55 protein-coding genes and 2 tRNA genes (2 of these 57 cut by a window edge) are annotated in these 56824 nt (G+C 61.0%); 38 read left to right on the top strand and 19 right to left on the bottom strand.

All coding sequences use genetic code 11. From position 1 onward, the window contains the following. From hemDX to ACEN42_RS12085, 3 genes are all read left to right on the top strand, one after another. A protein-coding gene (hemDX, locus tag ACEN42_RS12095) for a fused uroporphyrinogen-III synthase HemD/membrane protein HemX (RefSeq protein WP_371880068.1) crosses the window boundary here: on the top strand, nucleotides 1–1503 show its 3' portion. 621 nt of this gene lie to the left of the window's left edge; only the last 1503 of its 2124 coding nucleotides appear in the window; the start codon falls outside the window, past its left edge; the stop codon is at nucleotides 1501–1503. Next, nucleotides 1503–2696, top strand: a complete 1194-nt coding sequence (locus ACEN42_RS12090; protein ID WP_187607387.1) for a heme biosynthesis protein HemY — start codon at nucleotides 1503–1505, stop codon at nucleotides 2694–2696. The genes hemDX and ACEN42_RS12090 overlap by 1 nt, the downstream gene beginning before the upstream one ends. A gap of 173 nt (nucleotides 2697–2869) precedes the next feature. Then, entirely contained in the window at nucleotides 2870–4447 is a 1578-nt protein-coding gene (locus ACEN42_RS12085) for a GDSL-type esterase/lipase family protein (protein WP_371880067.1), read from the top strand. Nucleotides 4448–4490: 43 nt separating this feature from the next. On the opposite strand, the gene ACEN42_RS12080 is transcribed toward ACEN42_RS12085, so the two are convergent. The 5 genes from ACEN42_RS12080 to trxB form a co-directional block, all read right to left on the bottom strand. Then, nucleotides 4491–4814, bottom strand: a complete 324-nt coding sequence (locus ACEN42_RS12080; RefSeq protein ID WP_035505448.1) for a rhodanese-like domain-containing protein — start codon at nucleotides 4812–4814, stop codon at nucleotides 4491–4493. A 54-nt stretch (nucleotides 4815–4868) separates the two neighbouring features. Continuing rightward, nucleotides 4869–5522: a protein-L-isoaspartate O-methyltransferase gene (locus tag ACEN42_RS12075; protein WP_371880066.1), complete on the bottom strand. Its 654-nt coding sequence runs from the start codon at nucleotides 5520–5522 to the stop codon at nucleotides 4869–4871. 124 nt (nucleotides 5523–5646) lie between these two features. Next, nucleotides 5647–6234, bottom strand: coding sequence for a trimeric intracellular cation channel family protein (locus ACEN42_RS12070; RefSeq protein WP_187607386.1), 588 nt, complete (start codon nucleotides 6232–6234; stop codon nucleotides 5647–5649). Nucleotides 6235–6256: 22 nt separating this feature from the next. After that, nucleotides 6257–7084, bottom strand: a complete 828-nt coding sequence (locus ACEN42_RS12065) for a Smr/MutS family protein (protein ID WP_187607254.1) — start codon at nucleotides 7082–7084, stop codon at nucleotides 6257–6259. A 185-nt stretch (nucleotides 7085–7269) separates the two neighbouring features. Next, nucleotides 7270–8265, bottom strand: a complete 996-nt coding sequence (gene trxB / locus ACEN42_RS12060; RefSeq protein WP_035505263.1) for a thioredoxin-disulfide reductase — start codon at nucleotides 8263–8265, stop codon at nucleotides 7270–7272. Between the two features lie 361 nt (nucleotides 8266–8626). Here trxB and ACEN42_RS12055 point away from each other — a divergent pair, with 361 nt between their 5' ends. Continuing rightward, nucleotides 8627–10954, top strand: coding sequence for a DNA translocase FtsK (locus ACEN42_RS12055; RefSeq protein ID WP_187607253.1), 2328 nt, complete (start codon nucleotides 8627–8629; stop codon nucleotides 10952–10954). 28 nt (nucleotides 10955–10982) lie between these two features. Continuing rightward, nucleotides 10983–11663, top strand: a complete 681-nt coding sequence (gene lolA / locus ACEN42_RS12050; RefSeq protein ID WP_238210025.1) for an outer membrane lipoprotein chaperone LolA — start codon at nucleotides 10983–10985, stop codon at nucleotides 11661–11663. 29 nt (nucleotides 11664–11692) lie between these two features. Here lolA and ACEN42_RS12045 read toward each other — a convergent pair whose 3' ends face one another. Next, a complete protein-coding gene (locus ACEN42_RS12045) occupies nucleotides 11693–12613 on the bottom strand; it encodes a LysR family transcriptional regulator (protein ID WP_238210026.1) in 921 nt (306 codons plus the stop codon). A gap of 114 nt (nucleotides 12614–12727) precedes the next feature. Between ACEN42_RS12045 and speB the strand changes: the two genes are divergently transcribed. Beyond that, the gene (gene speB / locus ACEN42_RS12040; RefSeq protein ID WP_238288218.1) at nucleotides 12728–13744 is read left to right on the top strand and encodes an agmatinase; all 1017 of its coding nucleotides are present in this window, start codon (nucleotides 12728–12730) and stop codon (nucleotides 13742–13744) included. A gap of 41 nt (nucleotides 13745–13785) precedes the next feature. Next, the gene (locus ACEN42_RS12035; protein ID WP_371880065.1) at nucleotides 13786–15126 is read left to right on the top strand and encodes an MFS transporter; all 1341 of its coding nucleotides are present in this window, start codon (nucleotides 13786–13788) and stop codon (nucleotides 15124–15126) included. 42 nt (nucleotides 15127–15168) lie between these two features. Here the strand turns inward: ACEN42_RS12035 and cytX are convergent, their stop codons facing one another. Beyond that, nucleotides 15169–16497, bottom strand: coding sequence for a putative hydroxymethylpyrimidine transporter CytX (cytX, locus tag ACEN42_RS12030; RefSeq protein ID WP_371880064.1), 1329 nt, complete (start codon nucleotides 16495–16497; stop codon nucleotides 15169–15171). A 176-nt stretch (nucleotides 16498–16673) separates the two neighbouring features. Between cytX and ACEN42_RS12025 the strand changes: the two genes are divergently transcribed. The 3 genes from ACEN42_RS12025 (at nucleotide 16674) to ACEN42_RS12015 (ending at nucleotide 19609) form a co-directional block, all read left to right on the top strand. Continuing rightward, a complete protein-coding gene (locus ACEN42_RS12025) occupies nucleotides 16674–17990 on the top strand; it encodes a replication-associated recombination protein A (protein ID WP_371880063.1) in 1317 nt (438 codons plus the stop codon). A gap of 128 nt (nucleotides 17991–18118) precedes the next feature. Then, a complete protein-coding gene (gene serS / locus ACEN42_RS12020) occupies nucleotides 18119–19417 on the top strand; it encodes a serine--tRNA ligase (protein WP_371880062.1) in 1299 nt (432 codons plus the stop codon). A 101-nt stretch (nucleotides 19418–19518) separates the two neighbouring features. Beyond that, nucleotides 19519–19609 (top strand) — tRNA-Ser (locus ACEN42_RS12015). Between the two features lie 90 nt (nucleotides 19610–19699). On the opposite strand, the gene ACEN42_RS12010 is transcribed toward ACEN42_RS12015, so the two are convergent. After that, a complete protein-coding gene (locus ACEN42_RS12010; protein WP_371880061.1) occupies nucleotides 19700–20032 on the bottom strand; it encodes a hypothetical protein in 333 nt (110 codons plus the stop codon). Between the two features lie 266 nt (nucleotides 20033–20298). Between ACEN42_RS12010 and map the strand changes: the two genes are divergently transcribed. The 6 genes from map to ACEN42_RS11980 all read left to right on the top strand — a co-directional run bounded on the left by map (nucleotide 20299) and on the right by ACEN42_RS11980 (nucleotide 24463). Then, nucleotides 20299–21081, top strand: coding sequence for a type I methionyl aminopeptidase (gene map, locus ACEN42_RS12005; RefSeq protein ID WP_187607246.1), 783 nt, complete (start codon nucleotides 20299–20301; stop codon nucleotides 21079–21081). A gap of 160 nt (nucleotides 21082–21241) precedes the next feature. Then, a complete protein-coding gene (locus ACEN42_RS12000; protein WP_187607245.1) occupies nucleotides 21242–21766 on the top strand; it encodes a GNAT family N-acetyltransferase in 525 nt (174 codons plus the stop codon). A 155-nt stretch (nucleotides 21767–21921) separates the two neighbouring features. Then, nucleotides 21922–22707, top strand: a complete 786-nt coding sequence (minC, locus tag ACEN42_RS11995; protein ID WP_035505286.1) for a septum site-determining protein MinC — start codon at nucleotides 21922–21924, stop codon at nucleotides 22705–22707. A gap of 87 nt (nucleotides 22708–22794) precedes the next feature. After that, nucleotides 22795–23610 (top strand): septum site-determining protein MinD, encoded by an 816-nt coding sequence (gene minD / locus ACEN42_RS11990; protein WP_187607244.1) that lies wholly within the window; start codon nucleotides 22795–22797, stop codon nucleotides 23608–23610. Between the two features lie 9 nt (nucleotides 23611–23619). Continuing rightward, nucleotides 23620–23874, top strand: a complete 255-nt coding sequence (minE, locus tag ACEN42_RS11985) for a cell division topological specificity factor MinE (RefSeq protein WP_006999197.1) — start codon at nucleotides 23620–23622, stop codon at nucleotides 23872–23874. 277 nt (nucleotides 23875–24151) lie between these two features. Further along, nucleotides 24152–24463: a YXWGXW repeat-containing protein gene (locus ACEN42_RS11980; RefSeq protein WP_238288212.1), complete on the top strand. Its 312-nt coding sequence runs from the start codon at nucleotides 24152–24154 to the stop codon at nucleotides 24461–24463. Between the two features lie 135 nt (nucleotides 24464–24598). Here ACEN42_RS11980 and ACEN42_RS11975 read toward each other — a convergent pair whose 3' ends face one another. Both ACEN42_RS11975 and ACEN42_RS11970 read right to left on the bottom strand, forming a co-directional pair. Beyond that, complete coding sequence (locus tag ACEN42_RS11975) at nucleotides 24599–25981, bottom strand: chloride channel protein (RefSeq protein ID WP_371880060.1); 1383 nt, start codon at nucleotides 25979–25981, stop codon at nucleotides 24599–24601. A 257-nt stretch (nucleotides 25982–26238) separates the two neighbouring features. Further along, complete coding sequence (locus ACEN42_RS11970) at nucleotides 26239–26418, bottom strand: hypothetical protein (RefSeq protein ID WP_371880059.1); 180 nt, start codon at nucleotides 26416–26418, stop codon at nucleotides 26239–26241. Nucleotides 26419–26681: 263 nt separating this feature from the next. On the opposite strand from ACEN42_RS11970, the gene ACEN42_RS11965 reads away from it, so the two are divergent. After that, nucleotides 26682–27866: an OpgC domain-containing protein gene (locus tag ACEN42_RS11965; protein ID WP_187607240.1), complete on the top strand. Its 1185-nt coding sequence runs from the start codon at nucleotides 26682–26684 to the stop codon at nucleotides 27864–27866. 1 nt (nucleotide 27867) lies between these two features. Here ACEN42_RS11965 and ACEN42_RS11960 read toward each other — a convergent pair whose 3' ends face one another. Both ACEN42_RS11960 and ACEN42_RS11955 read right to left on the bottom strand, forming a co-directional pair. Beyond that, complete coding sequence (locus ACEN42_RS11960; protein WP_371880058.1) at nucleotides 27868–29172, bottom strand: MFS transporter; 1305 nt, start codon at nucleotides 29170–29172, stop codon at nucleotides 27868–27870. Nucleotides 29173–29476: 304 nt separating this feature from the next. Then, a complete protein-coding gene (locus ACEN42_RS11955) occupies nucleotides 29477–29956 on the bottom strand; it encodes a TonB family protein (protein ID WP_371880057.1) in 480 nt (159 codons plus the stop codon). 141 nt (nucleotides 29957–30097) lie between these two features. On the opposite strand from ACEN42_RS11955, the gene ACEN42_RS11950 reads away from it, so the two are divergent. Further along, nucleotides 30098–30256: a hypothetical protein gene (locus tag ACEN42_RS11950; protein WP_187607237.1), complete on the top strand. Its 159-nt coding sequence runs from the start codon at nucleotides 30098–30100 to the stop codon at nucleotides 30254–30256. 107 nt (nucleotides 30257–30363) lie between these two features. Further along, entirely contained in the window at nucleotides 30364–30534 is a 171-nt protein-coding gene (locus ACEN42_RS11945; protein ID WP_371880056.1) for a hypothetical protein, read from the top strand. An 18-nt stretch (nucleotides 30535–30552) separates the two neighbouring features. On the opposite strand, the gene ACEN42_RS11940 is transcribed toward ACEN42_RS11945, so the two are convergent. Beyond that, a complete protein-coding gene (locus ACEN42_RS11940) occupies nucleotides 30553–30870 on the bottom strand; it encodes a hypothetical protein (RefSeq protein WP_371880055.1) in 318 nt (105 codons plus the stop codon). 559 nt (nucleotides 30871–31429) lie between these two features. Here ACEN42_RS11940 and ACEN42_RS11935 point away from each other — a divergent pair. Further along, nucleotides 31430–32209 carry a hypothetical protein gene (locus tag ACEN42_RS11935; RefSeq protein ID WP_371880054.1) on the top strand — a complete coding sequence of 260 codons (780 nt, stop codon included), beginning with the start codon at nucleotides 31430–31432 and terminating at the stop codon, nucleotides 32207–32209. Nucleotides 32210–32223: 14 nt separating this feature from the next. Further along, nucleotides 32224–32640, top strand: a complete 417-nt coding sequence (locus tag ACEN42_RS11930) for a DUF4279 domain-containing protein (RefSeq protein WP_371880053.1) — start codon at nucleotides 32224–32226, stop codon at nucleotides 32638–32640. A gap of 331 nt (nucleotides 32641–32971) precedes the next feature. Here ACEN42_RS11930 and ACEN42_RS11925 read toward each other — a convergent pair. Together ACEN42_RS11925 and ACEN42_RS11920 are read right to left on the bottom strand one after the other, a co-directional pair. Continuing rightward, nucleotides 32972–33058 (bottom strand) — tRNA-Ser (locus ACEN42_RS11925). 433 nt (nucleotides 33059–33491) lie between these two features. Beyond that, nucleotides 33492–33788 carry a helix-turn-helix domain-containing protein gene (locus ACEN42_RS11920; protein ID WP_371880052.1) on the bottom strand — a complete coding sequence of 99 codons (297 nt, stop codon included), beginning with the start codon at nucleotides 33786–33788 and terminating at the stop codon, nucleotides 33492–33494. 245 nt (nucleotides 33789–34033) lie between these two features. Between ACEN42_RS11920 and ACEN42_RS11915 the strand changes: the two genes are divergently transcribed. The 10 genes from ACEN42_RS11915 (at nucleotide 34034) to ACEN42_RS11870 (ending at nucleotide 41348) form a co-directional block, all read left to right on the top strand. Next, the gene (locus ACEN42_RS11915; protein ID WP_371880051.1) at nucleotides 34034–34420 is read left to right on the top strand and encodes a hypothetical protein; all 387 of its coding nucleotides are present in this window, start codon (nucleotides 34034–34036) and stop codon (nucleotides 34418–34420) included. Between the two features lie 334 nt (nucleotides 34421–34754). Beyond that, on the top strand, nucleotides 34755–35591 hold the full coding sequence (locus ACEN42_RS11910; RefSeq protein WP_371880050.1) for a metallophosphoesterase: 837 nt from the start codon (nucleotides 34755–34757) through the stop codon (nucleotides 35589–35591). A gap of 83 nt (nucleotides 35592–35674) precedes the next feature. Continuing rightward, a complete protein-coding gene (locus ACEN42_RS11905) occupies nucleotides 35675–36712 on the top strand; it encodes a hypothetical protein (RefSeq protein WP_371880049.1) in 1038 nt (345 codons plus the stop codon). 65 nt (nucleotides 36713–36777) lie between these two features. Beyond that, the gene (locus ACEN42_RS11900; protein WP_371880048.1) at nucleotides 36778–37062 is read left to right on the top strand and encodes a hypothetical protein; all 285 of its coding nucleotides are present in this window, start codon (nucleotides 36778–36780) and stop codon (nucleotides 37060–37062) included. A gap of 163 nt (nucleotides 37063–37225) precedes the next feature. Next, nucleotides 37226–37651 carry a hypothetical protein gene (locus tag ACEN42_RS11895; protein WP_371880047.1) on the top strand — a complete coding sequence of 142 codons (426 nt, stop codon included), beginning with the start codon at nucleotides 37226–37228 and terminating at the stop codon, nucleotides 37649–37651. Nucleotides 37652–37701: 50 nt separating this feature from the next. Next, nucleotides 37702–37854 carry a hypothetical protein gene (locus ACEN42_RS11890; RefSeq protein WP_371880046.1) on the top strand — a complete coding sequence of 51 codons (153 nt, stop codon included), beginning with the start codon at nucleotides 37702–37704 and terminating at the stop codon, nucleotides 37852–37854. 86 nt (nucleotides 37855–37940) lie between these two features. Then, on the top strand, nucleotides 37941–38477 hold the full coding sequence (locus ACEN42_RS11885; RefSeq protein WP_371880045.1) for an HAD domain-containing protein: 537 nt from the start codon (nucleotides 37941–37943) through the stop codon (nucleotides 38475–38477). Beyond that, nucleotides 38474–39820, top strand: coding sequence for a type II toxin-antitoxin system HipA family toxin (locus ACEN42_RS11880; protein WP_371880044.1), 1347 nt, complete (start codon nucleotides 38474–38476; stop codon nucleotides 39818–39820). Before ACEN42_RS11885 ends, ACEN42_RS11880 begins: the two co-directional genes overlap by 4 nt. Before the next feature lie 382 nt (nucleotides 39821–40202). Further along, a complete protein-coding gene (locus ACEN42_RS11875; RefSeq protein ID WP_371880043.1) occupies nucleotides 40203–40670 on the top strand; it encodes a DUF6088 family protein in 468 nt (155 codons plus the stop codon). Between the two features lie 3 nt (nucleotides 40671–40673). Then, the gene (locus tag ACEN42_RS11870) at nucleotides 40674–41348 is read left to right on the top strand and encodes a hypothetical protein (RefSeq protein ID WP_371880042.1); all 675 of its coding nucleotides are present in this window, start codon (nucleotides 40674–40676) and stop codon (nucleotides 41346–41348) included. A gap of 29 nt (nucleotides 41349–41377) precedes the next feature. Here the strand turns inward: ACEN42_RS11870 and ACEN42_RS11865 are convergent, their stop codons facing one another. Then, nucleotides 41378–41854: an HU family DNA-binding protein gene (locus tag ACEN42_RS11865; RefSeq protein WP_371880041.1), complete on the bottom strand. Its 477-nt coding sequence runs from the start codon at nucleotides 41852–41854 to the stop codon at nucleotides 41378–41380. Between the two features lie 281 nt (nucleotides 41855–42135). Beyond that, on the bottom strand, nucleotides 42136–42309 hold the full coding sequence (locus ACEN42_RS11860) for a hypothetical protein (RefSeq protein WP_371880040.1): 174 nt from the start codon (nucleotides 42307–42309) through the stop codon (nucleotides 42136–42138). Between the two features lie 224 nt (nucleotides 42310–42533). Between ACEN42_RS11860 and ACEN42_RS11855 the strand changes: the two genes are divergently transcribed. From ACEN42_RS11855 to ACEN42_RS11845, 3 genes are all read left to right on the top strand, one after another. After that, nucleotides 42534–43631, top strand: a complete 1098-nt coding sequence (locus tag ACEN42_RS11855) for a hypothetical protein (protein ID WP_371880039.1) — start codon at nucleotides 42534–42536, stop codon at nucleotides 43629–43631. Nucleotides 43632–44284: 653 nt separating this feature from the next. After that, nucleotides 44285–45277, top strand: a complete 993-nt coding sequence (locus tag ACEN42_RS11850) for a hypothetical protein (protein ID WP_371880038.1) — start codon at nucleotides 44285–44287, stop codon at nucleotides 45275–45277. 713 nt (nucleotides 45278–45990) lie between these two features. Continuing rightward, a complete protein-coding gene (locus ACEN42_RS11845; protein ID WP_371880037.1) occupies nucleotides 45991–46236 on the top strand; it encodes a hypothetical protein in 246 nt (81 codons plus the stop codon). A 220-nt stretch (nucleotides 46237–46456) separates the two neighbouring features. Here the strand turns inward: ACEN42_RS11845 and ACEN42_RS11840 are convergent, their stop codons facing one another. Beyond that, a complete protein-coding gene (locus ACEN42_RS11840) occupies nucleotides 46457–46960 on the bottom strand; it encodes a hypothetical protein (RefSeq protein ID WP_371880036.1) in 504 nt (167 codons plus the stop codon). A 976-nt stretch (nucleotides 46961–47936) separates the two neighbouring features. Between ACEN42_RS11840 and ACEN42_RS11835 the strand changes: the two genes are divergently transcribed. The 4 genes from ACEN42_RS11835 (at nucleotide 47937) to ACEN42_RS11820 (ending at nucleotide 56294) form a co-directional block, all read left to right on the top strand. Next, a complete protein-coding gene (locus ACEN42_RS11835) occupies nucleotides 47937–49241 on the top strand; it encodes a hypothetical protein (RefSeq protein WP_371880035.1) in 1305 nt (434 codons plus the stop codon). A gap of 137 nt (nucleotides 49242–49378) precedes the next feature. Beyond that, complete coding sequence (locus ACEN42_RS11830; protein ID WP_371880034.1) at nucleotides 49379–50557, top strand: SIR2 family protein; 1179 nt, start codon at nucleotides 49379–49381, stop codon at nucleotides 50555–50557. Continuing rightward, nucleotides 50557–52368 carry an ATP-binding protein gene (locus ACEN42_RS11825; protein WP_371880033.1) on the top strand — a complete coding sequence of 604 codons (1812 nt, stop codon included), beginning with the start codon at nucleotides 50557–50559 and terminating at the stop codon, nucleotides 52366–52368. Before ACEN42_RS11830 ends, ACEN42_RS11825 begins: the two co-directional genes overlap by 1 nt. Nucleotides 52369–52670: 302 nt before the next feature. After that, nucleotides 52671–56294, top strand: a complete 3624-nt coding sequence (locus ACEN42_RS11820; RefSeq protein ID WP_371880032.1) for a hypothetical protein — start codon at nucleotides 52671–52673, stop codon at nucleotides 56292–56294. 200 nt (nucleotides 56295–56494) lie between these two features. Here ACEN42_RS11820 and dcm read toward each other — a convergent pair whose 3' ends face one another. Further along, nucleotides 56495–56824: the end of a DNA (cytosine-5-)-methyltransferase gene (gene dcm, locus ACEN42_RS11815; protein ID WP_371881118.1), read on the bottom strand. The gene runs 699 nt beyond the window's last position; only the last 330 of its 1029 coding nucleotides appear in the window; its start codon lies beyond the right edge, outside the window — the gene reads right to left on this strand; its stop codon occupies nucleotides 56495–56497.

The raw sequence follows: 56824 nt of genomic DNA, 5'->3' as shown, positions 1-56824 counted from the left end.
CTGCTGACGAGTTCCGAAGGCGTGCGCAATCTCGACGAGCTCGCGCACGAGCATCTCACCGCCGACGAAATCGTGCTGCTCAAACGCACGCCGGTCGTCTGCCCGCACCCGCGTATCGCCGAGGCCGCGCGGGGAGCCGGTTTTGATAGGATTACGGTGTCCGGCGCGGGCGACGAACGCATCGCACACTCGCTGGAAGCGCTGTTTCCGCCCGACACCGCCGCAGCAGCCGCGCAGGCGGAGTCACAACGCAACTCACGCGATCCGGAGGCCCACGCATACGCGAGCGCTGCAGCGAGCGCATCGAGCTCGAACCATTCCTCATCCGCGCCGACGGACGCCCATCCGGCCACCGCGCCGGCCCACCAAACGGCCCAATCACGCATGACTGATTCGAACGATTCCAAAAAAGCTTCACCTCAGCCGAACGTGACACCGCCCTTGCCGCCGAACACGCCTTTCACGCCTTTCGAGCAGCAGAAGCGCCGCGGCGGCGCGGGCATCGTGTTGTTGTGGTTCGTCATCGTCATTCTGGCGGTGGCGGCGGGCGCGGGCGCGTTCGTCCTGAATCGCAAGTTCGACCGCGCCGACGCGCAACTGTCGCAGCGCCTCGCCCAGTCCGACGAGCAGAACGCCGATCTGCGCGCGAAAGCCGATCAGGCCGCGAGCGCGACCACCGCGCTGAATACGCAGATCATCCAGTTGCAAGGCAAGCTCACCGATGCCGAAACGCACAGTCAGGCGTTGCAGCAGCAATATCAGGATCTCGCGAGCAATCGCGACGACTGGACTATCGCCGAAGTCGAGCAGATTCTGTCGAGCGCGAGCCAGCAACTGCAACTGACCGGCAACGTGCAGCTCGCGCTCTTCGCGCTGCAAAGCGCCGACACGCGGCTTGCCGCGAGCACCGGCCCGCAGGTCGTCGCGATCCGCAAGGCGATCGCGCAGGACATCGACAAGCTGAAGGCCACGCCCACCACCGATCTCACCGGCCTCGCGATCAAGCTCGATACCGCCATCGACCAGATCGACCAGTTGCCGCTGTCGGGCGAAGCGCCGATCGCACGCGCCCGCGCGCAGACGGCCGAGCCGGCCAACAGTGCGTCGATCGCCGCGGCGACCGGCGAGCCGCGCTGGAAGGTGCTGTGGCATCAGATCACCAACGGCATCGGCCAGCAGTTGTCGAGCCTCGTGTCGGTGCGGCGCATCGACAACGCCGACGCGATGCTCACGTCGCCCGATCAGGGTTATTTCGTGCGCGAAAACGTGAAGCTGCGTTTGCTGTCCGCGCGTCTGTCGCTCCTGTCGCGCAGCGAGCCGACGCTCAAGTCCGATCTGCACGCCGCCGATGCCGCGCTCGCGCGCTACTTCGATGCATCGTCCAGGAAGGTGCAGGCCGTGCGCGATCTCGTGAAGCAGGTCGATCAGGCGTCGCTCGCCGTCGCGGTGCCGAACCTGAACGCCAGCCTCGCCGCCGTCCATCAGTTCAAGCGAGGCGGATGATGACGATTCGTGGACTGATCTGGCTCGCGCTGTTGTTCGCGGTAGCGGTGATCGTCGCGACGGTCGGGGGTTTCAACGGCGGGCAGATCCTGCTCGTGATTCCGCCGTATCGGGTCGACATGTCGCTCAACCTGTTCGCGGTGGCGCTCGTCGTGCTGTTCATCGTGCTCTACGCGGTCATCCGCGCGGTGCGCGGCGTGTGGAAGATGCCGTCGCGCGTCGCTGCGTATCGCACGCGCAGCAAGCTCGCGAAAGCGAATGCGTCGCTGCGCGATGCGGTCGGGCATCTCTACGCCGGGCGCTTCTCGAAGGCCGAGAAGGCCGCGCGCGATGCGCTTTCCGTCGACGCGAACAAGGGCGCAGCCGGGCTCATCGGCGCAAACGCGGCGCACCGTCTGCACGAATATGCGCGCCGCGACGAATGGCTCGCGCAGGTTTCCGGCACGGACTGGCAGGACGCGCGCCTGATGGCGACCGCCGACATGCGCGCCGATGGCCGCGACGCCGACGGCGCGCTCGTCGCGCTCACCGAAATGCAGGCGCAGGGCGGACGGCGCATCCACGCGCAGCAGATCGCGCTGCGCGCGCAGCAGCAGTTGAAGAACTGGGGCGAAGTGCTGAAGCTCGTACGCATGCTGGAAAAGCGCGAGGCGCTGCATCCGGCGGTCGCGGTGCGGCTGCGTCAGGTGGCGGCGGAAAACCTGCTGCGCGACCGGCGGCACAATCCCGACGCGCTGCTCGAACTGTGGCAGTCGCTTTCGGTGACCGAGCGCCAGTCGCCGCGTCTCGCCGATCTCGCCGCGGAGTTGCTGATCGCGCTCGATCGCCGCGCAGAGGCGAAGAAGATCGTCGAGGATGCGCTCGCGCACAACTGGGACGCGCGGCTCTTGCGGCGCTATCCGGATTGCATCGTCGGCGGCGACGCGTTCCCGCTGATCCAGCGCGCCGAAGCGTGGCAGAAGGAACGCACCGAAGACGCCGATCTGCTCTTCACGCTCGGGCGGCTGTGTCTGCATCAGCAGTTGTGGGGCAAGGCGCAGGCGTTCCTCGAATCGGCGCTGAAACTCGCCGACAACGAACCGCTCAAGATCCGCACGCATCGCGCGCTCGCGCGTCTGCACGAGCAACTCGGCGACACCGAAAAGGCCGCGGAGCATTATCGTGCGAGCGCGCTGGCGATGAACGTCGTCTGATCCGCGTCTCGTCGAACGTCCGCAAAAAGCCGCATGAGAGTAACTTTCATGCGGCTTTCTGTTTTTTGTCCACGGGAACGGCGTTTGACGTTGTCTGTACGTTAGCGCACAACGGCGATGCGCCCGACGTGGTCTAGTTTGCTTCCACCAATTCGAAGAACAGGGAGGCGAACGTGAAACGAGGGTTACACAAGCTCGTCGGCCTGGCGCTCGTCGTTTTTCTGTCATGGCCCGATACATCGCATTACTTCGCGCAGGGGGTCATCACGAGCGCACCGTGGACCGGAACGTGGTCGGCCGCGCCTGATGTCACGGCGGATCCCGGCTTCAACAACCAGACGATTCGCCACGTCGTGCATACGAGCATCGGCGGCACGGCGGCGCGCCTGACGTTCTCCAATCTGTTCGGCTCGCAGCCGGTCACGCTCGGCGACGTGCATATCGCGCGGCGGGCGGGCGGGGCACGGACGATCGCCGGCACCGATCGCGCCGCGACCTTCAACGGCCAGCCCTACGTGACGATTCCGGCGGGCGGCACGGTGCAGACCGACGCCATCCCGTTTCAGGTGCCCGCACTCGCCGATATCGCCGTGAGCTTCCATATTCCGTCGCAGACGCAGCCCGGGGCGACCGGACATATCGAGGGCTTGCAGGACAACTGGATCGCACCGGGCGACGTCAGCGCGGACCCGGCGTTCGCGGGCGGCGTCGTGAACGCGACGGGCGAGCAGTCGTACTATTTCCTCACCAATGTCGATGTGATGAACGCCGCGGCGACGGGCGCGGTGGTCACGTTCGGCGCATCGATCACGGACGGGTTTTCATCGACGCCCAACACGAACCGGCGCTGGCCGAATCGGCTCGCGGAGCGGCTGATCCGCTCGGGCATGACGGTCGGTGTGCTGAATCAGGGCATCAGCGGAAACGACTTCTTCACGGACGGCTCGGGCCAGGCCGGACTGAAGCGCTTCGCCCGCGACGTGCTCGGGCAGCCCAACGTGAAGTGGGTGATCGTCTCCGACGATGCGGTGAACAATCTCATCAGCGGCAATCCACCGAGCGCGCAGCAGCTCATCGGCGCGTATCAGCAACTCGTCCAGCAGACGAGCGCCGCGAAAGTGGGCCTGATCTGTTCGACGCTCACACCTTTTCAGGGCCTGGACGAGTGGACGCCCGAAATCGAGAACACGCGTCAGACGGTGAATGCCTACCTGCGCACCAAGGAAAGCGGCTGCGACGCCGTGCTCGATCAGGCCGCGGCGCTGGGCAATCCGTGGGGCTCGACCGATTCCACCGCGTACGCGCGCGCCTACAACAGCGGCGACGATCTGCATCCGGACGATGCCGGCATGTTGGCGATCGCCAATGCCGTCGATCTGTCCTGGTTCGCCGCGCTGCCGCCGGTCAACGCGCCGACGGCGTGCGGACGTATCGCGATGGGCGAGGGCTTTGGCGTCGGCGGAACGGTTGCGGCGTGCGGCGCAAATGTGAAAGTGAACTTGCAGGGCGACGGTTATCTCGTCGCCGTGAGGAATGGCCAGACGATCTGGTCATCGCGCGTGAGCGGCACGCCGGGCGTCGAAGTCCGCATGCTGGAGGACGGCAACCTGGTGATGTACGACAGCAACGGCGCGATGGTCTGGCAGACGCACACGTCGGGCAATCCGGGCGCCTATGCGACTATCCTGCCGAACGGATATCTCGTCATATTCTCGGCGCGCGGCACGGCGCTGTGGTCGAGCGAGGGATGAGAAAAGCGTGCGGGCCGCGCGCGATGTGCGGCCCGAAAAGCGATCAGTACGTGGGAACCGACGGATCGACCTGACGCGACCATGCGTCGATGCCGCCGTACAGGTTGAACGTCTTCGTGAAGCCGCGCGATTCCAGGAACATTGCGACCTGCGCGCTGCGCGCGCCGTGGTGGCAGATGCAGACGATCTGCGCTTCGTCGTCGAGTTCTTCGCTGCGCGCGGGAATGTCGCGCATCGGAATCGTCACGATGTTGTCCATCTTCGCCGTCTGGATTTCCCACGGCTCGCGCACGTCGAGCAGAACGGGAGCGGGGCGCGAGGCATCCGCGAGCCACGCGGCGAGTTCGGGTGCGGTGAGGTTTTGCATGAAGATCCTGACAAGACGCGCGAGGCCGGGCACAACCGGCATCGCGCTTTCAGCTTAGAACTTGAACAGCGACGGATGCACCGCGTTCTTCAGCGGCGCGACGAGCGTCTCGAATACGTCGGACACGCGGAACTGCTTTTCGTCGACGCGCGTGATGACCTGCGCCTTCATGACCGGCGCCGCGCCGACGAACGCGGCAATGCGTCCGCCAATCTTCAACTGTTCGAGAAATTCCTGCGGCATGACCGGCAGCCCGCCCGACACGCAGATCACGTCGTAAGGCGCGCCCTGATCCCAGCCGAGCGCGCCGTCGCCGGTGATCACGTCCACGTTCGTCACGCCATTCGCGGCGAGGTTCTGCTTCGCGAAACCGGCGAGTTCGGGCGAGATTTCGACCGTGGTCACGCTGCGTCCGCGATGCGCGAGCAGCGCCGCCATGTAGCCCGAGCCGCTGCCGATTTCCAGCACGGTCTCGCCCTTGTGAACCGCGAGCTCCTGCAGGATGCGCGCCTCGACCTTGGGCGAGAGCATGCGCTCGCCGCCAGGCAGCGGAATTTCGAGGTCCGCGAAAGCGATGTTGCGGTACGCGGCGGGAACGAAGTTCTCGCGCTTGACGATCGCGAGCAGGTTCAGCACGTCCTGGTCCAGCACTTCCCACGGACGAATCTGTTGCTCGATCATGTTGAAACGCGCTTGCTCGATGTTCATGTTCTATGTGCGTGATGGCGACCGGAGCGGGCTGCATCGCGGCCGGATGCGGGGCTGAAAACTATGCGATTGTAGCAAATGGACGCGTTTTCCCGCCCGTTTCGCGCGCGTGCCGGTGATGGACCTAGTGCGGCAGACGGATATCGAACTTGAAGGTGATGAGCCGTGCGATCAGGATGAACGCCGTCGAAATCAGCACGTTGTAGATCGTGTCGACGTCGAGCCGCTCCAGCCCGAGATAGATCCAGCAGCCGGCGAACGCGCACACCGCGTAGGGGCGCGAGTCGCGCAGGATCAGCGGAATTTCGTTGCAGAGCACGTCGCGCAGCACGCCGCCAAACACGCCGGTGATGACGCCCATCATCGTCGCGGTGAAGGCGGGCATCTGCGCATCGAGCGCGATCGAGGTGCCGGACACGCTGAAAAGGCCGAGCCCGATCGCGTCGGTGATGAGCAGCGCGCGCTGGTCGAAAAGCCGCGACGTGACGCGCAGGAAGATGGGCGCGAAGATCGCCATCGCGAAGATGAGGAGCACGTAATCCTGATGCTCGACCCAGTAGAACGGCCGGCGCGAGAGCAGCACGTCGCGCACCGTGCCGCCGCCGAACGCGGTGACGAGCGCGACGAGAAACGCGCCGACCGCATCGAGCCTGCGCTTGCGCGCTTCGATGAGCCCGGAGAAGGCGTACGCGAAAATCGCGAGCGCCTCCATGATGGTGATGGCGAGGGTGAGCCTAGGATGCACTGTCCGGCCCCGGATCGCGATTCCTGCCGAGACTCTTGTCCTGCGGATGGTTGTGATGACGCGCCGCGCCGCCCGGCTGCAGCAGCACGAGCACCGCGCCCGCGCCGCCGTCGTGCGGGCGCGCCTGACAAAACGCGATCACTTCCGACTTCTGCACGAGCCACGCGCGCACCTTGCCCTTGAGCACAGGCTCCTTGCCGATGGAGCCGAGCCCCTTGCCGTGAATCACGCGCAGGCACCGCAGCCCGCGCTTCACCGATTCGCGGATGAACTCTGCGAGCGCCTCGCGCGCTTCTTCGCGGCGCATGCCGTGCAGATCGAGCTGCGCCTGCACGATCCACGCGCCGCGCCTTAGCTTCCTCACGACTTCCTGGCTGATGCCAGGCCGGTAGAAGGACAGCGTTTCGTCGATGTCGAGCAGGCTTTCGGGATCGTATTCGTCGGAGAGCGCTTCCTGCAGCACGGCCTCTTCGTCGCGACGGCTTTGCAGCGGCACCGGCGGAGGCGGCACGCGCGTGACGGTCGTGCGCGGCGGCGTCCTGAGCGGTTCGACTTCGCCGATCGCGCGACGGAACTCGTCGGCATCGGCGACGACTTCGCGTTCGGCGCGCGCCGCCGCGACGCGTTGCACTTCGCGCTTCTCGGCGTCGGCTTTCAGTGCGCGTTTGAGCGTCGAAAGGCCCGACAGCCCGTCGCGCTTCACGGCGGCGGCGACGTCGCGCGCATCGACTGGCCGGGCCGGTGCGGGCGTGGCCGGTCGCGCCGCTTCTCTGCGCCGGACTTTCGGTTCGTTCGGGTGAGGGAGGTTCTTCGGCATCGTTCGGCCAGCGGAAATCGACAGGAATCAGGCTCGACGCGAGGCGCGCCTCGAATCGAAAACGGGCCGACGGCGTGAACCGTGGCCCGTTTTTATCGCGAGTCGGCGCTATCGGACGCGCCAGAAGCGGACGAACTCCATTCTAGCGGTTCGCCGCGCTCGGCCGTGCCCGGATGGACGCCCGATCAGCGATCCGCTTCGTGGCTCATCGAATGCGGCGTCGGCGTTTCGTCGATGGTCTCGAGATAACGCTGCGCATCCAGCGCGGCCATGCAGCCCGTGCCCGCGCTCGTGATCGCCTGGCGATACACGTGATCCTGCACGTCGCCCGCAGCGAACACGCCGGGGATGCTCGTCGCGGTGGCGTCGCCGGTGGTGCCGCCCTTCGTGATGATGTAGCCGTTCTTCATCTCCAACTGGTTGACGAAGAGATCGGTGTTCGGCTTGTGGCCGATCGCGACGAACACGCCCTGCAGCGCGATGTCCGTGGTCTTGCCCGACTGCGTATCCTTGATGCGCAGGCCGGTGACGCCGGAATTGTCGCCGGTAACTTCATCGAGCACGTGATTCCACTTGATATCGACGATGCCTTCCTTTTCCTTCGCGAGCAGGCGGTCGATGAGGATAGGCTCGGCGCGGAACTTGTCGCGGCGATGCACGACCGTCACTTTCTTCGCGATGCCCGCGAGATAGATCGCTTCCTCGACGGCCGTATTGCCGCCGCCGATGACCGCGACTTCACCGTTGCGATAGAAGAAGCCGTCGCAGGTCGCGCAGGCCGACACGCCCTTACCCATGAACGCTTCTTCCGACGGCACGCCGAGATATTGCGCCGACGCGCCCGTCGCGATGACGAGCGAATCGCAGGTGTACTCGCCCGAATCGCCGATCAGCCGGAAGGGGCGCTCGTTGAGCTTCGCCGTGTGGATGTGATCGAACACGATCTCGGTGTTGAAGCGGCGAGCGTGCTCTTCGAAACGCTGCATCAGTTCCGGGCCCTGCACGCCCGACGGGTCCGCCGGCCAGTTCTCGACGTCCGTGGTGGTCATCAGCTGGCCGCCTTGCGCGAGGCCGGTGATGAGCAGCGGCGACAGGTTCGCGCGCGCGGCGTACACGGCGGCGGAGTAGCCGGCGGGGCCGGAACCGAGAATCAGCACTTTGGCGTGTTTGGGCGAAGACATGATGATGGTCCGTTATTGATGGTCGGCTCGGAAGTACGCGTGGCCTGCAATGCAGCAATATCGACGCCGCTCGTGGCCGGAGAATGCGCGCGACGCTCCCGATGATCCAAATTTAGGTGCAAAAAGGGGATTATAAAGGCCGCCGGAAAAGCCTTCCCGAGTGAACCTTTCAATCGGTTTGATAGCCGTGGACGGCGAGGACCGCCGCATGACTTGCTCGTGACGAGTGTTACAGGTTGCAAGAACGCGTCCGTTTTGCGCCTTTCACCGCAACGCAGCGTTTACAATAGGCCACCGTTCCATGCGGTCCTTGCGTAGAGGCGTGAGCCGCAAAAAAGCGACACAAAGCGACACCGAATCAATGGCCAAAGCTACCTATTCCGCGAGCCCGCAGGCGTTGCCGCACCGCATGTCGCGGCTCTTCACCGAAATTCGCTGGATTCTCCAGGTCGCGCTCGGACTGTTCCTCGTGATGGCGCTGCTTTCGTACAGCCGCAAGGATCCGAGCTGGACCCACGCGGTGAGCGTCGATCATATCGGGAACTGGGCGGGGCGCGTCGGCGCGTACACGTCCGATATCCTGCTGCTCGTCTTCGGGCTGTCTTCCTACTGGCTGGTCGTGCTGCTCGCGCGGCGCATCGTCGCGAATTACCGGCGTCTCATTCAGCACACCACGCAGCCGCCCGCCGTCGATGAAGACGCGCCGCGCGACCGCACCTGGCTTGCCGAAGCGTTCGCGTTCGTGCTCGTGCTGCTCGCGAGCGACGGCATCGAGGCGCTGCGCATGTGGTCGCTCAAGGTGCAGTTGCCGCGTGCGCCGGGCGGCGTCGTCGGCGATGTCGTCGCGCGGCATGTTTCGCATGCGCTCGGCTTCACGGGCGCGACCCTGTTCTTCTTGATCGCTCTCGCGATCGGCCTGTCGCTCTATTTCCGTTTCTCGTGGCTGTCCGTGTGCGAGAAGCTCGGCGACGGCATTCTCAACGCGATCACCGGCGCGCAACTGCGCCGCGAAGCGGGACGCGACCGCAAGCTCGGCGAAGCGGCCGCGGTCAAGCGCGAAGACAAGGTCGTGCGTTCGCGCGAGAAGAGCGAGGATCACGAACCGGTGATGATCGTGCCCGCGGCGCCAGCGCCCGCGCGCTCCGAACGCGCCGAGAAGGAAAAGCAGGTGCCGCTCTTCAAGGACCTGCCGGGCGACTCCACGTTGCCGCCGCTCGCCTTGCTCGATGCGCCGCCGAAGGTCCAGGAAACCATCGCCGCCGATACGCTCGAGTACACGTCGCGGCTCATCGAAAAGAAGCTCAAGGACTTCGGCGTCGAGGTGAGCGTGATCGCCGCGTATCCGGGGCCGGTCGTCACGCGCTATGAAATCGAGCCGGCGACTGGCGTGAAGGGCAGCCAGATCGTCGGTCTCGGGAAGGATCTCGCGCGCTCGCTGTCGCTCGTGTCGATTCGCGTCGTCGAGACGATTCCGGGCAAGAACTACATGGCGCTCGAATTGCCGAACCAGCGCCGTCAGACGGTCAAGCTCTCCGAGATTCTCGGCTCCGAGGTCTATGCGAACGGCGCATCGCCGCTGACGATGGGCCTCGGCAAGGACATCGGCGGCAATCCGGTCTGCGCGGATCTCGCGAAGATGCCGCACTTGCTGGTCGCGGGCACGACGGGCTCGGGCAAGTCGGTCGGCATCAACGCAATGATCCTTTCGCTGCTCTACAAGGCGAGCGCGGATCAGGTGCGCCTGATTCTCATCGACCCGAAGATGCTCGAAATGAGCGTCTACGAAGGCATTCCTCATTTGCTGTGTCCGGTCGTCACGGACATGCGGCAGGCCGGTCACGCGCTCAACTGGGCGGTCGCCGAGATGGAGCGCCGCTACAAGCTGATGAGCAAGATGGGCGTGCGCAATCTCGCGAGCTTCAACACGAAGATCGATGAAGCGAAGAAGCGCGACGAAAAGATTCCGAATCCGTTCAGCCTCACACCGGACGATCCCGAGCCGCTCACGCGCTTGCCGAATATCGTCGTCGTGATCGACGAGCTCGCCGACCTGATGATGGTCGTCGGCAAGAAGGTCGAAGAGCTGATCGCGCGGATCGCGCAGAAGGCACGCGCGGCGGGCATCCATTTGATCCTCGCGACGCAGCGGCCTTCGGTCGACGTGATCACCGGCCTCATCAAGGCGAACGTGCCGACGCGCATGGCGTTCCAGGTGTCGTCGAAGATCGATTCGCGCACGATTCTCGACCAGCAAGGCGCCGAATCGCTGCTCGGCATGGGCGACATGCTCTATCTGCCGCCCGGCTCCGGGCTGCCTGTGCGCGTGCACGGCGCGTTCGTGTCGGACGAGGAAGTGCATCGCGTGGTCGACAAATTGAAGGAGCACGGCGAGCCGAACTATATCGAGGGCATTCTCGAAGGCGGCCTGGCCGGCGACGGCGACGAAGGCTCGGCGGGCGCGGGCGGAACCGGCGGCGCCGACGGCGAGTCCGATCCCTTATACGATCAGGCGGTCGAGGTCGTCATCAAGAACCGGCGCGCGTCGATCTCGCTCGTGCAGCGGCATTTGCGCATCGGCTACAACCGCGCGGCGCGTCTGCTCGAACAGATGGAAAACTCGGGGCTCGTGTCGGCGATGTCGTCGAACGGCAACCGCGAAATCCTGACGCCGGCGCGCGACGCGGAGTGACGCGCGCGTCCAAATGGAGAACATAACGATGAAGCAATTTACGGGGAACCCGCTCACCAAGGCATTCGGTGCGGCGATCTTTTCGGCGACGATGCTGTTCGCATCGCATGCATTCGCGAGCGGCACGGAGCAACTGAAGGCATTCGTGTCGCAAGTCCACGCGGCGCGCGGCGACTTCACTCAGCAGGAAATCAAGGCGCCCGGAAAGACCAACAACGGCGCGACCTCGAACGCCATGCCGACCAAAGGCCAGACCTCCAGCGGCACCTTCATGTTCGCGCGGCCGGGCAAGTTCATCTGGTCGTATCAGAAGCCGTATGCGCAGATCCTGCAGGCCGACGGCGACAAGCTCTACGTCTACGACAAAGATTTGAACCAGGTGACCGTGCGCACGCTCGGCGGCGCGCTCGGCGCGAGCCCGGCGGCGATCCTCTTCGGCAGCAACGATCTGGAGAAGAACTTCAACCTGCGCGATGCGGGCGAGAAGGGCGGCATCGACTGGCTGGAACTCACGCCCAAGGCGAAGGACACGCAGTTCGAGACGGTCGGCATCGGCTTCAGGGACGGCAATCTGCAAGCGATGGAACTGCACGACGTGTTCGGCAACGTCACGTTGCTCACGTTCTCGAATATCCAGAAGAACCCGCCCATCAAGAGCGATACCTTCAAGTTCACCGTGCCGAAGGGCGCGGACGTGATCAACGGCTAATCCGAAGGGCGCGACGAAAGCGCCCTTTTTCATTCGATGGCCGCGTGCGCCGCGGCCATGTCATCGAGAAACGCCTCCACGATCTCCCGCTTCGCGCCCCGCGCGCCGCTCACGCGTTCCGCGCGCGTGACCATCTGAAACGCGACGCGATAGCGCATCGCCTGCGGATTGAGCGCCGCGAGCACGCCTTCCTTCACATAGGGCGCGGCGAAGTGCTCGGGCAGATAACCGAGATGCCGGCCCGAGAGCACGAGCATCGCGACGGCCTCCATGTTGTCCGCCACCGCGCCGATATTGCGCGGCGTGAGCTCGCCGGCCTCGGGCAGCGGATAGCTGCGCCACGCCCAGTCGTGCTCGAAAGCCTGCGCGATGCCTACTTCGCCTGCCCGCGCGAACAACGGATGCTCGCGTCCACAGTACGCGAGCTGATCCTCCGCGAAGATTTCGGTGTATTCGAGCGACGGCACGCGATGCCAGAAGTAGCCGATCGCCATCTGGATGCGCCCCGACAGCAGCATCTCCTCCAACTCGCCCGGCGAGCGCACCAGCACCGCGAAGCGCACGGATTCGTCGCGCTGCCGGAAACGCGCGATCGCCTGACTGACACGCGCATTCGCGCTGACGGGCGTATTGCCGATCATCCCGAGCGTGAGCGAGCCGACGAGCTTCTTGCCGACATTGCGCGCGGTCGAATCGAACGTGTCGATGGCGGCGAGCAGCGTCCGGCACGCCTCGACGAACTGCTCGCCGCGCGAAGTCAGCGCGAAGCCGCCGCGCCCGCGTTCGCAGAGCCGGTAGCCGAGCCGCGTTTCGAGCGTCGCGAGTTGCGTGCTGATGGTCGATTGCCCGACGTTGAGCGTCGCCTGCGCGGACGAAACGCCGCCCGCATCGGCGATGGCGAGGAACACGCGGATCAGGCGCAGATCGAGATCGGAAAGGTGAGTGAACATGGGCGCCACCGATACATCGAAAAATATCGATGTTAAGTTAATTTTATCGCCATTTTATTTTTATCCAGAACTCGCTATTAATTGTCAGATGTCAACGCGAACCCATCTGACGCCATGAATACATCCTCACTTTTCGCCCCCGCCGAACACTTCGATTCGCACTTCGTCGAACAGCGCGCCGAGCGCCCGCAGCCGTTGTCGGGCAACCAGATGCCGCGTTGCGGCGGCATCACGACGATGATGCGCCTGCCGCATGTCCAGTCGGCCGAAGGGCTCGATGCTTGTTTCGTCGGCGTGCCGTTCGATCTCGGCACGTCGAATCGCACCGGCGCGCGCTTCGGTCCGCGTCAGGTGCGCAGCGAATCCGTGCTGCTGCGCCCGTACAACATGGCGACGCGCGCCGCGCCTTTCGATTCGCTGCGCGTCGCGGATATCGGCGATGTCGCGATCAATCCGTACAACCTGCTGGATTCGATCGACCGCATCGAGCGCGCTTATCGCGAGATCCTGAAGCACGACTGCAAGCCGCTCACGCTCGGCGGCGATCACACCATCGCGCTGCCGATCCTGCGCGCGATCCACGCGAAGCACGGCAAGGTCGGGCTGATTCATATCGACGCTCACGCGGACGTCAACGACACGATGTTCGGCGAGAAGATCGCGCACGGCACGCCGTTTCGGCGCGCGGTGGAAGAGGGTCTGCTCGATTGCTCGCGCGTCGTGCAGATCGGTCTGCGCGGCACGGGTTACGAAGCCGGCGATTTCGACTGGTGCCGCGAGCAGGGTTTCCGCGTCGTGCAGACGGAAGAGTGCTGGAACAAATCGCTCGCGCCGCTGATGGACGAAGTGCGCGCGCAAATGGGCGATGGCCCCGTCTACATCACGTTCGATATCGACGGCATCGATCCCGCATTCGCGCCCGGCACCGGCACGCCGGAAATCGCCGGACTGACCGTGCCGCAGGCGCTCGAAATTGTGCGCGGCGCGCGTGGGCTGAATATCGTCGGGGCGGATCTGGTGGAAGTCGCGCCGCCCTATGACCCGTTCGGGACGACCGCGCTGCTGGGCGCGAACCTCGCGTTCGAACTGCTGTGCGTGCTGCCGGGCGTCGAGTACCGCGCGGCAAAGTAAGACTCGCATCAAGACCAAAGCAATAACGGAGACATCGTTTCATGACCGCAGTGAAAAACGCGTCACGCGCGCAACCGAAGCGCGCCGCGCTCGCCTCGTTCATCGGCACCACGATCGAGTGGTACGACTTCTATAGCTATGCAACCGCCGCGGCCATCGTGTTCGGCCCGCTGTTCTTCCCCGGCGAGAGCCGTCTGTTGAGCCTGCTCGCGTCGTTCGGCACGTTCGCGATCGGCTTCTTCGCGCGGCCGCTCGGCGGCGTGTTGTTCGGGCATATCGGCGATCGCGTCGGGCGCAAGCGCTCGCTGATGCTCACGTTGATGCTGATGGCGGTATCGACGGTGGCGATCGGCTGTCTGCCGACGTTCGACAAGGCAGGCGCGATCGCGCCCGTGCTGCTGATCGTGCTGCGCCTCCTGCAAGGCGTCGCGGTCGGCGGCGAGTGGGGCGGCGCGGTGCTGCTCGCGGGCGAGCACGCGCCCGAAGGCAAGCGCACGTTTTTCGCGTCGTTCGCGCAACTCGGCAGCGCGAGCGGCCTGATCCTCTCGATTCTCGCGTTCGGCGTCGCGAGCAAGCTGCCCAACGCGGACTTCATGTCGTGGGGCTGGCGCGTGCCGTTCCTCGCGAGCATCGTGTTGCTGATCGTGGGCTTCGTGATCCGCGCGGGCGTCGATGAATCGCCGGAATTCGAGGCGCTCAAGGAAGAGGGCGAACTCGCCGAGCATCCGCTGAAGGAGACGATGAAGCAATGGCGGCTGGTGCTCGTCGTGCTCGGCGCGAACGTCTACGGCATCGCGGGCGTGTATTTCAGCAACATCTTCATGATCACGTACGCGACGCAGTATCTGTCGCTCGATCGTTCGATGGTGCTCGACGCGATGTTCTATGTCGCCGTGCTGCAGTTCTTCGTGCAACTGGGCGCGGCGTTCGTCGCGCAACGCTTCGGCACCGCGCGCGTGCTGACGATGGCGGCCGTGTGGGCGATCGTCGTGCCGTTCATCATGCTGCCGCTCGTGCGGATGGGCACGTTCGGTTCGGTGACGCTCGGCGTCGGGCTCGCGACGATCGCCGAATCGGGCTATTACGCGGTGATCGCGGGCTTCGTCACCGGCATGTTCGCGGCGCGCATCCGCTATACGGCGATCTCGCTCGCGTATCAGGTGTGCGGCGCGCTCGCGGGCGGCCTCACGCCGCTCTTCGCGACCGTGCTCGCCGAACGCTACTCGCCGAGCTGGGTGCCGATGGCGCTGTTCTATTCGAGCTTCGCGCTGCTCTCGCTCGTCTGCGTGCGATGGCTTGCGCGTCGCGAGGCGGCGGGCGATTTCGAGGAGCGCGGCGAGACGCGCGCTTCGGTGCCGCAGGGTTGGAGTTCTGCAAGCTGATGTGAAAAAGCCGCCAGAAATGGCGGCTTTTTCGTTGAGCGATCACGCGTAGGCGCGGCGTCGCCCCGACACGAGCAGCAGATAGCACACCGCGCCGAGCGCGAGCGCGGGCAGCGTCGCGCCGAGATTCGGCAGCCATTGATTGATCGCGTGATACGCCGCGATCCCGATGCCCCACGCGATGAACGCGCTCACATGCCAGCCGCCAGAAAAGCCGTAGCGTCCGTCGATGGACCCGAGCGCCGCAGTGTCGATGCGGCGCTTGCGCACGATGAAGTGATCGGCCAGCACGACGCCGAAGAGCGGCGCGAACACCGAGCCGATCAGCAACAGGAAGTTTTGATACTTGCCCATCTCGACGACGAGTGCGACGAGCGTGCACAGCGCGCCGAACGCGCACGAGAGCATCGGCACGCCGGCGCGCGCCCAGAAGGTGCCTGTCGATACGGCCGCGGAGTGGATATCGGCGAACGCGTTGTCGATTTCATCGATCAGAATGAGGAACAGCGCGATGCCGCCACCGGCCTGCGCGAGCGCGGTCGTGAGAAGCGCATCGCCGCCGCCCGCCGCAAGTCCGTAGATCGCGCCGAGCGCATAGAACCACAGATTCGCGATGCCATAGCCGAGCAGCGTGCCGCGAAACGCGCCGCCCGCGCTCTTGCCGAAGCGCGTGTAATCGGCGATCAGCGGCAGCCACGACAGCGGCATCGCGACGACGAGGTCGATACCCGCGCCGAACGCCAGCTCGCCCGTGCCGGGACGCGCCAGCAGCGCGGCGAGATCGTGCTTCGCGAGCAGATTCCACGTGAGCCAGCCTGCGCCGCCGAGCAGCAGCCAGATGCCCCAGGTGCGCAAGAAACGCCGCACGAAGGAGAGCGGGCCGCTGATCGCGAGCAGCGTCGCGAGCGCGCCGAAGATAAGCGTCCAGACGAGCGGCATCGAAAGGTGAAAGGATTGCTTCGCGAGCGCATCGGCGGAATCGCGCATCACGATGATCTCGAACGAGCCCCAGCCGACGAGCTGGATCGCGTTGAGCACCGCCGGCACCGATGCGCCGCGCACGCCGAGCGTCGGGCGCAGCGAGGACATCGCCGCGAGCCCCGTATCCGTGCCGACGACGCCCGCCAGCGCGAGCAGCACGACGCCGATCACCGTGCCGATGGCGATCGCCGTCAGCGCGTGCGGCAACGACAATCCCGGCACGAGCAGCGCGCCCGCCTGCGCAACCAGGAGCCCGATGCCGAGCGAGAACCACAGCGCGAAGGCATCGCTCGTGCCGAAGGCGCGCCGCTCGGGCGGCACCGGCGTAAGCGGCGCGTAGGTCGAAGTCTCGCCGTGCGCCGCGGCGTTCGTGGTGTGCTCTTGCCCCATCGGATTGCGTCCTTGTCGTGTGAAAGCGTGGATTCCGGGCGCGCGGCCCGCTTCCTGCGAGACCGCCGCTGTCAGGCTGTCATAATGACCCGATTCCGCGGCCGCGCCGCGCCTTCCTGAAGGGCGAGATTATCGCCGCGATCCACCCAACCGCGTCAACCTGCATCGCACAGCACATGTTCGAAGAAAACCGTGGCAACGTTCCGCTCGCGGAGCGCCTGCGCCCCCGCACCATCGACGACGTGATCGGCCAGAAACATCTGCTCGGTCCAAACAAGCCGTTGCGCGTCGCGTTCGAATCGGGCGAGGCGCATTCGATGATTCTCTGGGGTCCGCCCGGCGTCGGCAAGACCACGCTCGCGCGCCTCATGGCCGATGCGTTCCACGCGCAGTTCATCTCGCTCTCGGCGGTGCTTTCGGGCGTGAAGGATATCCGCGAGGCGGTGGAGACCGCGCAGATTCATCGCGCGAACGGGCATCAGACGCTCGTGTTCGTCGACGAAGTGCATCGCTTCAACAAGAGTCAGCAGGACGCGTTCTTGCCGCACGTCGAGTCGGGCCTGTTCGTGTTCGTCGGCGCGACGACCGAGAATCCGTCTTTCGAGGTGAACAGCGCGCTCCTGTCGCGAGCGGCGGTCTACGTGCTGAAAAGCCTCGACGCCGAGGAACTGAAGGAACTGCTCGAACGCGCGTCGAAGGAACTCGGCGGGCTGACATTCACCGACGAAGCCCGCGACGCGCTAATCGGTTCCGCCGACGGTGATGGCCGCAAACTGCTGAACAACCTGGAGATCGTCGCGCGCGCGGCGGCGCAGCAAAAGCAGACCGATGTCGACGGTGCGCTCTTGGGCAGTGCGCTCGCCGAGAATCTGCGCCGCTTCGACAAGGGCGGCGACGCGTTTTACGACCAGATCAGCGCGCTGCACAAATCCGTGCGCGGCAGCAATCCGGACGCCGCGCTGTACTGGTTCTGCCGCATGCTCGACGGCGGCGCGGACCCGCGCTACATGGCGCGGCGCATCGTGCGCATGGCGTGGGAGGACATCGGGCTGGCCGATCCGCGCGCCGCGCGCATCACGCTCGATGCGGCCGAGACGTACGAGCGCCTCGGATCGCCGGAAGGCGAACTCGCGCTCGCGCAGGCGCTCATCTATCTGGCGGTCGCGCCGAAATCGAACGCGGGCTACAACGCGTACAACGAGGCGCGGCGCTTCGTCAGCAAGGACCAGTCGCGCGGCGTGCCGGTGCATCTGCGCAACGCGCCGACCAAGCTGATGAAGGAACTCGGCTACGGACACGAATACCGCTACGCGCACGACGAGCCCGACGCTTATGCGGCCGGCGAAACCTATCTGCCGGACGGCATGCGCGATCCGTACTGGTATCAGCCGACGCCGCGCGGACTCGAAGGCAAGATCGGCGAAAAGCTCGCGCGTCTCGCGGAACTCGACGAAGCCTGGCGGCGCGAACATCGCGACGACAAGAAGCGATGAAATCACGGCGTTCGTTTCGCGCGCGGGCAAACCGCGTTTCGTCGGGCGGATCGCCGATCGCACCCGGCGCGCAATGACCGTGCGCTAAAATCGGTGTTTCCGATTACTTAACAAAGCTGCCCCCCGCCATGCTCGACATCCAAACCCTCCGCAAAGACCTGGACGGCGTCGCGAAGCGCCTCGCCGATCGAGGCTACACGCTCGACGTCGCCGCCTTCGCCGCGCTCGAAGCCGAGCGCCGCGAGATCCAGACCCGCACCGAAGAACTGCAGGCGCGCCGCAACAGCCTGTCGAAACAGATCGGCGCGATGAAGGGCCGCGGCGAGGACACGTCCGCGGTGATGGCGGAAGTGGGCGGCATCGGCGACACGATGAAGGAATCGGCGGCGAAGCTGGACGACGTGCAGAAGCGTCTGTCGGACCTGATGCTGACCGTGCCGAACCTGCCGCACGAGAGCGTGCCGGTCGGCGACGACGAGACGCAGAACGTCGAAGTGCGGCGCTGGGGCGCGCCGCGTTCGTTCGACTTCGAAGTCAAGGATCACGTCGATGTCGGCGCGCCGCTCGGTCTCGATTTCGAAACGGGCGCGAAGCTCTCGGGCGCGCGTTTCACGTTGCTGCGCGGGCCAATTGCCCGGCTGCATCGCGCGCTCGCGCAGTTCATGATCGACACGCACACGGAGCAGCACGGCTATACGGAGGCGTACACGCCGTATATCGTGAATCCGGAGATTCTGTACGGCACGGGCCAGTTGCCCAAGTTCGCCGATGACATGTTCCGCGTCGAGAAGGGCGGCGACGAAAGCACGGTCACGCAGTACCTCATCTCTACGTCGGAGATCTCGCTGACGAACACGGTGCGCGACAGCATCCTCGAAGCCAGTGCGCTGCCGGTGAAGCTCACCGCGCATTCGCCGTGCTTCCGTTCGGAAGCGGGCTCGTACGGGCGCGATACGCGCGGCCTGATTCGCCAGCATCAGTTCGACAAGGTCGAGATGGTGCAGATCGTGTCGCCGGAGCATTCCTATGCCGCGCTCGACGAGATGGTCGGGCAGGCGGAGACGATTCTCCAGAAGCTGGAACTGCCGTATCGCGTGATTACGCTCTGCACGGGCGATATGGGTTTCTCGGCCGCGAAAACGTTCGATCTCGAAGTCTGGCTGCCGGCGCAAAACACGTATCGCGAGATTTCGAGCTGCTCGAATACCGAGGCGTTCCAGGCGCGTCGCATGCAGGCGCGTTTCCGCAATGCGCAGGGCAAGCCGGAGTTCGTGCACACGCTGAACGGTTCGGGGCTGGCGGTCGGCCGCACGCTCGTCGCGGTGCTGGAGAACTTCCAGAACGCGGACGGCTCGGTGACGATTCCGGCGGTACTGCGCCCGTACATGCGCGGCGCCGAAAGAATCGAAGTTTCGGCAGCAGTGTGACGTTTATTTCCAAAAAGACCCTTGGAAAGCGCGAAAGAGTTCGATATACTTTCGTTCTTCGTTGAGCAACGACCGGTTCACGAAGACCCGAAAGGGTAGACGGAGAGGTGGCAGAGTGGTCGAATGTACCTGACTCGAAATCAGGCGTACGGTTTTCCCGTACCGTGGGTTCGAATCCCACCCTCTCCGCCAAGACACTAAAACCCCGCAAGTCGTGAGACTTGCGGGGTTTTGCTTTTGGGTCTTCACATGAAGCTCCGCTTCGTCGAGCGGAGCGTTCCCTCAAGTCGTACACCGCGCGATATCGAATCGCAGTTCCGGTTCCGGCACGCCGCCATCGTCGCTCGACGACTGCTGCACCTTCACGATCGATCCATAAGCCGAAGGCGTCAGCGTCACGAGCCACGCATTCGACCCGACCAGCAACTCCGTCGTCCCTTGATCGCGCCGCGTTTGCGCCGAGGGAATCATGCGTTGCAGACAACTCGATATATCCGACGCGGCCCGCGCCGACGAAACGTGAATCACGGGCTTCGACGCGCGCAATTCCGGATCGCTTGTCGAACTACAGGCAGCGAGGGCGGCGACGCCCGACAGCACAGCGCAAATCAGCATAGATCGATACACGTTCATAACACTCCGGCAGGTTCGAAATCGGGCCACTAAAACACAAACGCGCGGTCATCACAAGGGCGAAAAACGATCGCGCCGTATCCCGAAAAAACGCGCCCGAAGCTTCGAAATGCAATGCCCGTGCGGCTTTCCAAGCGGCTGCCCTGCGCGGGAGTGCTATCATCGGGCCCATTGTCCTCGCGCGCCGCCCGCCTCGAACACCGGCGAAAACGCGTGCGCGAGGCGGCACGAACCCATCGCATTGCTCAATGGCCATCACGCTCAAGACACCCGCCGACATCGAAAAGTTGCGCATCTCCGGCCGCATGGCCGCCGAAGTCCTCGCGATGATCGGTGAACACGTCCGCCCGGGCGTCACCACCGACGAACTCGACGCCATCTGCAATCGCTTCATCGTCGACGAACTGAAGGCCATTCCCGCCAACGTCGGCTACATGGGCTTTCCGAAGACGGTCTGCACCTCGGTGAATCACGTCGTGTGTCACGGCATTCCCGGGCCGAAAGAACTGAAGGACGGCGACATCATCAACATCGATGTCGCGATCATCAAGGACGGCTACTACGGCGACACGAGCCGTATGTACTACGCCGGCACGCCGAGCGCCGAAGCGCGCCGCCTCACCGAAACCACCTACGAGGCGATGGTTGCCGGCATGCGCGAAGTGCGCCCGGGCGCGACGCTCGGCGATATCGGCGCGGCGATCCAGGGCGTCGCGCATCGCGAAGGCTTCTCGGTGGTGCGCGAGTATTGCGGCCACGGCATCGGCCGCGTGTATCACGAAGATCCGCAAGTGCTGCACTACGGCCAGCGCGGCGCGGGCCTGCGTCTTAAGCCGGGTCTCGTCTTCACCATCGAGCCGATGATCAACGCGGGGCGCGCCGCCACGCAGCAGTCGCGCGACGGCTGGACCGTCACGACGAAGGATCGCTCGCTGTCCGCGCAATGGGAGCACATGGTCGCCGTCACCGACGACGGCTTCGAAGTGCTTACGCCGTGGCCGGACGGCACGGGAAGCTATGCGGCGCCATGAGCGCGCGTTCGCCTTGTCGTGTGCGCTGTAAAGCACTTTCCCGGATTTAGGAATTGACGGGTACGCCCGTTCGGTTGAAGCTATGTTTATGGCCCGAGCGCCGGACCGGCCAACAGAGCCGCACGCGCATGAGCCCGAGAGCCAGAGAGAAATAGCCCGCATGAGTCCCTCATTGACCGTCAGCCGGATCGCCGCGCACCACGGACCGGTTCTGCGCGAGCTTCGCACGGCAGCGCTGCGCGAAGCGCCTTACGCATTCGGCGAAACGCTCGAAGATACGCTGCTCGTCGATCCTTCGTCGTTCGGCGACACCGCGGCGCTGCACGCGAGCTCGCCCCGGCTCGCGACGTTTCTGCTCTACACGGAAGGTCATCCCTGCGGTCTCGTGCATGCGTACATCGAAGAGGCGCCGAGCGCGCGCGCGTTCGTGAGCGCGTTGTGGGTCGCGCCCGCCGTGCGGCATCTGCGCGGCGGCGAGCTGCTCGTGAACGTCGCATCGCAATGGCTCGCGCAGCAGGGCGCAGCCGAAGTGCATGCGTGGATCTCCGAGGTGAATCGCACTGCGGTGCGCTTCTACGAGCACCTCGGTTTCGGCCCAACCGGCGATCGTCGCGCCATGCCGTCGCACGAAGAAGAAGCCGAGTCGCTCTTCGTGCGCCACATGCGCGCCGGACAGCTTATCTAACATACGTTAGCCTGGGCCGCGTCGCCCGCTTCTCGCGTGCCCGTCGCGGGCACGCGCGGCCCACATTTCGCGTATTCGATAGCCGAAATCCATCCTAAAAATTATGGCCGTGTGCGGCAACGCCTGTAAAATACGCAAAATTTTTGGCCGTTCCTATGTCGCTCAACAAAACGCCCTTCTTCGAACTGCGCAGCGGCTCCGTCGACACGCTTCTCTTCGTCGTCAAGACTCCCGACCTCGATGCCCTGCGTACCGAACTCACGCGGCGCTTCGAAGCAACTCCCGAATTCTTCGCAGGCGATGTCGTCGCTATCGACGTGCGCCGCCTCGCTGATTCCGCGAAGGGCGGCGAGGGCGAACGCGTGTCGCTCGCCGAGCTCGAAACCCTGCTGAAGAGCGTGCGCATGCGTCCGATCGGTGTCGTCGCGCTTCCCGCGCAGACATGGGCGATTCGATGGGCGAACGAAGGCGGCCTGCCGATTCTCGAAGCGCGCGACCGGCGCGGCGCGCCGAAGCCGTCCGTGGACGAGGCGAAGCCGAACACCGAAGCCGCGGCTGTGATCGAAGCGGCCGTCGCGAAGGAACCGGCGCCCGCGGCGCTGCCCGCGCTTGCGACCATTATCGACCGGCCGCTGCGCTCGGGCCAGCAGGTCTATGCTAAGGGCGATCTCATCGTGCTCGGGCTCGTGTCGTACGGGGCCGAGGTGATCGCGGAAGGCAATATCCATATCTATGCGCCGTTGCGGGGCCGCGCGCTCGCGGGCGTGCATGGCAATCTCGACGCGCGAATCTTCTGCACCTGTCTCGAGCCGGAACTCATTTCCATCGCGGGTATCTATCGGACGACCGAGAACCCGCTGCCGGCCGACGTGCTCAGCAAGCCGGTGCAGATCTGGCTGAACGAAGAAAAACTCATGATCGAACCGCTGCGGCTGACCTGACGGGTTGGATCGGCTCGCGCGCCCGATGCCCTGGCGCGCGCCCGAAAGCAACGCGAGCGGACCTATTGACGAACACAAGGTACTTGTATGGCAAAAATCATTGTGGTGACTTCGGGGAAGGGCGGCGTCGGCAAGACGACCACCAGCGCGAGCTTTGCATCGGCGCTCGCATTGCGCGGCCACAAGACGGCCGTGATCGACTTCGACGTCGGTCTACGCAATCTCGACCTCATCATGGGTTGCGAACGCCGCGTGGTGTACGACCTGATCAACGTCATTCAGGGCGAAGCCAATCTGCATCAGGCGCTCATCAAGGACAAGAAGTGCGAGAACCTCTATATCCTGCCGGCTTCGCAGACGCGCGATAAAGACGCGCTCACGCTCGAAGGCGTCGAGAAGGTCATCAACGAGCTGATCAAGATGGATTTCGAGTACATCGTCTGCGATTCGCCGGCGGGCATCGAATCCGGCGCGCTGATGGCGATGCACTTCGCCGATGAAGCGCTCATCGTGACGAATCCGGAAGTGTCCTCCGTGCGCGACTCGGACCGCATTCTCGGCATCCTGTCGTCGAAGACCAAGCGCGCGATCGAAGGCAAGGACCCCGTGAAGGAGCATCTGCTCATCACGCGTTACAACCCGAAGCGTGTGAGCGAAGGCGAAATGCTGTCGCTCTCCGACATCCAGGAAATCCTGCGTATCGAACTGATCGGCGTGATTCCGGAGTCGGAAGCGGTGCTGCATGCATCGAACCAGGGCTTGCCGGCCGTGCATCTGGATGGCACGGATGTCGCCGAATCGTACAAGGACGTGGTGTCGCGCTTCCTCGGGGAAGAAACGGCGCTGCGCTTTACCGACTATCACAAGCCCGGTCTGCTGCAACGCATCTTCGGCACCAAGTAAGGGGACGCAATGTCGATTCTTTCGTTTTTGCTGGGCGAGAAAAGAAAGTCCGCTTCGGTCGCGAAGGAACGCTTGCAGTTGATCATTGCGCACGAGCGCGCGGGTGGCAAAGCCGCCGCCGATTACCTGCCGGCGTTGCAACGGGAACTCGTTGCCGTGATTTCGAAGTACGTGAAGATTTCCGATGACGATATTCGAGTGAGTCTCGAGCGTCAGGACGACCTCGAAGTGCTGGAAGTGAAGATCGAGATTCCGCAGGCGTAACGCGTTGCGCCTGTGTGTGCGGCGTCGCGTCGGCTCGGGCCGCGCGAGCGCCGCGCGAAGAATGCGAAGCCAGGATCGAGCGATCCTGGCTTTTGTTTTTGCGCGTTATCGTTTGCGCGTGCGGTTTGGTGAGCGTGTGCGCGCCTTTCATCAACATTCGGTTGCACATCGGGTGTCCTCGTAATACGCGGTTTGTCCTCCTTCTGATGTCCTCGCGCATTGAATGCGTATCCGCGCCACGCGGCATTCAATGTCTCGAACGAAGAAGAGGTCCACCATGAAAACATCCCTCCGTACACTGCTCGCCCAAACCGCGCTGGTCGTCGCCGGCGCAATCACTGTGACGGCCGCGTCCGCCGCCGAATTCGTGATCGTCGCGCCGAGCGCGCCGCCCGCGCCGCGCTACGAGGCTGCGCCGCCCGCCCGCGCGGGTTATGTCTGGGATCGCGGTCACTGGAACTGGGAGCATGGCCGCTACGTGTGGGCCGGCGGTCATTGGGAAGCCGAGCGCGTCGGTCATCGATGGGTGCCGGGCGAATGGGTCGGACACGGCGCGCGGTATCGCTGGGTGCCGGCGCACTGGGCGTGAGGCGGGAGCGCGCGATGAAACGACTCCTGCTCGTCCTCATGGCTGTCCTGCTCGCCGATGCGCTCGCCGGTTGCATCGTTGTCCCCGAGCATGCTTACACGTATCGGCCGGCGCACGTCTACGTGTATTGACGGCCTACTTCTGCGGCGCCTCGTCCTGCGTTCCGGCGGGCGCCTGTTCTCCGCCCTCGGGCACTTCCGGCGACGGCGCGAGCTTTTCCAGCGGCGTCATGTACCGCTCCGACAACGCTTCATAGAGCGGCGGCGCGAAGAGGCGCGACACGCGGCTCGAGACCAGCGCCGTCGCCATCAGCGAGATCACGAGCGCGTGGCCGTCGATCATCTCCATCACGATCACGAACGCGGTGATCGGCGACTGCGTGACGTCCGCGAGATAGCCGACCATCCCGAGCGCGATCAGCATCGGCAGCGACATGCGCGGGAAGAGCGTGTGCAGCACGTTGCCGAAGCCTGCGCCGATCGACAGCGACGGCGCGAAAATGCCGCCCGGAATGCCGGGCAGGTACGAGCCGATCATCGAGATCATCTTCAGGAGCGGATAGAACATCGACAGTTGCTCGCGCCCTTCGAGCAGGCCGCGCGCCTCGGCGTAACCGCTGCCGAAGGTCGTGCCGCCCGCCAGCAAGCCGACGATGGCGATGATGAAGCCGCACAGCGCCGCGAACGCGACTGGCCGCGACGCATGGAGGTGTCGCAGCGACACGGGAATCCACTTGCTCGTGTTGAGCAGCAGCCAGCAGAAGACGCCGCCCGCGATGCCGGTGACGATGCCCGTCACGATGATCGCCACGAGGAAGAACCGTGGGAACAGCGCGCCGGCCTGAATCGTGCCGAAGTACGTGTAATTGCCGCTCAGCCCGAGCGCGATGACGCCCGCGATGATGATGCCCGTGATGAGCACGCCGCTCGCGCGCGCTTCGAAGCTGCGCGTGAGTTCCTCGATCGCGAACACGATGCCCGCGAGCGGTGTGTTGAACGCCGCCGACAGGCCGGCCGCCGCGCCCGCGAGCACGAGTTGCCGTTCGATCAGCGAATTGGAGCGCGGGTAGAAGCGCCGCATGTTGAACATCAGCGCCGCGCCGATCTGCACGGTGGGACCTTCGCGGCCGATCGTCAGTCCGCCGACTATCGCGACGAATGACACGGCGATCTTCGCGACGAGAATGCGCAAGGTGAGCAGGCGCGCGCCCGCGGCCGCTGTCGGCCCATGCAGTACGGCGATGACCTGAGGGATGCCGCTGCCTTCGGAGCCGCGGAAGAAACGTCGCGTGACGAAGACGCAGAGCGCGGCGGCGGCCGGCGTGATCGCGAGCGGCAGCCAGGGGTGTTCGCTGCGGGCAGCGGAAAAGAGCGCGAAGCCCCAGTCGATCAGCCGCGCATAGTACACGGCGACGAGCCCGACGAGGATCGCGCCGAGCCAGAAGATGCCGTAGCGGCGCCACAGGCCGCGTGTGCGTCGCGCGGTGATGGCCGAGAGGGAACGCAGCGCGCGGATCATGCGATGTCCGTCGGCAAAACGGCGCTTGTGGGGTGTGCAGCAGGGTCTGAAAAAAAGAACAGGCGCGAGGCTTTCGCCGGGCGCCCAAGAAACGCTCCCGCCATAAGCAGGAGCGGAGAGGAGAAGAGAGCTGTCAGTTCAGCCCGGAGAACGAGCCTCACGAACAGCATTACCTGCTCAGAGCAAGCGCGCGCGGGAAAGTTCAATCGATCTGAAATTTTTTTGTAGGTCCGGTGTGCGCAACCGGGCGCATCGAATCAGGCGGAAAGCACTTCGAAAGCGAGCACCGCGACGATCGCGCCCACGTTCGCGATGACCGCTTCGAAAAGCACGCCTCGCCACGTCGAAGGACGGAATTTCACCGAAAGCAGCAGTGCCGTCAAAAGCGCGATGGCAATCATCGCGACGAGATGAGCACTCTGCAGATGAATGCGCATGGCGGCCTCCATTCTCGGGTTCGCGGCATTCGTTTCCGCGAACCGTTTCTTGTCGAACTTGTTTCGAGTATAGGCAGCGGCAAATTTACTGGAAAGCGGACAAAAAAGTCATTTTGCCGCCAGCTTGCCGACTGCCATCGAGTGTTAATTTAAATACTCGTTGATTCAGGGAATTTTCTTTTCAGGCTAGGTACAAACCCCGTATGTGCGCGAGGCCGTTGTGGCGGCGCGCCGAAACCGCAAGTCCGTGGAGCATTCGCCAGATGACTTCCCCGACGACACGTTCTCTCGAAGTCGATTTCTTTCGAGGAATCGTGCTGCTCATTATCGCGGTGGACCATATAACGGGAAGTGTGCTGTCCCGCTTTACGCTGCATCAATATGCTTTCTGCGATTCCGCAGAAGTATTCGTGTTTCTTGGCGGTTATGCGTCGGCGGCGGCTTATACGGCGCTTGCGACTCGCCGTAGCGATTCAGCCGCGCGCCGACGCTTTTTCAAACGCAGTTGGGAAATTTATCGCGCCTATTTGTTCACGGCGTTCCTGATGCTGGTCGGCGGCGCGCTTCTGATGGCGCTCAAGGTCGACACGCCGATGGTCCAGTACACCGAATGGCCGAACTTCCTCACGAGACCGTTCGGCCTGACCGTCGATATCGCGTTGCTGCGTCAGCAGCCATATCTTTCCGCGGTGCTCCCGATGTACTCGGTGTTCGCGCTCGCCGTGCCGGTGATCGTTCCGCTTGCGCAGAAGAAGCCGGTTATCGCGATGTTCGGCAGCCTGCTCGTGTGGCTCGCGGCCATGCCGCTCTTGCGCTTTCTGCCGGGCACCTACGGCGAAGCGTGGTCGTTCAACCCGTTCGCCTGGCAACTGATGTTCATGACCGGCATTCTTTCGCGCGTCCAGCCGATCAGCGACGAATTTCACGCCGGCCGCGCCGCGCGCTGGCTGACCGCGGGCGCGATCGCCATCGCGCTGACCTTCGCGTTCTACAAGCTCTTCCTCGAAACGCAGGCGCCGCCGGGATACATGAAGCAGAACCTCGCGACACTGCGTATCGTGAGTTTTGCGGCGATCGCGTGGATCGTCGCGCGCGGGGTGTATGCGGGATGGATCGGCAGGCTCGCGCGCAAGCTGCCCGGCATCGTGACGATCGGCCAGCAAGGGCTCGTGTGCTTCATCGCGGGAACGTGCGTATCGCTCGTGCTGGACTCTGCGCTTCGCGCGATGGGCGTGCTCGGGCTCGGCCGCTATCCGTCGCACTGGATTCTGGGACTCATCGCCGATAGCATCGCCATCGTCAGTCTGCTGACGCTCGCGCGCTTCTGGGCCGACCGCAAGGCGGCGAAAGCGGCGCGCGCGAAGGGCGTCGAGCGGCCGGCGCCGCGCATTCCGGTCATCAAGGGCAGGCCGGTGCCTGCCCATGTCACGAACCAGCGCGACCGCTAGTTCATTCCAGCGTGATGTTGCGAGTCTCGCGCATGCACAGCACCGCGATGAGGCTCACCGCCGCCGCCGCCGACACATAGCCGCCCACCCACGTCAACCCGCCTCGATTGGCGAGCAGTTGCGCGATGTACGGCGCCACCGATGCACCCAGAATCCCGCCGAGGTTGTACGCGACGCCCGCGCCCGTGTAGCGCACGTTGGTCGGGAACAGCTCGGGCAGGAGCGCGCCCATCGGTGCGAAGGTCACGCCCATCAAAAACAGTTCGATGGTGAGGAAGAGCGCGACATGGATCGTGTCGCCGCTGCCGAGAAGCGGGGCCATCGCGAAGCCGGACAGAATCGCCAGCAGGCAGCCGACGATCAGCACGGGCTTGCGGCCGAAGCGGTCGCTCGCGATCGCGGAAATCGGCGTGGCGATCGCCATGAACAGCACGGCGAAGCACAAAAGTCCGAGAAACGTCTCGCGCGCGAAATGCAGCTTGGCGACGCCATAGGACAGCGAGAAGACCGTCGAGATGTAGAAGAGCGTGTAGCAGACGACCATCGCGAACGCGCCGAGCAGCGTCGGCACGAGATGGCTGGAAAGCAGCGTCGCGACCGGCACCTTCACGCGCTCCTCGCGTTCGACGGCCGCGCGGAACGCTGGCGTTTCCGCGATCTTCAGGCGCACATAGAGGCCGAGCGCGACCAGCACGGCGCTCACGATGAACGGCACGCGCCAGCCCCAGCTGCGGAACTGCTCGTCCGAGAGCGACAGCGCGAGACCGAAGAAGAGGCCGTTCGACGCGAGGAAGCCGATCGACGGTCCGAGCTGCGGAAACATGCCGAAGAGACCGCGCTTGCCTTTGGGCGCATATTCGGTCGCGAGCAGCGCGGCGCCGCCCCATTCGCCGCCGAGGCCGATGCCCTGCCCGAAGCGCAGGACGCACAGGAGGATCGGCGCGAGGCTGCCGATCGAATCGTAGCCGGGCACGAAGCCGATGAGTGTCGTCGAGACGCCCATCACGAGCAGGGAGGCGACGAGCGTGGATTTGCGGCCGATCCGGTCGCCGAAGTGACCGAAGATAAAAGAGCCGATGGGCCGTGCAAAGAACGCGATGCCGAACGTGACGAATGCGGAGAGCGCCTGCGCGGCGGGCGAGTCGTGCGGAAAGAACACCGGTCCGATGACGAGCGCGGCGGCAGTCGCATAGACATAGAAATCGTAGAACTCGATCGCCGTGCCGATAAAGCTCGCGAAAATGACGCGAGAAGCGCTTTGGGATCCGTCGCCGGGCTTGGCGGCGGAAAGCGAGGGTGAGGACATATCGTCTCCGTTGTCGTGTTGCCTTGGTGCGAAGCATTGTCGCGCGCATCGCCGGGCAAGAGCGATTGAAATGACGAGCGATATCGTCGCTCGACGCGCGTCAGCTTTCTGTAGGGATTTCACTGCGATGGCTGTAAAACCAGGGTTGACGGCGCGCGTGAGTGGCGCGTGGTGTCGCGGCGCAGCACGACCGCGCTCAGGCGCTTCGCGCGACGCGCGGGATGGGCGCGAGGCGAAGGCCGCGCCGGAAGCGGGTCCGGCAGGGGTGCAAAAAATTATAACGAGCGTGCGGGTCGGACGCCAATCAATCGATGGTCGTCGCCTGCGGCGAGTGCGAGGTCTGCAACTGGAACTGGCCGTTGTCGTTAAACATCCAGCCTTCGAAAAGCTCCAGTTGACCTTTGCCGTTCAGGAGACGCGCGGGCGGCGCGGGCAGCGGCGATGCGCGGCGCAGCGAGGCGAGCGCGGTGGCTTCGGCTTCGTCGTCGCCATTGGTGCGATACACCGACGAGTCGACGACCCGTCCGCCGCGATCCACCGTGAACGACACGAGCACGAAAGAGCGCAGCATGGCCTGCGGCGCGCCCTTCAGCACAAGAGACGGATTGCGCTCGAAAATGCGCTGGGCGATGTGTGCCTTGTATTCGTCGAGCGTCGGACCCGACACGGCGGGCGCGGCCGCGCGCGTGGCCACGACGCTGGGTGGCGGTGTGATTGTGCAGGCGCTCATCGCGAGCGCGCCGATAAGCGCAACGGCGATAAAGCAGGAACGTGACGCGGACATCGCAGGCAATGGCGAGACTGGCGTTACTTCAATGGTAGTCGCTGGGAAAGGAGGCGGTGGAACGAATACGTGCGCTACCGCGCGCTCGGGCGCGGGACTTGCTGCTGTTGCTTTCATTCGAAAGCACTCCAGGAGGGCGCCATGAATAGCGAAACGAATAGTCCGGACGACGGCAAGAGCACCGATCACAGCGACAACGAGAAAAGCAAGTTGCCGGACCGCGATGACGAGAATCGCAAGCAAGGCCCGAACGACAGGCCGGGCAAGCAGTCGGGAGAGGGCGAGGCGCCGGTCGGCTGAGCCATTGCGCCGGTCGGCTGAGCCGTTGTGCCGTTCGGCGCGTGAGCGGCATCGGCGACGCGGTGCTACTGTAGATAGGGGATGTCCCCGGTTTTCGGGAGAGAGCCATGTCACGCAAGAACCATCCTGCACCGTCGGGCGCGCCTGCACGGCAACAGCAACCGGCCGCGGCGGCGCATTCGAAGAGCGAATCGAAACGCGCCGCACCTAAACCGGATGCGGCCAAGGCGGAGCCGGTTCCGCACGTTCGGCCGCCCGTCAGGTCCGACGACAACTGAGGCGCGCCGGTTCTCTCGTCAGTCGGTGTATGGCTTGACGAGTTCGGCGCAGCGTATCGGCGCGGCGGCACGGACTGTTCCGGTCTCCGCCGCGCGCGTTTCCACGCAGCGATAGAGGCTATTGGTTTTCTGAAGCACGTAGGTGTCTTCAGGCAGGCCGGAGCTGCGTGCGGCGACGCTCGTCACCGCAACGATCCCATAACCGTTTTGAATCAGGTCGAAGAGCGTTGCTTCGGTCGCGCGCCATTGCGCGTTCGGCTGAGGCTGGGCATGCGCCGGCAGGCTTACGGCGGCGACGCAGCCGAAGAGGATGGGCAGGATGCGGCCTGGCTTCATGGGCGGTTCTCCGCGTTTTTGATCGATGAGGCGGTTAGATGGCGTTCGGGCCGTTGTGTTCACATCGATTTTGTTCGAAGCGCGGGTTCGTTTTGCGCTGGAAGGAAAGAAGAGCCTCGCTCGAGGCGAGGCCGAAGTCTTTCCATACCCATCGAAAGCTCTCCTTCGACCGAGATGGGGAAACTCGGGAAAGGAGGCATCGCGAAGATACATGGCTCTTTGTGCATAGGGTAGGCAGATTGTCTTAATTTCAGAGTGACGAGTTGCTGGATTAGCGCGGCTTTCTGTAATCATAAGGATTTCGAAGCGAACGATTGCGACGACGGGTTTATTCTGTCATCAAAGCAACGTCATCGGACCGGTATGAAAATCGCCATTGGCGATAGTCCGGGAGCGGAAAATTGTTAGGAAGCTTCCCCGGCGGATAAGGGTCATGGCTGCGGTTCACCGCCCCTGACCAGCCCCCTTTAAACGAATGTGTCTTTCTGTGCGAGGATGAACGTTAAACAGATTAGTTATGCTATCAATATACTCCCTCAGACACAGAGAGAGGCAGAAATTGATTCAAGAGATTCGGCTGGCGAACCGGCCGCTGACACTGCGTCGGCGGCGCGACGTTTATTTCGCAAGCAGGGCCGAAGAGCAGCGCGCCGAAAATGCCGGGCGAGAGTTTCTCGCTGGCTCGTTCGATTGGATGCGCGATCAGGCTTTCATGTCGAAGCTGAAAGAACTGCTCAGCATTGACGAGACCGACCCCGCGAATGTGCGCGGGAAGGTGCAACGCGCCTTCGAGCTGGGCGAGGTCGTGACGATTCCGGACCGACCGAGCAGCGGCGGACTGAGTGGCGCACGCGACGGTGATGCGCCCAGGCCGCGCTCGGCGACTTTCACCCCGTCGCAGCTTTTCAAGGGCGCGCCGCGCATAACGCGCACAGGCTCATACTATGACCGCCCGACTCAACCACGACTTTTCGCGGACGATTGTATGGCGGCTTGGCTCGCCAAGCCCGGCGACTTGTTACGCGATGGCGGTGGCACCACGGTGCTGAACAGTTTGGGCGACTCGGGCAAGGGCGAGTTGTTGCTCGGTGACGCGCAGCCGTTCGAGTACGTGCTGGACGATTTGAGCGGCGATACGATGGATCTCGCCGCGAGCACAAACAACCCGAAGTACGCAGCAAAGATGCTCGGGTATGACCGGAAAAGGTTCGGCGATATTCTTCACGACTTTAAACCCGACAATGGCCTTGGACCAGCTGATAATGTCATCTGGCATGACAACGGCGATGTCTATTTTGATGGCAATTTCGTTGCCAACTTTCACGACTGGGCTAACTGACAGGATGATCTTCGATGAGTGAGCATCAACTTGCGCACGTGACGTTTCATGTTATGGGCGACTCAGTAACGCCCGCATTCTGGACCGACTACTTTGGCGTTGAGCCAGACACAGCGATTACCAAAGGCGACTACTTCATCACGCCTTCGGGTCGTCCCAGTCGCACGCCGGGACGAGTCGGACTATGGGGTATCGGAAGCAAGGCTTCTATTCGAAGCGATCAACTCGAACCGCACCTTCGCTATCTTGCCGAACGCCTAAACCTATCCCGGTCGGGACTTCGCGAATTGCTGGAGCGCCAACAAGTGAAGGTGCGGTTCTGGTGTTACTGGGACAACGAGTCTGGCGATCGTGTGCCGGACGTACCGGACGATATTCGCGCGATGGTGGAGGCCATCGGCGGATCCGTCGAGATTGACGAATACCGATAGGCGGCGGCAAAGATCGGCTGGCGTCGTCGCGCGTGTGGCGGACTCGAGTTGTGAGAGCGCTGTCTGGAATTCGTCGAAGGCGCACCCGTAAGGGTGGTCGCCGTGCGCGCATCGACGGCGGTCGCGTTGGGCAGGCTTTCGTCAGCTCAGGCGGAGAGCCTTATCTGGCGGGCGTTTCGGGGATTGATTCAGACGGAAGCAGACAAGCGGGGATAGGAGATCTGGCGGAGGCGGTGAGATTCGAACCACTATCTGGACCCTCTCCGCATTTTTTTGGTCGTTTTTGATTATGGCGAAGGCCGCATTGGTTGCACACTTGTGCGTCCAATTTCGGAGGGCGTGGGATTCGAACCCACGGAGGCCGTAAAGCCTCGCCGGTTTTCAAGACCGGTGCATTCAACCGCTCTGCCAGCCCTCCAAGCCCATAATTGTAACCGAATCGTCCGAGGAACCCAACCAAGAACCGTGCCGGCATGCCTTTTCGGCCGGGACGGATTGGTTGCACGGGCTTTCTTCGTTTGCGAGGCGGTTGGGCGGGCTGGGTCGTCGGTCTTGCGTACAGGTTCGCGGTCCGCTGGCGCCAGTCTTCAACTGGGTGTGGGGAGCTAACAGCGGTCGAAGATTTTTCCAATCCAAAACCAAAAAGCCGTTGACCGACGGGTAAGCCGCTCGCAGAGCGGCCTACCCGTCGGTCACTCAGAGTCTTGAAACAACGCCGGCATTCGCGGGTTCCCGGTGTTTCTTGTTTTTCGGGAGATCCGCCGTCGTCCGATCAGATGTACGACGGGAACACAGAGAGAGCAATCTACAGCAGCGTCGAAGCCGCGGTCGTTTTCCGAACGCCGCGTTTTCTACTTTTTGGCGGTGACAGTAGCCGATCGCCCACGCGGTTTTGCAACCGTTCGTCCACGGCCCGTATTGGTTTGCTGAAGGTCTTCAGCCCTTCGGAAGAGTGTAGACAGTGGAACGCCAAGCGCTGTGGAAATTGATTCCATCGTGTCAAAGCCCGACGGCCGCAGGCCGCGCTCGAGCACGCTCAACGCTGACGTCGAAATGTTGGCAAGTTCAGCAAGCTCAAGCTGCGTCAGCTTGCGTGCCTTTCGTTCTGCGCTAACCGACAGCCCAAAGGCTTTCTGCAACAACAACATTGAAATATTTAGAGAACGCAAGGAGCACACAGTTTTCCGGCTGGAGACTCTTGCGTCGAGAGCGCAAAAGACTAAAATAAGTCGTATACAACCAATTTCGAGCGCAAACAGGCTAAAATTTTGAACCGACGCCCAGTTCGGAGAAATCCGTGAGCACAAGGTGACGTTCCGAACCCCGCCTGACCGCGTGTACGAAGGGGATTCGTAGCCGCAAATTCGAGATGAATCGCGATGAGGATTGGCTGATGACGCCTGATATCGAAACGACACCCGCGCGTCTCTTGCGAGCAGATGAACTGTTGCGGGACTGTCGCGCGCAAGACGTTCATCCGTTGTCGCAACTTTTGATGGCTTTTGATGCGATTTATCTGTGTTGCTTGGTGGCTACTGCTGAACCGTCAAGTCAGGAGGGAACGGTGTTGCATCCCGACCCTGATGTAGTGCTGTCAGCAAAGAAACAGCTGCGCTTGTCGCCAGAGAACATTGATCTGATTTTGCGTCTGATGCAATGGAGCTTTTATGCGTTTGGGGACGAATTGCCCTGTGTACCCGAGGACGCCGTCGCGCTCGCACATGAAGTCGTGGCACGGGCTCACGTTCTGCAGCGGGATGTTGAAGGCATGAAGGCGTAAGCACTGTCCCGAGGGGCATCCCGAGGAACTTATGGCTGTTGGCGAGTTAGCGCAGCGGCTCGTTTTGTCACGTGCTTTTGTAGTAGCGCGGATTTTGCACAAGCACATCGTGCGGCCAATCATCTTAAGGCGGGTGTAGTTTCAATGACGGTCGAAGTCAGAGCGTCCTTCCGCCAGGAGACGTCGTTTGCCAGCAAACGGACGGCGCTTCGTTTTGCGAGAGAAGGCAATAGTGTATGTACGGAAGAAGCGGCGTCGACAACAAGGCGGCATTTCGAGGGAACCTCCGTCTCTCAAGAGAGGTAGCCGAGCACGGGAACCACCGTGAGGAATTATGAAAGTGCAATTGGCTTCAGACCTCCACCTCGAACTGCTTGCAAGAGCCTTCCCAGGCGAGACTGTCATCAGCGCCGCGCACGGCGCCGACATCTTGGTGCTAGCTGGTGACATTGCCAATGGAAGCAACGCGATTGACCTGTTCGGACATTGGCCCGTGCCCGTGCTGTATGTCGCCGGCAATCATGAGTTTTACCACCATTGCCGTGAGGACCTTATTGATGAACTTCGAAGAAAAGCGTTCGGAACGTCGGTTAGCTTCCTCGAATGTGACGTCGCAGACTTCGGCGGAGTGCGCTTCCTCGGCTGCACACTGTGGACAGACTATCGCCTTGGAGACGCGCAGTTGGAAGCAATGAAGACCGCCCGCCGTCTCTTGAACGACCATCGTGCGATTTCGACGCGCGGCGGAACAGAGTTTTCACCGCGCGACGCGTTGAACGACCACCACGCGTCGCGTACTTGGCTTGCTGGGGAGCTTTCGCGACAGTACGACGGCGTCACCGTCGTCGCGACCCATCACGGACCGCATCCTCTTTCAGTGCATCCAAGATACGCGGGGGACCTTTTGAACGGTGCTTTCGTAAGCGATCTGACGCCTCTGCTAGCAAAGGCGGACTTTTGGTTCCATGGACACGTGCACGATGCGTTCGAATACGACGTTCGGGGATGCCGCGTCGTTTGTAATCCGCTTGGGTATGCTCGGAACAAGCATCAGGCGGCAAGCGTCCGCCAACTGCAATTCGAGAGCGAAGGCTTTGAATTCGCACGCGTCATCGACGTATCAACTCGACAAACAGTGCGAAATGCCGGTTGTGGGAACGCCACATTGTGAAGGTACGTGAACTAATCGCACAGCTTCGCGAGATGCCATCGCATGCGACCGTTCTTTTCCTATCGCCAGGGCAGAATCTCGAATTGGCAGACGAAGTATCTGACGGCGTTGCGCTTGCGGCCGCCTGGATTTGCGAATTATTCCGCTGTGACGACGGGTCAGCTTCACACATTTATTACTCAACGACGGCTAAGGCAAAGCTCGCGTTCAGCGAGTGGACCGAGTTGTGGTGGAGCGAACGCGTGGTGCTGCTGTCCACCAAGCTCCAACACGAAGAGGTGCTCACCTTGATTTCAGACGACGAGAGCATGCGGAAGGCACCTTTCCGCGCAGCGCTTGGAGAGTCGGGGATGCATGCAGCTCAGGAGCAAACCATGCGATTGCGGCGGCAAATGCGCGCCTGCGGTCTACTGCTTTCGCGGGAGGAGCTCCGGGTAAAGCTTGGAGTGTCAAACAAGCGCCTCGAAAGACTCATTGAGGAAGCGAGCATCTTTCCCATCGACCTCGACGGGCAAGACGTTTATCCGAGCATCTTCTGTGATGGAAGGCTCAATCTGGTGCGGCTCTACCGAATCGCTTGCATATTAGCGCCTGCGTATCCCGAGGCACGACTCGACTTTTTGACTTCAATGTGTGGTGCCCTCGGAGGGCGCGTTCCGCTTGAGCTCCTTGCGGACGATGGAGACTATAGAGCATTGCGGAGGTTCGCTCAGGACTGGGCGTCGGAGTACTCGCGTACCAGCGTCTCGTTCTACGCGGGCTCGTATGAGGACGTCCTGCCGAGTTCCATCCCGCTATTCATCAGCATTGCTGAGGTCGACCCGAGGAACCAGATTTGGAAGCGTGCACTTGCCGCGCTGACGTGCCCGGGTCACCAAAAACCATATACAGCACCGCAAGCGCCGGCTGCTTTCGTCGCGATTATCGAGCGTCAAACCTTCGGGAAAAGTGGGTCAGAACTCGAAGCGGTGGTCCAGTGCCAACTGAGCGAGGTTGGTGTACGAATTCACGTTGACCGCGCTGGCGCGCAAGCGTCAGACACATTGACTCTCGAGCTTCAGAGTACGGGCAAGACAGTGTCGGACGTCGGGAAAGACGTTCTGATGGCGCTTACCAGATGATGATGGATAGCGACTTTTGTTACCGGGTGATTGCGGAGTATCTGTTGTAGTCGAGGGAAGCTCTCATGAAAGTTGCCGAGTTGCTTGTTCGCTTGAAATCTGCGGACCCAGAGGCGGTTGTGCTGGTGGTTGGCTCACTCCAGGACCTGTCAAGGACGGTCGAGGTTGGGCAAGTACACCGGCCGAGCAATGCGTGGGTCAGAGAGTATCAACAGCTGTACGACGGTCAGATAAAGGGCTACCTTCGGCCCCCCAACAAACCACCCAATCCTGGGTTCAATCCCGCGACGGGTGAAGCATACGAAGAGCATGTGGTCATCATCGCGTCGGAATTCACGTCTATCTATTGAGGACCAGGCCACGGCACTCCAACACTTGAATCTTGCGGATTTTTTCTAATGCGAAGTTCCGGGACGAACTAGGAAGCTTCGAAGCCTGGTCATTCGGTGCCGAGTCGGCTCAGAAAGTTGCCGCCATGCATCGAGATAAAGGCCAAGGTGGAACGGGAAAGAAATGACCACGGCTGAGAAACCATCAACACAACTGGACGAGGTACCGTCACTCGCCATCGAGGTGTACGACGGCATGCATCATTCGCCCGGATGCGAAGGCGAGCTGCTTTGCCGATTGGAGGGAAGCGCCGCGCCGTTAGATGCCCTTCCATTTACGCTACTCGAGGAGGTCAACAAAATGCTGGAGCTATGTGAAGGGCGTTACAGTGCTCCCGAGTCGGCGGAGGGGCGCTTCACTGCATTCGTCTTTCGCGGCTTGAGCGCAAAACCTGTCATGCGAATTTTGGTGACGGCAACCCAAGGCGAAGCAAACGCGCAATTAGCACTGGAAGCGGCAGAAGGGCATGCACTCCCGGAGGTGGTGGTAGGAACGGAGGATGACGTCGTTGTGATTTTGCGGAAAGCGACAGAGAGGCGACAAAGTTGAGCATTGCTGTGGCGAGACCGGAATTCACTCTTCTTCTAGCGAGGGATTGTATGTCGACGGACGAACAGACGAGAGCGCTGCTGCTAATGGTCCTGGAGAAAAAGCAAGAAGAGATTGCTCGGGGGCCCGTCGAGGATGTCTTCGAACTGCTCGCAGAACTGGAGACCGAGCATATTCGCGACACCGAAGTGCGCGGAACTTAGTGAGTTCACGGCGATGCCGTCTTAAATCTTCTACACGCTCGATGCTAGTCGCAACCGAGACCGATATGTTGACAGGACTCCCAGGGTTGAGCCATTCCATCTTCCCACCCAAAATTCAAGGCGGCCACGTCTTGTACGTTGATTTTGACGGATGTCTGCATCCAGCCGAGGTCTACACGAAGCACGGCATCGGTCCGTTTTTGCTGAACTGTCCGGGCCATGAACTCTTTGAGCAAGCGCCCCTGCTCGAGCGATTACTAGCAAGCTATCCCAACGTACAAATTGTTCTCAGTACATCCTGGGTTCATAGGTACCGCGGACGAATTCCTCGACTGTCATCGAATCTGCCCACGAGTCTCCGTGGCCGGGTGATTGGTGCGACGTACCACAGCGAAATGGACCGGGACGCTTTCCTGATGTCGTCCCGAGGTATGCAGATATGGTCAGACGTGCGGCGACGCCGTCCTGAGCGGTGGCTTGCAATCGACGACGACGCCGAAGGGTGGCCGGAGTGGTGCCGCGACCATCTTGTCAAGACGGATGAGACGCTCGGCATCGGTGAGCCAGCGGTGCGCGTCGAACTTGAGTACAAGCTCGAAGCGACTTTCGGAAAGACGACATGACTGGCGCAAAACATCTGCTCGTGTTCGCTCATCTTGATGGCAACTGGACTCAATGCGGCAGGCTTACGATGATTGAGCAGGCAATCGGAGGGGTGTCGTCGACGTTCGAGTACGACGAGGAATATCTCGCCCTCTCTAATCGAATCGAGTTGGACCCGGTAAGCCTATCCTTCGCTGACCACTACCTGACGCCGAGCAAGCCGGGAGCGCCCGCGAATCACCTGCCGCTCTTCGGTGCATTTCGCGACTCAACGCCCGATGCTTTCGGCCGTCGCGTGATTGAGCGCAGGCTCGGCGCGCCGTTAAATAGCCTCGCCGAAGCGCAGTATTTGCTGTACGCAGGGCCGCACCGAGCGGGCGCGTTCGACTTCCGATTAGAGGCACTTACCGAACCGTACGAAGTTGATGAGTCGTCCGACCTTGAACAACTCGCAGACGCAGCGTCCTTGATTGACGATGAACGTCCGCTACCTGCTGCGTTAGAAGCAATCTTTACACAAGGCGCGGGGCTGGGCGGAGCTCGGCCGAAAGCCTCGTTTCGCGACGAGCACGGCGTGCTGTGGGTGTCGAAGTTTCCGACGAAGAGCGACTCGTTCGACGTTGCGAGCGTTGAGCAAGCGACGCTAACGCTTGCTGCAAGGACCGGCGTTCGCGTGCCCGAACTGAAAACAGTCGCGATAGGTGACCGTCGGGTCTTTTTATCGCGGCGATTTGACCGTTTCTGGTCGCCTCCGGGGCATCGGAAATCGCACACGTCGGGTCAAGAACAATACTCAAACGGACCGGGTGACGGACGGGTTGAACACCGGGCCTTCTACATCAGCGCGCTGAGCATGACGGCATTCTCGGAGTTCGACTCACGTCATGCTTCGTACGCTGACATCGCGGCCGCTGGTCTTGAGCAAAGTCGCACCGTTGTCGGAGCGGATGATGCAGCGCAAATCTACAAGAGGATGCTCATCGACATTTTCGTTACCAACTACGATGGACATCTTCGCAATACGGCGCTCCTGTGGAATCACGCCTTTAGCACATGGACGCTGAGTCCTTGCTTCGATGTCGTTCCCCGGCCAAGTCTTGCGTTCGAGCGATTTCTCCACCTTCAAGTTGGCGAACACGGGAGAGCGGCAACGCTCGACAACGCTATTTCGTGGCACCAAAAGTTTTGGCTCTCTGAAGAGGTCGCCTGCGAGTACATCGCGGAGGCGTGGAACGTGGTTCGCGACTGGCGACAGCACTTTGAAGATTCAGGAGTGGATGCAAGCGACATCGAGAGAGTCGCGCCTGCATTCCGCAGCATTGATGACATAACGAGTCCCGAGCTCCGACGAAGAATCCCGTGAACGTCATATATCCCTCTGAAGCTTGACCACAGCGTCGAAGGCGATGGTTGTAGCAATCGTGTGGCCGAGACTGCCGGTTGTTTGCCGGTCGCGGACGCATGAGCATGACTACTGGTGTTCCGAACCGGAACCCTATTGACGCGAGGACTGCTCGAAATGGTCACAATTTACGGGACCGAAGGCCCCTACCGGGTCGGTCGCAAATCGACATTGTGGTGTCAAGGACCTTCGAGATTCGGGACGTTAAACTTGAGACGCACGTGGCGCGCAATGCGTTTGTGTCAGTTTGTGATGTCTCCGGTCGAGTTGTCGCTATCGCCGGCGGGACCCGCGCGCTGCCGAAGGAGACACGTGACGCCACTCAAAGCGGATTCTGAGGCTCATGAACGGGAGGCGCGTGAGAAAGCTGAGTGTTGAAAAACGGCTACTGTGCTCCATCCGGCGGCGCCACGGTGTGGTGATTCTCCGGTCCGATTTCTCAAGGTTCGGAAGTGCCTCGCAGGTTAGCCGTGCACTCGCGAAACTTGTCGCCGCGGGCGTGCTCATTCGTGTCGGTCATGGGCTCTATGCTAAGACTCGCGTGAACAGCTTCACCGGCCGCTCGACGCCCGCCTCTCCGTTCGAATCGATTGCAGCCGAAGCCTTCAGACGGCTTGGGATTGTCGTCGGTCCCGGCAAGCTCGCTCGGGAGTACAACTCCGGTCAGTCAACGCAAATTCCCATGCAGCCAATTGTCAGCACCGGAAAGCGTCGCATCAGCCGGCGCATCGAAGTTGGAAGCAAAAAGGTGATATACGAGCGTGCGCCTAACCGAACCGCCAAAGGACGCTCGTGTCCAGAACTGGAGTGACAAATGCTACGGGCTGCGAGACACGAGAACGATGCTGCGCTTGAACGCGCCAGGGTGCACCACGCCATTCGCACGGCAGTCGTTGCGGCCTTCTTGGTGGATCCAGAGGGAGCTAGCCAGCTGCTTGAGCTTACGGACGAAGAGGTCGGACGCCGCCTCAAAGAGCGTCTATGGGAGATAGCCGCCGTTGTGACGGTGTTCGGCATACACCTTCCCGCTATGCGTGCGCAAGAATCGGAGCTACGCAAACGGGTCGAGAGTCATCTAGGGCGTCGACCGATAGGGAAATCGGGGTCGACCAAAGGCCCAGCCACAAGGTCTGCGCGATACCAACTTCTCTCGGACGGCGCCATTCTGAGGGAGGAAGATTTCATCCGAGCGTCACGCATCACCAAAGAGGTACTCGACCGAGACGTCGCCTCCGGTCGAGTCTTCCAGGTCAAGCTGAGGTCAAGGCCGTACTATCCGGCTTTTTTCCTTTCGAACATGCTTGACCGCAAGGTGCTTGCGAAAGTCGTGCGTCGCTTGAGGGACACTGATGGATGGAGCAAATGGGACTTTTTCACGACCCCAGTCGAGTCGCTTGGCGGGTCTATGCCGCTGGAATTTCTCAGGGCAGGCGAGGTGAACAGCGTGCTGAAGGCCGCTAAGTTCTTCGCAAAAAAGAAACTCGCGTGAAGCGGGTTTCTTGATCGACGCGCTATTACTTATGCCGCAGCGTCCTTCAGCTTCTTCAGCGCGCGCACCTTAATGCGGACGCTCGCCGGCTTCGCGTCGAACCAACGGTCTTGGCCCGTGAACGGGTCCTTGCCGAAGCGGCGCTTCTTTGCTTCCACTTTTTGCGCGTTGATTTTGAGCAGGCCGGACAGCGTAAACTCGCCCAAGCCTTTCTTGTTCACGGCACCCAGAATCGTGTCCTCGAGCGCTGCCAGCACAGCCTTCGCTTGCTTCGGCTCGACGCCGGCTTGCGCAGCCACATGAGTGACGAGGGATGCCTTGGTGAACGTGTCTTTCACCGGCTTGAGCGTGGTGGCGCCCGAAGCAGCCTTTTTCGCCGGAGCGGTCTTGGTTTCAGCAACCTTCTTGGGTGCAGCGGCTCTCTTTGCAGCCACAGCCTTCTTTGCGACCACGGTCTTCTTTGCCGGTGCAGCAGTTTTCGTAGCAGCAGCTTTCTTCGTTGCCATTGAGGCTCTCCTGAAGTTGAACGCTGCTTAAGACGAAGCACCCCGGGTGTGAGAAGCACTCGACACATGCGCCGTCGTAAGCTTGCGGCTAGCGTAGCAACCGTTACTGCGATGTGCAATCGGCAGCGGCCTTAAAACAGCGTACTTTCAGCATTTGACTCTCAAGAAACAACGACCAGACCTCAGTTCTCGCAGGAAAGCGGTCGAGTGACGGGGTTTGAGAGGGTTCATCTCTCGGATGCGAGCGGCAGGGATGGCCTGAGACTCGCGGGCACCGCGATTCAATAGCGGCGCTCGTCGAGCACAAGCCATTCGACGGCGTCGGCGCTGTAGTCATTTGGCCATTTACGAGCGAGCGTGTCCATTGCTCGCAGGACGCGGTCCATCGGTTCGAGCTTGCAGCGGCCACCGTCGTCGGGAGCATCAACAACAACTCCACCATGCAGGATGTTCACCACGCTCTGAGCGCAAGATAGCTCACAACGCGCTCGCAATTGTCACGAACGGTACCTTTGCCGAGAAACGCGGCTGAAATCGTCCGAAAAAGCCACGACTGACCCTAAAATAAGCGCCTGGCGGAAACTATGACGACAAATGTTCCCGTGACGACGCAACATAGACTTGGTGCCGACGAGTACCTAAGGCGCACGCGTTGTCACCGCGGACCGGGGGAATTTACGTGGAAAGCGTCGCGCACCTTGAAGTCCATTACTACCTGCAAGACGGCCTGCATTCGATGGATGCGCTTGTGCGCAATCGCTGCGAAGCGGAGTTTCTTGCCGCAGCCGGCTATATAACGGAAAAGTTCGGCATCGAACTTTGCTTTGAGGCGACAGTTCCGGAGCAAGGTGGCTTCCGGGACATTTGGCGGCTGGTGGGGAAAAACATCAACCAGCCGTGGATAGGTAGCGTGCTCACGCCATTGGTCGTCACGCTTATAACTATCTGGAACGCGCCCGCAAAGCCCGACCCGGAACTCGAACGGCAGCAGATTGAGATGAATCGGCTCGCAATCCTGCACTCGAACCTCGAGAACCGGCGAACCGAGCTCGAAATCCGAAAGCTCGAGGGCGAGATTCAGGAACAAGCTGCGCGCCTCGAAGAGGCTCAGCACGAAGCGTCGAAGCCTGCAGCACAATCTGCACCGCCGAAGGATGCCGGGCACAAGCCGCTGTCCGCCGACGCCTCGAGCTCGGCTTCCTCAGCAAAAAAAGCGGAAGACAAGCCCACGCAACTGCAGATGGACGCGAAAGTCGTCACGCGCCGGTCGAACTTCTACAAACAGCTGGTCGGATACTCGAAGGTCACTGCGGTTGGCTACCGCGCGCGTCTCGGCTCGCGGGCGGACGAAATCCATGTCGAACGCGTGGCGTTCTCAGACTTCATCATGCAGTCCAATTGGCTTGAGCCCGAGATAAGTGAAGAGATAATCGAAATCGTCTCGCCGGTCCTGTCGCCTGGGGACTTAAAGTGGAAAGGTCGTAGAAACGGTGAGGTCATCTCCTTCGCGATGAATGACAGAAGCTTCAGGGACGAGGTCTACCATAACGACATGAGCTTCCGGTCTGGCGACAGCATCCGATGCATCCTCGAGACAGACCGGGACCTGGATGCGGTCGGTGCGGAGCGAGTCAAGGGATACCGAGTCACTACCGTCATTGAGCGAATCGAGAGCACAGGCAAGATTCATGAGACAGCGCAGGGACGCATGAAGCGATTCTTGGACAAGCAGCCTGACGGTGGCCAGTCTGATATGTTTGGGCACGCCACCGTCTGAGCACTACCTTGGTTGACAGGGTTCTTCCCGGTCGCAGCCGTTGCGGAAATGGCGTGTAGGCGAACGTCGATAGTACCGGCAGTTGCAAATCCTTTTCGCGCCCGCCGTGCATGTTGTCGAAACTGCTCATCGGCGACTCCATGGAATCGATATGGCTGAACGTTTTCCCGCCCGCGGCGAGGTTAGAGACGCTTCAGTCTGAACACTTCAGTCCATCTTAAACTTCACGCTTTATGGCGACAAAGACGCTTCCACCTGGAAACAAGTTCGCTTTCTATGTTCCCCGCATATCCGGCGCAAAACAGTTGTCGAAACCCGTCGGAGTGAGGCCCTCCAAATTTGTAGACACCCACTTCAAGGTGACCACAGCCGCCCCTTTTGGGAGCATGAACGCGCTCCCAGGCACGGTCCCCATCACGGACACGGAGTTCGCAGCGGCAATTCTTGAGTGCGGTTACGGGCGACGAGCCGATTGGAAAACGCAGCTCGCGCTCAATCCGAGCGAGCGCGTCGACTTGAGGGCTTATTTGAAGGCGCGCTTGGCGCTCGTGCTAGCTTGTTTCCACAAGGACGGACAGTGCCGACTTCCCCGGCCGTTCTATAGGCGCGTTGAGCAATCGGAAAAAGTCGCGTTGTCGTTCATATTAGGGAGCATGGGCGCATATCTCGCTGCCCGCAAATGGTTGCAGGCCGGCAATGACCCGATGAAGTCGTTTTTGCATGTGGGTATTTACGCGAAGGCGAGTCTGAAGCCGAATCGCTTAGTGTCGTTCGCTTCGAAATCAAAGAAGTCACCCGATTTTCTGGTCGAGGCCGATTCGGGAGACTGGCACGTGTTCGAAAGCAAAGGCGGTGTTGCGTCGGAGAGATTTGCGCGGATTTGCGAAGGTCTAAAACAGTTGGACGGTCTCCCTTCGATTGGTTGGACCGGTTTCACGCCAACACCGGCCAGAACTGCCGTATGTGTGCACACCAGCATCGACAATGGTATGCCGTTAGCATTTATGGCCGTTGACCCTCCGTCTGACATTAAGGCCAGTGACGAAGGCTTTGTCCTCGTCAAAAGCGCGGCTCGCGCTTTTCAAATCGTCGAAGCGGTCGAGCAGTTCAAAGCGCTAACGGTTGAGGCAAGTACTCAAGGTACGGGAACCGGGGGCTGGACGATTGCCCCTATTTCGGCGCCCATGGAGGTAAAAATCGGAATTCCCAATCGGTACTTGCGGGCAGAAAAGCCGCTCTTACGCGCATTAGCAGTCTTCCTCGCCGTACGTGAGTTCTTGGAGAAAGAGCGCCCCAGCAGCAGGAGTGGGACGTTCACGGAGCGCTTGCGCCAGTCTGTTCGCCTGAAGTTGGCGTCGAACTCTGATGATGTAGATTCGCTCCGTATCTCGCGCGGCTGGCTGGACCGCAAGCTAAAGCGCCTGCCACGCAGCAAAATCGAAGGGTTCTTTCTGGCCGAGTGCGCACGGGTTTTGGAGTTCGATAGGCTGCTCAAATACGTCGAATCCAATATTGGCGAGCGCGTACAGTTTACGCTTGAGCAAGGCACCGAAACCGTCTTCACTTCATCTGGTTTGCTACTTCTCGGAGCCGCTGCTGGGCCCTCCACGGAAGAGGTTGTTCAAAATGTTGCATCGCGTGGGTAGCCCTTTGTTGGGCTGCCTGTCAGCTAAACTACCTCCGCTCTCCGGCGCAAAGTCTTACCAGTAAGCGGCAGCAGACACTTCCGACATTCCCCAGGCATTTCGGAAGATGAAGTTGCTCGGCGCGCTGTTTCGAATACGAAGGGACTTCTCGTCCAAATCCTAAAACATGTCGCTGTCATTTGGCTAAAACACAGGAAGAACGTCGCAAATCATCCTGTCTCGGATGTCGTGACGGTCACTCGCCAAAGTGAGCACGACGATGACCGACCTTCGAAGTTGTGGCACTTGTACGCCGGCAGCTTGGTTTCGTGTGGTTGTCGAATTGGTTCATAGGTCCTTGTAGACTCGCCCGTTTAAACGCCGGGCGGTCCAGTAGCGGGCCAATGTCGGGTGGTCCGAAGGCCATTACATCCCTCTGCATCGCAGCGCACGGACCCCAACCTGTCGAGAACGAGTAGGATGGTCCCTGGGCCAGAGTTGGAATCGCTTCCCGTGTCCCGACGCGGTCAATCGGGTTCTGGGCGAAGAGGGTAGCTTGAGTTGGTCTCAGCCTCACCGGCTCAAGCAGAGATACGGGTCGACCCTCTCTGTGCGGCGGGTCACCATCGCACGTGACCATCACTCGTTATTCTTGCTGCTTTCATCTTCGTTCCGCATCCGGCGTGGCGTAGCATCTCGTTGACGGCGGCGCGTCCAGCGTCGTCCGGAAGTTTGTGGACAAGACGATGGGACAAGTCAAGAAGAGTGCAGACGAAGCCGCGGCGGTTGCATGTGTCGCGGAGGCAGCCAGAGCGGTGCAAACCGCGTCAAGCGCGCTGGAAGAGCATTTCAAAGCAGGAAGGCCGGAGGCACCGACGCTGCAACTGGCGCGACTTGCTGCAGCGATGAGCGAACTTCAGAAAGCGCGAGATGAATTCGATGCGCTTCTTGCAACCACGCGCTCGCGGGGAAGCAATTGAGGCCTCCCTTGTCAGCGACGCTTGATGCCTCCGATGGCCATGGCTGCGATGAACGTGTTCCGGCTTTCGCGGCGCTTCAATCTACGAAACACATCGTTTCACCGTACCGCTTGAGCCGAAGGGACGAGAGCGTCTATGCTTTGCAAGCGTCTTGCATGGGCGCGTTCATCTTGGCCCGTCGTTCGCGACGGGTTTCTTTTCGACAATCAAAAAGCGTCGTTCAACGGGACTGCGGCGCAAAAGGATTGATAGGTCGCACCTTTTCCCGGTCCTTAACGCGCTCAAGCATCTGAACCTTCCCCCAATCTGCGACCATAGCCTCCAGCCCCCGCACCACATCTGCTTCCATTGCTTGCAATGCATTGTCTCCACGAAAGCTCGCGCTGAACGCGGTATGCCAACGGTATTGGAAGTGCTCGGAGACCTCTCGAATGCGCTCGGGCGTTCCCGAATCCGTGAAGAAGACGGAATCAGGGGAGAAGACGTCGTAGTAGATGACGTTTGGTTGGTCGGTTTGCACGGCAACGCTTGGCTCTTCACTGATTAGCAGCGAAGCGACAAGCTGTATCGAGCCTTTCATCCCTCTGGGCGTTTTGACGACCCATACCCGCTTCGGCAAGCGGTGTGACAGCTCAACAATCTTTGGGCTACTGGAGCCAACCAATCCGACAACGCCGTTCTTGACGCTCTGCTCGAAACTTTGCGAGTGATAGAAGATATCCATTCGCTGCGTATTACCTCGTTGTTTGTGAAGCCATGCGAGCACACTATGTTACCAACTTCGTCTCTCGAGTTCGGTGACGCGTGCGAGACGTCCAATGCTCACATAGCCTCTTGCGCGCAACCGCCCGGACCGATGCACCACCGTTCGCGCATCCGCGATGCAGGCTCGCGCGCGCAACAACTCCGATGGCAACCGCCACATTGCGAGCAGAGAGCGAAAGGTTATTGCAAATTATACTTTGGCGGATAATTCGCGCTAAATAGCACCGTGCCGCATCGTGTGCGCGTGCTTTCCAGTTTTGGGTCGCAAAATACTAAGGTCGGCCTCATCATTCCGTCGTTCGTTGTCGCTTCATCCTCAGTCTTACTTCACCAGCGCCCTTCGTTTGCACTGCTTCCAGGACATCTCGCACAACCGACGTGGCCGAGCGCCCGCCGAAGCCGCTCCCGGATCTCGCGGCCGAGCCCATGTTCTCGTGCGACCACGTCAACGTCGCTCGCCACATTTTTTGACAAAGCATCCAGCAGTTCAAGCATCCTTGCTGTCAACCTGACGGCAACACCAGCGCTTCGCTCCGCGTCTCTGATTTCATGAAAGTCGTGCGTAAGATCAGATAGCACACGGGTTTATCCAACTGCCGACCAGAAAGCGCATAGCGGAGCGTTTCCGAAGCCTCACATTGAGACGCCAGCCGTTTGTTGCCGGACTAAGGGCGCCGTCGCAGGAGTGCGACGGAGCTCAAGGAATTCATCTACCGGCTACAGTCAGGTGAATTTGGTCCCGGATTGCGAGATAATAATCCCCATATTGCAAAACGCCTTGGAGAGCGTTCAAGATGGGACAGGCCGGTAAGCGTGGCACAAGGAATCACCGAATCCACCAAGCGAGATTGCGGCCGCATCCTATGTGGGCCAACCCGAAAGCTGTCGTAGGCCCGGATTCAGATATCGCTCCGGTAGAGCCCGATCCCGTGCTCTTGAAAAAGACAATCGAGGCCATGATTTCTGGAATTGGCGTCGATGCATGGATTGAACGTCGAGACAAGATCGAACGTGAATTGTTGGAGCAAACGCGCGACCTCGAACAACACGTCGATGCGCCTCGGTTATGGTTCGAGGATCGGATCGCATGGTATCTCTACCTCTGTGAACTGGCGATATCGAATCCCTACAGTCTGCCGACCTACTACTCGTCACGCGTACTCCCGTTCTTTTCGGCGATTGGTTCAAAGCTGACCTTTCGTGACGCTGTAGAGGGGTTTCAAGAGAAACTCGACGAAACTATGTCTAAGCGACGACGGGACCCAGACGGTCATGTTTTCGAGATGCTCGTTGCCCTGTCGTACGCCGAATCAGGATGGTATGTCGAGTTTATTCCTGAGGGTCCCGAGAAGACCCCAGATTTGCGAGTGAAGCAAGGGGAAGTTGAGCTTTTGGTTGAATGCAAGCGGCAATCGTCATTGTCGGACTATGCTGGGCGCGAAGAGGCTACTTGGCGACGACATTGGGAAAGAGCAGTCGGACGGATATTGTCGAATAGGCAGTGGGTCTGGTTTGACGTTGTCGTTCACAAAGAACTGCATCTCCTTCCCGATGATTGGTTCGATTCAAGACTTGCCCGGCTCCTTCCGCTTGCGCAAGCGGAGTCCGGTTCTTCAGACGAGGCCGCGACCATACGTGTACGAGTCATCGACAAGAAGCCTCTTCACGAAGACTTGCAGTGGAGCTTCGTCAAAGCTTTTGGGTCAAAACTTCGTCATTTGTTGGGACAAGATTGGGTCGGGGAGAACGCTGTTACGTCGCTCCTCGTCGAGGGTAAGTTTGCGAAGACGGCTGATGATGGAGTTTTCTCGAAGTTCTATGATGCCGTGTACTGGGCGACTGGCGCCACATTCGCCTGCGACGCGGAAAACTCTATCGAAACGAAGGCGCGGGACGTCAAGTCGCTCGTCGCTCGCGCGGTCGCCCAGCTTCCTGAAGACGCGATGTCCATTGTTCACGTTGGTCTGGAGACGCTTGAGGGGCCTGGCGTGGAAGACCGAAGGATGCGAAAGGTGATTCCTTCGCTAGAACAGATGACCCGCATGAAGAACGTCCAAGGGGTCGTCGTTCATTCGTTCCAACCGGTAGACAGCGTGGACCAACTGGTTGTTATCGATGAACCCTTTAGTGATTTCTGGCGCAGACCTGCGTTGCGCGAGCATGTGCCTTTGATGGTTGCATTACCGGCGAAGTTCGCGCTTACAGCGCCCTTGGGAAAGCACTGGGAAATCGAGAGATAGTACCCGGCGATCTCGTGCAAGTTTCACGAAGCGGGGCTCCAATCCCCAAGCCGATGGCCGACATGACTCGGCCGGGTGTCAGCTTTAGTTTTGTCGTGGGTTTTTGCTTCCTTAACCGATTCTTGGAGAACAATTAGGTGGTTAATCTTGACGATGCTGTCGAAAGTCTTCGAAGACTTCTCGACTCGGGCAGGCAGTATTGGTTGCTGGGAGCAGGGATTAGCTTTGGAGCAAATATTCCGTTGATGTATCCGCTAACGGATCGCGTCGCCGCGGTACTAAAAGACTCATCGCTCGAAGTCTTCAGAGAAGTGAAGGCAGAACTGCCAGCGGACTGCCATGTCGAACACATCCTCTCGCATATTGGCGATTTGATTGCAGTCGCAGAGCGAGTAACGGCGAAGGAAGCGAGCATCGGAAAGGCATCCCGTTCGGTCGCTGACCTAACGGGTGCCTACGAGGCCATCATAGGTCACATCACCGATACTGTGAGATATGGTTATCGGGCTGCAGGGGCTCTTCCCGAGGCAGTGGGTAAGCAAGGTCAGAGCATCGTCGAAGTCAGGGACCATCTGTCCTTTGTCCGTGCGCTCTTCGAAAATCGAGCAAATCTGGAATCCCGAAGCGAAATCGCGTTCTTCACGACCAACTATGACACGTTGCTCGAAGACGCCCTATGTCTAAGTCGCCGTGTTCCTATCGACGGGTTCACGGGTTCTGCCATCGGCTTCTGGAACCCAGAAGCTGCGGAGAGAAGTGAAGCTGCCTTACAGACCAACGCTTCGTTTGTGTACAAACTCCACGGTTCGGTCGATTGGATTCTCGACAAGGAATACGGATTGGTCCGATGTCGCTACGACACCAACTATCTTGCGACGACACAAAACGTCTTAATTTATCCGCAAGCGACAAAGTACGTCGAAACGCAAAAGGACCCCTTTGCCTATCTTTTCGCCGCCTTTCGAAGAGCGCTTGCCTCGCAAGCATCTCACGTTCTCGCGGTCTGCGGATACAGTTTCGGTGACAACCACATCAACAACGAAATTGCATATGCGCTTCAGTCAAGGTCAAGGAAGACCAACTTGCTCGCATTCGTAAAGGAGATTGAGCCACCTGCAGGAACCGCAGGGCCGTCGGAGTTGCCCGAGGTGTTGAAAGCATGGGTCGCTGACGATGACCTCAACGCTCGTGTCTACGTCGCAACGAACAAGGCGCTCTACTGGAAGGGCCTCAAGCTTGAGAAGCCGGCAGCAGCCGGGATGAGTTGGTGGACCTTCACAGGCCTTACAGATTTCCTGCGGAATGGGAGTTTTTGATGGAACTCTTCAGAGAACAGAGCGACCTTAGAATCGGAAAGGTTGTAGAAATAAGCGGAACGTCGATTCGCGTTGAGATGGACCCAGCGATTACCGAACTTACTCGGACAATTGAGGGAAGAGTGTACGCGGTTGGCCAACTTGCTAGCGTCGTTAAGATTCACTACGGCCGGCGAGTTCTGTTTGCCTACGTGCGGATGTTGCGGATGAAGTCCGAGCTTCTGAGCGACGAAGGCCAGCATCAGAGGATTCTGCCTGGTGACGATTCACGGATTCTTGAGGCTGACCTCTTCGCAGAGGGGACTTGGAGCCCTGTCCAGGCGGAGCTGAGCTATTCACGGGGTGTTGAGACGTACCCGCTGCCATTGCAGTCCGTATACCTCACAACTACCGACGAACTCGAGGCTCTATACGAGTCCGCAGAGCGCGTAGCGGGCGAGGAGGTGGTAACTCCTCTCGTTTCGCTGGGCGAGTATGTCGGAGCGAACGGCGCACAATGTCGTGCGAACATTGACAGATTGTTCAGCCAGCATTGCGCCGTGTTGGGTTCGACCGGTTCGGGCAAGTCCGGTACTGTCGCGGCTTTGTTGCATTCTATTCTTGAACACAAGGATGCTCAGGAGCGTCCGTTGAAGCCGCGGATTGTTTTAATCGACCCGCACGGGGAATACGCCGCGGCGTTCCCAGGCAAGTCAACGGTCTACAGCGCCTACACAGCATCTGCCGGCTCGGAACCAGACGGTGGTTCGGCTGAGCTCAAGCTTCCTTTTTGGACGATGAGCGGTGACGAACTCCGCACGCTAATCATTGGAAAGACAGAAGCCGAGGCAACCTCGCAGAATAACATCATCTACAAGGCTTTGAAGCACTCGAGAATGGTAGGTGCGGGGATTGTCAAGCCATTGAGGGAAGAAGTCAAAGGTGACCAGGAGGAGGAGTACGTCGACGGTAAGAGCGCGATAGATGCACTGGCGTTCGACCGAGACAAGCCGGTCAAGTTTTCTATCGCAGAGTTCAGGCGGCACATCGACGAAGTTCAGGGTCGCAAAGAGAATGAGGTGAAGCCGCTCGCTAAAACCGAGCGAAAATCTGTGGAATCGATTCTGGACAAGCTCAGCGTTCTCGAAAGCGACCCTCGGCTTCGATTCATTATGGCCGACCATCAAGAAACTCTTCAGGACATTCTTCAGCAGTTCGTCGGTTCGCGAGATGCACAGGGGCAGTTGCGAATTGTCGACATCTCCGGCCTGCCCAATGAAGTAGCAGGGATACTGACGGCGGCTATCGCTCGAATCTTGTTTAACTATAAGGTTTGGCAGAAACGGGAAGAACGAGAACGAGACCCTATTGTGTTGGTTTGTGAGGAAGCGCATCGATACGTGCCCGATCGAGGCGACGCACAGTATCGAGAGGCTCAGGACGCGGTTCGTCGAGTTGCTCGAGAGGGGCGCAAGTATGGGTTGGGGCTGATGCTCGTGTCGCAGCGGCCTGCGGACGTCGAAAGCACAGTGTTGTCGCAATGCAGCTCGTGGATAGTGCTGCGGCTCACAAACGGTGCCGACCAAGAGCACGTGTCGCGGTTTCTTCCCGATAGCCTGGCGGGCCTTACGAAAATCCTCTCGTCGCTGTCACGCCGGGAGGCCGTCTTCGTTGGAGAAGCGGCAGCGCTCCCGTCACGTATCAAGATTCGGAAACTGGAGGAAGGGCAACTTCCCAGGTCAGCAGACATCCGGTATTCGCTCGGCTGGACGCAGACGCCCCTTTCAGACGACGAGCTCACGGATGTCGTGACACGCTGGACCGGATATTGAGGCCGAGAGGTGCGGCTCGCGAATCGGGATGAGCTGATTCGACGGCTTCGAGGGGGAAGGATTACGTGGTAGCAGGCGTCGGGTGTTGATTGGGATTCCGGCACCATGCCCGACTGGTTCGATTTCAACTTAGAGATAATGTGTAGCGGCAGCGAGCCGATTTCGGCGCGTCATCGGCGGGTATATTCCACGGACCGGAGTGGACTGTTCGGCATCAGCTCAGTCTATGACCGATTAAGGGCGAACAGTACGGCTGCTTCGTGGCATAAGATGCTTGGCGGGATCGTCAGATAGGAGATGTGGTGGCAGGATTTGAAGAGCTACGTCCGATGGAAGGAATGTGGGCCCCGATGCAGGTGCGCCTCGAGCTGAGGCGGATGTTTGACCGTTGGTTGTCGCGTTCGCGTCACATGCCCCCTAGCATTGGGCAGGACGAAATGGTCGACGAGCTGAGCCTTCTCGACTTGTCCGAGCACTACCGACTGGAGTATCCGGGCGCCGCAGACGACATCGCCAAGATCTGGGACGAATCAATTCAACGCATTGCAGACGGCGGCCCGTCGTTTGACGACCTCGTGCGTTTGGGCTGGGTGTACTTCGATGGTGCACGTTGGATTGTGCAACATACGCCGTTAGGAACGTCGCCGCACATAACTTACCCGAGTCCGAGTACAAAGACGTTTCTGACGACGCTCAGCAAGGCCCGGCTCGTTGCGAAGTCTGAGACGCCGCCTCCGGACGCCCAAGCGCTTGCAGCTAGGATGCTAGCCGAAGACTGGTTCGACCGGCAGTTTCTTGGTAATAAAACCTCGGGTTGGCTTGCAGGCCGGATGTGGCAGCGGCTGTGCCCGAAGCCGCTAACTCGTGCCTCGGATGATTACGGCAACGCGTTGTATGCAGTGTCTTCTATAGAAAGCGACGGCGGGAATTCGGCGGCATTGCAAGAAGCTGAGGCTGAGGCGATCGACAGTGCATTCTTGGAGTGGTCTGCGTGGTGCAACGTCCTCGGAACGGCCGGCAGATGGGACAATAACTGGAAGCCTATCGAGATGCGGTATTGCCGTGAAGCGGCTCATCGCGTCTTGCAGCGCCAGTCCCTTTGGCGTGGCTGGAACGATGATGTTGAGCGCTACAAAGAGGAGCTCGAAAACACGTTTGCGATCCCAGAAGACCGACTGCGGTATTTTAGGCAGCCGAGGACGGCGCCGCCGCGGACACTGGTGTCTCTGGTCGACTGGCTGAAATGGCCCGAGGTCGAACATCTCATGATGGGCCGGCTCGGCGCGAACTCGGTCAGCTTTGCGTTTGGCGTGCTTTGCTCCGAGCTCGAGAAGACGGATATTGGGCCGGGAATCACGGACGCAGCGTCGACGGTCTTGACGTTCGCAGCCGACCACCCGATGGCGTTACAGCAGTTCCTATTTCGAGTCGATGCAGTGCCGGCGCTTCTGGTCGACATGCTTATGCACCGGCGGGCCGCCTGCTTGGCTGCCAAATTAGCCATCGAGTGGCAGCCGAAGTCAGGGCGGCCAAGTGACCGCAGTGTGAGCCGCGAAGCCCAGACCAAGGCGTTTGCGGTTCAAGACGCTCTATCGCTGCTAGCCTACCAACTAGATGAGGGGACCCTCGACCTCGAGGAATGTGCGTCGTTGGTAACTTGGTGCTATGCCGGTGGCGCTGGCAGCATGAGAGCAGTTGCAGATTCGAGGAGTCTCGTTGGGCGACAACTTCTCGGGATGGTCTCCAGGCAGGAGGAAGAACTTCAATACGCGGTGCTGACGCACCTCGTCGACCAAGCGGCCTACGAGGACAACGTGCCCCGTGCACGGTTTGCGGGAGTGCTCGAGGGACTGAACTGCCTTTCGGCGGCGCCACGGATCGATGCTTTCCCAATTGTCGCGCTGTATTCAAAATTTGCGCGTGATCTGCATCTGGATTGGACGGACGCATCCGACTTGCCCGCAGAACTGGCAGCGCGCCTCATCGCGACTGCATTCGCTCAAGCAGCGTCCGACCGAGATGCGCTGTTAATTCCATTTGATAACGCAAAGCTGCTGCGAGAAACGCCAGAAGATGAGAGGCTATCCCTAAGCGCTTCAATCGCTCAAACCCTGAGGCGGCACGTGCGATTGCTTGCGCGCGCCATGGCCGGATGGCGCGATGAAGTCGTGCCGACGGAGCTTTGCGACGCTTTGCAAGCGCTCATTTCGCGTAGCGTCATTGAGCATGCCGAGAAAGGGCGGGTTGGAGCGCTTACCGACAGATACAGCCCAAGGCGCTTTCTCGGACGTGAAGAAGGCTCGCCAGCGCAAGACCTTACATCCGCATGGCGTCGGCTAGACGACAGTCGTAAGGAAGCCATGCTGCAGGCTTTTGCCCGGTCAGACGATCCGGTGCTACTTGCTGAGCTTTGCCAACACCTGCCCGCAACGGCGAAGCCGGGCATCCAAGCGAGGTTGCGGCAGTTGAAGCCGGGGGAGGCTTCGACGCTTTGGACTTGGCCCGAGCTGCAGAACCGCATCGAATCATTGCTGGCCGCTGGCGAATTCGGACTTGCCCGCGAGCACCTGGATGAAGCTCGACAGGACTTGGAGCGAGCGCCAGCACAGTACAGGCTTGGTCTTTTTGGAGTCGGACTTCAACTGCTTTTGAAGGAGAAGAACTGGACGGCACTCGATGCTGCGATTGTCCCTCCGACGTTGGACGAGGCCGCGACGCGACAAGCGCAAGATACCCTAGACTTCTACCGGGCGACTTCGCAACTGCTGCGGCCGGATGGCAATCTCGCAGGTGCTCGGCTCGTGCTGGAGCGCCTCGCAGGGCGTCCTGGTGCGGCCTCTGCATACAAAGAGAACGTTTTCGCAATCGCTATTCAGCAGCTTATGGGGCCAACCCTTCATCCGTTGGCCGCAGCGGACAAGGTGACCGGCGAAAGCCTGCTTGCGGAAATCAATCTTGCGGTCAACGCGAACGAGAAGCTGGCCAGTAGCAGCCTGCTCGCTAACCGTGCCCTGCTCTTGCTTGCTTTGGAAAGACCAGAGGATTCTTTAGAAAGTGTCGCTGCTCGACGGCGAGAGAAGCGAAGCCCAGACCTCGAAGTCATGGTTGTACTCGCAAAGTTCGAGATGGGGTTCAAGGGCGAGGCGATGGCGATATTGGACGCGGCCATTTCAGAGTTCGGCAGCGACAAGAGCCTTATTGCCCTCAAGAGCGACCTCCAGATTGGCGATGCGTTGCCCAGTGTTCTGTCGGCATCAGTCGCAGTGGACCCGATTTCATCCATCCGAGCAGCTTTGCAGCAGTTGACGGAGCTTCCGCCTTCCCAAGTTGGTGACGTTCTGGGGCCGCCGGGGCGCGGGGTTCGGGGTTATCTAGTACGGCAGGTCTCGCGCGCGGTCGCCACTCTTCAACACATGGCAGCAATGCTTCGTGACCGGAAAAATTTAGAGGACGAGGCACGGTTTGAGAACGACCTCAACACTGCCGTGCGTGAGGTGCTGCAGGCTTCACTCGCGGTGGTCAAGTGGCACGTAGCTGACCAGTCGCTCGGTGGATCAACAGGAAGCGGCAATCCCGGTGAGCGGGACGCCGTTATCCGGGTAGCTGGTCAAGAAGTATCGATCTATGAGGCGCTTGTCTGCTCGGGGTTGGATCGGACCTATACTAAAAAGCATTTCGACAAACTCTTGTCGTACGGTGTCTGCGATCTCTATTTTCACGTCACCTACTCGTACGCGAAGAAGCTCAAACCTCTGCTCGACTACATCCGACACATGCTCGAACATGAGGTTCCTCCCGGCCTTATATACCGCGGCTGCGAGATTTTAGAGCCCCCCAATTTCGAAACAATTGGGTATATAGCGACGTACAGTGTCGAGCGCCGCGAGGTTGCCGTGGTGTTCCTTGTCGCGGACCTTAGACTCTAGGGGTCTTTCGTGACCGACACAGGCGAATCAACGGCTTAGTCGACCGCAGAGACCACGCGAATTATGGCCGACTGCCCTTGAATCACTGGCTTGCCGGATGATGGCGCACTCTCGCAGTTGTCCAAAGAGCCTCCATGCGCGAAATGCATGGAGGCGTAGGGCGCTAGTTGGAAGAAGCTCTTCCCCGTCTGCGATTACTGTCAGTCTGGAGCCGAATCGACGTGGGCATGAAAAAGCGCCTCACCGATTCTCGTTACCAATCCGACCACGAGTGCGTTGCCCATCAGCATCGCGCGCATCGCATCGCTGACGCACGGGAGTTCTGTAAAACCGCGCGGGAAGCCATTCAGCTCTTCGAGTTCCTCGGGCGTGAGCCGGCGCAGCCTGCCGGACGAACCTGCCACAACATGTTTAGTCCGCGTGGGCGTCGTTCCTCCTTCGGATGTGATGATTGTTCTTGAGGGGCGGTCGAGTGAGTCGGGGAAAGCCATGGAACCTTCGGAGTATTCGTATTCGAAGCCGTCCTTGAC

Source organism: Caballeronia sp. S22, assembly GCF_964261745.1.
GTDB classification, from domain to species: domain Bacteria; phylum Pseudomonadota; class Gammaproteobacteria; order Burkholderiales; family Burkholderiaceae; genus Caballeronia; species Caballeronia jiangsuensis.
Note: the sequence above shows the minus strand (reverse complement) of the source record. Positions and strands in the feature narration are given on the sequence as shown.

Coding starts and splice junctions, on each gene's coding strand:
- ACEN42_RS11895 (WP_371880047.1), top strand. CDS start 37,226: ATGACCACGGCTGAGAAACCATCAACACAACTGGACGAGGTACCGTCA.
- speB (WP_238288218.1), top strand. CDS start 12,728: ATGAATACATCCTCACTTTTCGCCCCCGCCGAACACTTCGATTCGCAC.
- ACEN42_RS12055 (WP_187607253.1), top strand. CDS start 8,627: ATGGCCAAAGCTACCTATTCCGCGAGCCCGCAGGCGTTGCCGCACCGC.
- ACEN42_RS11945 (WP_371880056.1), top strand. CDS start 30,364: ATGTCACGCAAGAACCATCCTGCACCGTCGGGCGCGCCTGCACGGCAA.
- ACEN42_RS11850 (WP_371880038.1), top strand. CDS start 44,285: ATGGGCGCATATCTCGCTGCCCGCAAATGGTTGCAGGCCGGCAATGAC.
- ACEN42_RS11915 (WP_371880051.1), top strand. CDS start 34,034: ATGACGCCTGATATCGAAACGACACCCGCGCGTCTCTTGCGAGCAGAT.
- ACEN42_RS12010 (WP_371880061.1), bottom strand. CDS start 20,032: ATGCTGATTTGCGCTGTGCTGTCGGGCGTCGCCGCCCTCGCTGCCTGT.
- ACEN42_RS11950 (WP_187607237.1), top strand. CDS start 30,098: ATGAATAGCGAAACGAATAGTCCGGACGACGGCAAGAGCACCGATCAC.
- map (WP_187607246.1), top strand. CDS start 20,299: ATGGCCATCACGCTCAAGACACCCGCCGACATCGAAAAGTTGCGCATC.
- minD (WP_187607244.1), top strand. CDS start 22,795: ATGGCAAAAATCATTGTGGTGACTTCGGGGAAGGGCGGCGTCGGCAAG.
- minC (WP_035505286.1), top strand. CDS start 21,922: ATGTCGCTCAACAAAACGCCCTTCTTCGAACTGCGCAGCGGCTCCGTC.
- ACEN42_RS12000 (WP_187607245.1), top strand. CDS start 21,242: ATGAGTCCCTCATTGACCGTCAGCCGGATCGCCGCGCACCACGGACCG.
- trxB (WP_035505263.1), bottom strand. CDS start 8,265: ATGTCTTCGCCCAAACACGCCAAAGTGCTGATTCTCGGTTCCGGCCCC.
- ACEN42_RS12070 (WP_187607386.1), bottom strand. CDS start 6,234: ATGGAGGCGCTCGCGATTTTCGCGTACGCCTTCTCCGGGCTCATCGAA.
- lolA (WP_238210025.1), top strand. CDS start 10,983: ATGAAGCAATTTACGGGGAACCCGCTCACCAAGGCATTCGGTGCGGCG.
- ACEN42_RS12025 (WP_371880063.1), top strand. CDS start 16,674: ATGTTCGAAGAAAACCGTGGCAACGTTCCGCTCGCGGAGCGCCTGCGC.
- ACEN42_RS11910 (WP_371880050.1), top strand. CDS start 34,755: ATGAAAGTGCAATTGGCTTCAGACCTCCACCTCGAACTGCTTGCAAGA.
- ACEN42_RS11980 (WP_238288212.1), top strand. CDS start 24,152: ATGAAAACATCCCTCCGTACACTGCTCGCCCAAACCGCGCTGGTCGTC.
- ACEN42_RS11960 (WP_371880058.1), bottom strand. CDS start 29,172: ATGTCCTCACCCTCGCTTTCCGCCGCCAAGCCCGGCGACGGATCCCAA.
- ACEN42_RS11970 (WP_371880059.1), bottom strand. CDS start 26,418: ATGCGCATTCATCTGCAGAGTGCTCATCTCGTCGCGATGATTGCCATC.
- ACEN42_RS11900 (WP_371880048.1), top strand. CDS start 36,778: ATGAAAGTTGCCGAGTTGCTTGTTCGCTTGAAATCTGCGGACCCAGAG.
- ACEN42_RS11920 (WP_371880052.1), bottom strand. CDS start 33,788: ATGTTGTTGTTGCAGAAAGCCTTTGGGCTGTCGGTTAGCGCAGAACGA.
- minE (WP_006999197.1), top strand. CDS start 23,620: ATGTCGATTCTTTCGTTTTTGCTGGGCGAGAAAAGAAAGTCCGCTTCG.
- serS (WP_371880062.1), top strand. CDS start 18,119: ATGCTCGACATCCAAACCCTCCGCAAAGACCTGGACGGCGTCGCGAAG.
- ACEN42_RS11975 (WP_371880060.1), bottom strand. CDS start 25,981: ATGATCCGCGCGCTGCGTTCCCTCTCGGCCATCACCGCGCGACGCACA.
- ACEN42_RS11955 (WP_371880057.1), bottom strand. CDS start 29,956: ATGTCCGCGTCACGTTCCTGCTTTATCGCCGTTGCGCTTATCGGCGCG.
- ACEN42_RS11870 (WP_371880042.1), top strand. CDS start 40,674: ATGCTACGGGCTGCGAGACACGAGAACGATGCTGCGCTTGAACGCGCC.
- ACEN42_RS11880 (WP_371880044.1), top strand. CDS start 38,474: ATGACTGGCGCAAAACATCTGCTCGTGTTCGCTCATCTTGATGGCAAC.
- ACEN42_RS12045 (WP_238210026.1), bottom strand. CDS start 12,613: ATGTTCACTCACCTTTCCGATCTCGATCTGCGCCTGATCCGCGTGTTC.
- ACEN42_RS11940 (WP_371880055.1), bottom strand. CDS start 30,870: ATGAAGCCAGGCCGCATCCTGCCCATCCTCTTCGGCTGCGTCGCCGCC.
- ACEN42_RS11930 (WP_371880053.1), top strand. CDS start 32,224: ATGAGTGAGCATCAACTTGCGCACGTGACGTTTCATGTTATGGGCGAC.
- ACEN42_RS11965 (WP_187607240.1), top strand. CDS start 26,682: ATGACTTCCCCGACGACACGTTCTCTCGAAGTCGATTTCTTTCGAGGA.
- ACEN42_RS11865 (WP_371880041.1), bottom strand. CDS start 41,854: ATGGCAACGAAGAAAGCTGCTGCTACGAAAACTGCTGCACCGGCAAAG.
- ACEN42_RS11825 (WP_371880033.1), top strand. CDS start 50,557: ATGGAACTCTTCAGAGAACAGAGCGACCTTAGAATCGGAAAGGTTGTA.
- ACEN42_RS11890 (WP_371880046.1), top strand. CDS start 37,702: ATGTCGACGGACGAACAGACGAGAGCGCTGCTGCTAATGGTCCTGGAG.
- cytX (WP_371880064.1), bottom strand. CDS start 16,497: ATGGGGCAAGAGCACACCACGAACGCCGCGGCGCACGGCGAGACTTCG.
- ACEN42_RS12090 (WP_187607387.1), top strand. CDS start 1,503: ATGACGATTCGTGGACTGATCTGGCTCGCGCTGTTGTTCGCGGTAGCG.
- ACEN42_RS11875 (WP_371880043.1), top strand. CDS start 40,203: ATGAACGGGAGGCGCGTGAGAAAGCTGAGTGTTGAAAAACGGCTACTG.
- ACEN42_RS12065 (WP_187607254.1), bottom strand. CDS start 7,084: ATGCCGAAGAACCTCCCTCACCCGAACGAACCGAAAGTCCGGCGCAGA.
- ACEN42_RS12035 (WP_371880065.1), top strand. CDS start 13,786: ATGACCGCAGTGAAAAACGCGTCACGCGCGCAACCGAAGCGCGCCGCG.
- ACEN42_RS11840 (WP_371880036.1), bottom strand. CDS start 46,960: ATGGATATCTTCTATCACTCGCAAAGTTTCGAGCAGAGCGTCAAGAAC.
- ACEN42_RS12075 (WP_371880066.1), bottom strand. CDS start 5,522: ATGAACATCGAGCAAGCGCGTTTCAACATGATCGAGCAACAGATTCGT.
- ACEN42_RS12080 (WP_035505448.1), bottom strand. CDS start 4,814: ATGCAAAACCTCACCGCACCCGAACTCGCCGCGTGGCTCGCGGATGCC.